This window comes from Neobacillus sp. K501 (assembly GCF_053749995.1).
Map to the genome: position 1 here is coordinate 1 of NZ_JBSLYA010000016.1, position 57671 is coordinate 57671.

Here is a 57671-nt window from a genome sequence, read left to right on the forward strand (position 1 = left end):
AGAAAATAGTCTGGTAGCAATAGCGAGAAGGTCACACCCGTTCCCATACCGAACACGGAAGTTAAGCTTCTCAGCGCCGATGGTAGTTGGGACTTTGTCCCTGTGAGAGTAGGACGTTGCCAGGCAAGCAAAGAACAACCTTATGTAGGTTGTTCTTTTTTTGTGTTCAAATCGGATCTTTTACTGGGCGGTACACAAAAATGAGCGAAAAGTACTGTATTAGAAATAAAAAATACAAACAGGTTTCCCACCTGCGAGATTTGGAGAAAATCATTAGTAGCAAGATGATTGCAACTACATAAAATTTTAAGTATAATTTATGTCAAAGATAGTCAAAGTCAAGGATGGGAGGTGGGAGAAATGAGAAACATCTCCGATATTATCGAAAGTTATTTGAAGCAAGTGTTAGAAATGAGTGAAGTAGAACATGTTGAAATCAAGCGGAGTGAAATTGCTGATAAATTTCAATGTGTCCCTTCGCAAATAAATTATGTGATAAATACTCGTTTTACGATCGAACGAGGATATGTCGTAGAAAGTAAACGCGGCGGGGGCGGTTATATCCGAATCATGAAAGTTCAATCTCATGATTCAGCCCATTTAATCGACCATTTGCTGTCACTCATAGAAAACCGAATTAGCCAAGCGAGTGCAGAGGATGTCATTGTTAGACTTGTGCAAGAGGAGATTATTTCAAAACGAGAAGCAAAAATTATGTTAAGCGTAATTGACCGTTCTGTGCTTTATATTGATCTTCCATACCGCGATGAATTAAGGGCAAGAATGTTAAAAGCAATGTTAACAACATTATTATATAAATAACCAAACCAAACACAACCAGCTTGAGAGGTGAAAATATGATTTGCCAGGAATGTAATCAAAGGCCTGCAGCACTCCATTTTACCAAAATCACTAACGGTGAAAAGACAGAGGTGAACCTTTGTGAGAAATGTGCCCAGGAGAAGGGCGATATGTTTATGTTTACTGGGGGATCGGGGTTTTCGTTTAACAACTTATTAGCAGGTTTGTTAAATATTGATCCTACTTTTCAAAAACCAAATCAAAATACATTTCAGCAAGAGGAGATTCTCCAATGCAGCCACTGCTCCATGACATTTCCACAATTTGTGAAAGTTGGGAGGTTCGGGTGTGCCCATTGCTATGAAACATTTATGGAACAATTACCACCAGTTCTAAAAAGACTTCATAGTGGCAATTGGACCCATTCAGGAAAAATTCCGAAAAGAATTGGCGGCGGTATTCAGCTGCGGAAGCAAATCGAGAGTTTAAAGGTTGAACTGAGAGATTTAATCTCACAAGAAGAATTTGAAAAAGCTGCTCATGTTCGCGATGAAATCCGCTCACTTGAAAAGAGATTAACGACTAGCAGTGACAAGGGAGGGGAATAACGTGTCGCTTGAACGCTTTATGAATCAAGCTGTCAGCTCATGGATGAGCGAGGAGGGGCCTGATTCAGATATTGTCCTAAGTTCCCGAATCCGTTTAGCCCGAAACTTTGAAAATTATAAATTCCCTACTTTATTTTCTCATCAAGAAGCGAAATCGATTATTTTAAAAATGGAAGGGCTTTTAAGAGAATCAAGCATTAATCAGTTTGGGCAAATGGAATTATTAAAGGTAGAGGAATTGCAGCCGCTTCAAAAAAGAGTACTGGTAGAAAAACATTTAATCAGTCCACTTTTAGCAGAAGATGCACCATATGGTGCGGTTTTATTAACCGAAAATGAAGAAGTTAGTATTATGATTAATGAAGAGGATCATATCCGAATTCAATGTATATATCCGGGCCTGCAGTTATCTGAAGCATTAGCAGCAGCAAATGCGGTGGATGATTGGCTAGAAAGCCATATCCAATTTGGTTTTGATGAGAAGTATGGGTATTTAACTAGCTGCCCTACAAATGTCGGGACAGGTCTACGTGCTTCAGTCATGATGCATTTACCAGGATTAATGTTAACGCAGCAAATCAACCGAATCATTCCAGCGATTAACCAGCTGGGGCTAGTTGTAAGAGGAATCTATGGGGAGGGGAGCGAAGCACTAGGTAATATTTTTCAAATCTCCAATCAAATTACACTAGGAAAATCAGAAGAGGATATTTGCCATGATTTGAAAGGTGTTGTCAGCCAGTTAATTTCACAAGAAAGGACCGCTCGTGAAGCATTACGCAAGACTTCAAACATACAATTAGAAGACAGGGTGTTCAGGTCCTATGGTGTGTTAACGAACTCCCGGATTATCGAATCAAAAGAGGCGGCAAAATGCCTTTCAGATGTACGACTTGGAATTGATATGGGCTTTATTGAGCACTTGCCCAAAAATATATTAAATGAATTAATGATTCTAACACAGCCAGGATTTTTACAGCAATATGCAGGCGGTCATTTAAGACCAAATGAAAGAGATGTTAGACGAGCAACATTAATACGAGAACGACTAAAAATGGAGCAAGATAAACGGTGAGGAGGAAGAGAATATGATGTTCGGACGTTTTACTGAAAGAGCCCAGAAGGTTTTAGCATTAGCACAGGAAGAAGCAATCAGGCTAGGACACAATAATATTGGTACAGAGCATATTTTACTAGGATTAGTTCGTGAAGGCGAAGGAATTGCCGCAAAAGCCCTTTATGGTCTTGGATTAGGTTCAGAGAAGATCCAAAAAGAAGTGGAATCGTTAATCGGAAAAGGACAGGAAGCTTCTCAAACAATTCACTATACACCTAGAGCGAAAAAGGTGATTGAATTATCGATGGATGAAGCAAGAAAATTAGGCCATTCCTATGTAGGCACAGAGCATATTCTTCTTGGTTTAATCCGTGAAGGTGAAGGTGTAGCAGCGCGTGTTCTAAATAACCTTGGGGTGAGTCTAAATAAAGCTCGTCAACAGGTGCTGCAATTATTAGGCAGTAATGAATCAGGTGGTCACCAGGGTGGGGCATCAGTAAATGCAAATACTCCGACACTAGATAGCCTTGCGCGTGATTTAACAGCGATTGCTAGAGAAGGCAGTCTTGATCCTGTCATTGGCAGAAGTAAGGAAATTCAACGTGTCATTGAAGTCTTGAGCCGTCGAACCAAAAATAACCCTGTTCTAATTGGTGAACCAGGTGTTGGGAAAACAGCAATTGCTGAAGGACTTTCTCAGCAAATTGTGAATAATGAAGTTCCGGAAATCCTACGCGATAAGCGGGTTATGACGCTCGATATGGGAACCGTGGTTGCAGGAACGAAATACCGCGGTGAATTTGAGGATCGCTTGAAAAAGGTGATGGACGAAATTCGTCAAGCCGGTAATATCATTCTCTTTATTGATGAACTCCACACGTTAATTGGTGCTGGAGGGGCGGAGGGTGCGATTGATGCCTCCAATATCTTAAAACCATCACTTGCCCGTGGTGAACTTCAATGTATCGGAGCAACGACTCTTGATGAGTATCGAAAGTATATTGAAAAGGATGCAGCGTTAGAAAGACGTTTCCAGCCAATTCGTGTCGATGAGCCAACAGCGGATGAATCCGTTCGTATTTTGGAAGGGCTTCGTGACCGTTATGAAGCACATCACCGTGTTTCGATTACTGATGAAGCAATTGAAGCAGCTGTGAAATTATCTGACCGCTATATTTCTGATCGTTTCTTACCAGATAAAGCAATTGATTTAATTGATGAGGCAGGATCGAAAGTACGCCTTCGTTCTTATACGACTCCTCCAAATCTAAAAGAGTTGGAAGTTAAACTTGAAGAGGTACGGAAAGAGAAGGATGCAGCTGTTCAAAGCCAGGAATTTGAGAAAGCAGCTTCCTTGAGAGATACAGAGCAGCGGCTTCGTGAACAGTTGGAGGAAACGAAGAAAACCTGGAAAGAAAAGCAAGGGAAAGAAAACAGTGAAGTTACGGTTGAAGATATCGCTAGTGTTGTAGCAAGCTGGACGGGGATCCCTGTATCGAAATTAGCGGCAACCGAGACGACAAAGTTATTAGATTTAGAGAACATTCTGCACTCACGTGTTATTGGCCAAGAGGAAGCAGTAAAAGCTGTTTCAAAAGCAGTACGACGTGCACGAGCAGGGCTAAAGGATCCGAAACGCCCAATTGGTTCATTTGTATTCCTTGGACCGACTGGGGTCGGTAAAACAGAATTAGCCCGCGCGCTTGCTGAAGCGATGTTTGGTGATGAAGATGCGATGATCCGAATTGACATGTCAGAGTACATGGAGAAGCATTCTACCTCTCGTCTTGTTGGCTCACCTCCAGGTTATGTAGGTTATGAAGAAGGCGGTCAATTAACGGAAAAAGTAAGAAGAAAACCATATTCCGTTATCCTGCTTGATGAAATTGAAAAAGCACATCCAGATGTGTTCAATATCCTTCTGCAAGTACTGGAAGATGGACGTCTAACGGATTCTAAAGGCAGAACCGTCGATTTCCGTAATACCGTTCTTATCATGACCTCCAATGTTGGGGCAGAGGCTTTAAAACGTAACAAGTATGTTGGCTTTAATATTCAAGATGGTGAGCAAGACTATAAAGATATGAAGAGCAAAGTAATGGAAGAATTGAAAAAAGCGTTTCGTCCGGAGTTCTTAAACCGTATTGATGAAATTATTGTCTTCCATGCGTTAGAGCGTAAGCATCTAAATGAAATTGTTACATTGCTATCTGACCAACTCGTAAAACGGTTAAAAGAGCAGCATATTTCACTAGAGTTGACCGACGCAGCTAAGGAGAAAATTTCTCAAGAGGGTTATGACCCAGAGTATGGTGCCAGACCACTGCGCAGGGCAATCCAAAAGCATATTGAAGATCGTCTCTCGGAAGAACTGCTTAAAGGTACCGTATTAACCGGTCAGCATGTTATAATTGATGTTGATAATGCAGAATTTATCGTTAGAACAGCAGAACAAACGAGCCTAACTAAATAAAGAGGTTGATTAGGTATTAATGGATAACAAAAAGAGGTACACGTTAATAGTTTCACACCGTGTACCTCTTTTTTCATTTATGAAGTAAAAAATTTTAAACTTAGATCAGTGTCTAGCTCCAGCGCCTAGGGGCTCGGGTCATAAGCCAATCCGTCAAGAAGGTTAAAGAACAACCTTCTCGCCGGCTCGTCTTATGCCTGTCGCCCCTGGGCAAGGCGCTTCCGCTTTTCTATCAGGAGCGAGTAGGGTATGGCAAAACGAAAAACAAAGTTTATGTGTCAGGAGTGCGGCTATGAATCCCCTAAATGGATGGGGAAATGCCCAGGCTGCGGTCAGTGGAATAAGATGGTTGAAGAGGTTGAAGTCACAGGTGCAAACCGACGCGGCGCTTTTGCTCATTCACCAAGCGGAACGGGAATCCTCTCAAAACCAACACCGATTACTTCGATTGAATCAATGGATGAACCGCGAATTCTTACAGATTTAAGCGAGTTAAATCGTGTGCTTGGCGGCGGTGTAGTAAAGGGATCACTCGTTTTAATTGGCGGAGATCCTGGTATTGGCAAATCGACGCTTCTTTTACAAGTATCATCACAGCTTGCAAAAAAGGGAAATCAAGTGTTATATATTTCCGGTGAGGAATCATTACGGCAGACGAAGCTTCGGGCGGAAAGGTTAGGGGTATCCACAGAAAATCTCCTCGTTTATTCTGAAACCAATTTAGATGAGATCAATCGGACGATTGAAAACACCAATCCAAGCTTTGTCATTATAGATTCGATTCAAACTGTATTTCATCCAGATATTACCTCTGCTCCAGGCAGTGTGTCACAGGTTCGTGAGTGTACCTCCGAATTAATGAGAATTGGCAAAACGAAAGGAATTGCCATTTTTATCGTCGGCCATGTGACGAAAGAGGGTTCCATTGCTGGACCGAGACTCCTTGAACACATGGTGGATACGGTACTCTATTTTGAAGGGGAGCGCCATCATACATATCGAATCTTACGGGCGGTTAAGAACCGTTTTGGCTCTACCAATGAAATGGGTATTTTTGAAATGAAGGAATTTGGTCTTGAAGAGGTCGAAAATCCATCGGAGATTTTCCTTGAAGAAAGATCACAGGGGGCTGCTGGGTCCACTGTTGTTGCCTCGATGGAAGGCACACGCCCCGTGCTTGTCGAGATCCAAGCGCTTATTTCTCCTACAAGCTTTGGGAATCCAAGGAGAATGGCGACAGGGATTGACCATAATCGAGTTCCGCTTTTGATGGCCGTGTTGGAGAAACGTGTAGGAATGCTACTGCAGAACCAGGATGCCTATCTCAAAGTTGCAGGCGGTGTTAAACTGGATGAGCCTGCAATAGACTTAGCGATTGCGGTCAGCATTGCCTCAAGCTTCCGCGATAAACCAACAAGAGCTACCGACTGCATAATAGGTGAAGTGGGATTAACAGGTGAAGTAAGAAGGGTTTCGAGAATCGAGCAACGTGTTCAGGAAGCAGCCAAGCTTGGTTTTGAACGGGTTATTTTGCCAGCCAATAATTTAGGAGGCTGGAAAAGTCCGAAGGGAATTCAATTGATAGGCGTTTCCTCTGTAAGTGAAGCATTAAAAGCAGCATTGGGGGAATAGAGCATATGGAAAACAAAAGGCTTGGGGAGCAGTCTGTCAGCGAAGTTATACAGTTTATTGCGCCAGGCACCCCGATTCGTGAAGGATTAGATAATGTACTGAGAGCCAATACTGGGGGACTTATTGTTGTTGGCTGTAATGATAAAGTAAAAAGCATTGTCGATGGCGGTTTTCAAATTAATTGCGCTTTTTCCCCAAGCTATCTCTATGAATTGGCGAAAATGGATGGGGCTATTATCCTAAATGATTTAGGAAATAAAATCCTCATTGCAAATGCCCAGCTTGCCCCTGATTCTGAAATCCCAGCTTCAGAAACAGGAATGCGACATCGAACGGCGGAAAGGGTAGCCAGACAGACAAAGGCGCTGGTCATTGCCATTTCGCAGAGGAGAAATGTCATTACGCTATATCAAGGCAACTTCCGCTATGTCCTTAAGGATATATCCGTTATTTTGACAAAAGCGAATCAGGCGATTCAAATGCTTGAAAAGTATAAAGCGGTCCTTGAGCGTAGTATTGCGAATTTAAGCATTCTAGAATTCGAAGAATCTGTTACGTATAATGATTGCTTACTTGTTCTACATCGATTTGAAATGGTGTTAAAGATCAAAAATGAACTGTTATCCTATTTGAATGAGCTGGGAACTGAGGGTAGGCTGATCCGTCTGCAAATGAACGAGATTTTGACGGATTTAGAGGAAGAGACCATGCTTCTCATTAAGGATTATGCATTTGCTAGAGACATTAAGGCATGGGAAGTATTGCAGCGTATGCAGGCCATTGCCAGTACGGGAACGATTGAGGATCATGTATTATTAAAATTAATGGGCTATCAAGGGTATGTCCATCTTGATGAAAATAAGTCACCGCGCGGATATCGGATTCTTCATAAAATCCCAAGGCTTCCAACGGTGATTATCGAAAATATCATTAGCCGATTTGGTGAACTTTCCAAAATTATCGCGGCGTCTGTTGATCAACTCGATGATGTCGAAGGAATTGGCGAAGTGCGGGCAAAGAAAATTAAAGAAGGCTTTAGATTAATTAAAGAGCGGTTATATACGGAGCGTCAGTTGTAAAAATAGTTGAAAAGTCCTATGTGCTATGTTAGAATAACAAATTTCGATTTAATTGACACCGTTTTTTTCCAGTGCTACCCTATGATTGAAATATAAAAAATAATGATTCAAGAATTTACCATTTGGGTAAAATAATCAGAAAGCACAGGTTTCATTTTTTGGAATCTGTTTATAATGAGTAGAGGAGGTGAAGGAATGTTAAAACGTATTGTGCAGGCATGCTTCGTCATTACTGGAGGTACGCTTGGAATCTTGTTAATCCCGGAATTACTTATTTTGTTAAGTTTGGATGACATTCCAGCAATTAATAACTCGTATGTCACGGCGATTATAGGTGCACTTATTTTTTATCTTATTACATTTTGGGCAGTTGATTATGTACTTGGATTTATAAAATGGGCTGAGGATTCACTGGTGAAAATCCCTGTTACGGATGTCATATTTGGCAGCATTGGGTTAATTTTTGGCTTGTTGGTTGCCTTTTTAATTGGCTTTGCTTTTAACGCCATTCAAGTACCAATCTTAAATGCCGTCGCTCCTATTGTGCTGACATTATTGTTTGGATATCTGGGTTTTCAGGTAGGGTTTAAGAAGCGGGATGAGCTGTTAAATCTTTTTGGCACCCGTGGGAAGAAAAAGTCTGGTGAAGAGGAAACAGAAAAATCAGGCAGCAGCTCTTTAAAGATATTAGATACTAGTGTGATTATAGATGGACGTGTGGCGGATATCTGTCAAACAGGTTTTCTAGAGGGCACGATTGTAATTCCTCACTTTGTACTCGAGGAGTTACAGCATATTGCCGATTCCTCTGATGTCCTCAAGCGGAACCGAGGGCGGCGGGGATTGGATATCTTGAATCGAATTCAAAAGGAACTTGCGATCAAAGTCGATATCTACGAAGGTGATTTTGAAGATATTCAAGAGGTTGATAGCAAACTGGTGAAATTGGCTAAGTTGACAAATGGCATGCTGGTAACGAATGATTTTAATCTCAATAAAGTATGTGAATTACAGAACGTTTCTGTCCTAAATATCAACGATCTAGCAAATGCTGTAAAACCAGTTGTGCTGCCTGGAGAAGAGCTTTCCGTACAGGTAATTAAGGATGGGAAAGAGTACCATCAAGGGGTTGCCTATCTGGATGACGGGACGATGATTGTGGTTGAAGAAGGCAGAGAATATATCGGAAAAAGAATTGATGTTCTCGTCACGAGTGTCTTGCAGACCTCGGCAGGTCGAATGATTTTTGCAAAACCAAAGTTACTAGAAAAAGCACTATAGTACTAAATAGACAGAGATAGAGACATAGAGACAGGATAGATTGGGGTTTTTTTATGGCTTACCAGGTCATTATCCCGGCAGCTGGTCAGGGAAAGCGAATGGGGGCAGGGAAAAATAAGCTTTTATTAGAGCTTAATACCATTCCTGTACTTATTCACACATTAAAGGTTTTCGAAGAGGATAAGAAATGTGACGGAATTATTTTAGCTATTCACCCTCAGGATGAAGCGGAATTTGCCCTTTTAGTAAAAAAATATGGTTTAAAAAAGGTGTTGGACTTCGTTCCTGGAGGGAAGGAACGTCAGGATAGCATTTATAATGCATTAAAAACGGCAAAATCCACTGGAATTATTCTTGTCCATGATGCGGCCCGTCCGTTTATCCTAAAGGAGCATATTCACCAACTAGTTGCTAAAGCACAAGAAACAGGCGCGGCAATTATTGGGGTACCAGCAAAAGATACGATGAAAGTCATTCGTCAAAACCAAGTGTCTGAAACGATCGAACGATCTAGCTTGTGGGCAGTTCAAACCCCACAAGCTTTTCATATTTCTATTTTACTTAATGCCTATCAGCAGGCAGAAAAGGATGGTTTTATTGGAACGGATGATTCCAGTTTGGTTGAACGAATAGCCCAGCCCGTTTCGATGGTTGAAGGAGATTACGATAATATAAAGCTCACGACTCCTGAGGATTTATTTTTTGCCGAGGCAATACTAAAGAAAAGAGGATATTAAATATGTTTCGAATTGGTCAGGGATTTGATGTTCATCAATTAACAGAAGGGAGACCGCTCATCATTGGAGGGATCACGATTCCCTATGAAAAAGGGCTATTAGGTCACTCGGATGCCGATGTTTTATTACATACAGTATCGGATGCCTGTTTAGGGGCAATTGGGGAAGGGGATATTGGCAGGCACTTTCCTGATACTGATCCTGAATTTAAAGATGCAGATTCAGCTAAGCTGATGGAACATGTTTGGAAGCTTGTAAAAGAAAAAGGCTATGAGCTTGTGAATGCCGACTGTACCATCATTGCCCAAAAACCTAAGATGGCACCGTATATTGGGCAGATGAAGGAACGGATTGCTGAACTTTTGGAAGCCTCTCCTAAACAGGTCAATGTGAAAGCAACGACGACAGAACAGTTAGGCTTCACTGGCCGTGGCGAAGGCATCGCCTCCCAAGTTGTTGTTTTATTAAAAAAGAGAGATTAGACCTTTAACCGCTAATTCTAGAATGATAAAATAAATCAGATGTTGAAAAATCAATGGTTATGGAGGCATTATGTATGTCAAACGAAGTTCGTGTAAGATATGCTCCTAGTCCAACGGGACATTTACATATCGGAAATGCCCGCACGGCATTATTTAATTATTTATTTGCCCGCAACAATCAGGGGAAATTTATTATCCGGATTGAAGATACGGATAAAAAGCGGAATATCGCCGGTGGGGAAGAGAGCCAATTAAAATATTTAAAATGGCTTGGAATCGATTGGGATGAGAGTGTTGATGTAGGCGGCGAATATGGTCCTTATCGTCAATCAGAAAGAAATGATATTTATCAAACCTATTATAATCAGTTATTGGAGAATGGCCACGCGTATAAATGTTATTGCACGGAGGCAGAAATTGAAGCAGAACGGGAAGCGCAGACGGAAAGAGGAGAAACGCCCCATTATTCTGGGAAATGCCGTCATTTAACACCAGAACAACGTGCCGAGTTTGAAAGTGAAGGCCGTGAACCCAGTATTCGAATCATCGTTCCAGAAGGAAAAACCTATACGTTTGAAGATATGGTAAAAGGTAATGTTTCATTCGAGTCTGAGGGAATGGGCGATTGGGTTATCGTTAAAAAGGATGGTACCCCAACGTATAACTTTGCTGTAACGATTGATGATTATTTAATGAAAATCACCCATGTACTGCGCGGAGATGATCATATCTCTAATACGCCAAAGCAGTTGATGGTTTATGAGGCACTTGGCTGGGAGCCGCCTGTTTTTGGTCATATGACATTAATCGTAAACGAAAGCCGTAAAAAGTTAAGTAAGCGTGATGAATCGATTATACAATTTATTGAACAATATGAAGAATTAGGTTACCTGCCAGAAGCGTTATTTAACTTTATTACGCTGCTTGGGTGGTCACCCGCAGGCGAAGAAGAGATCTACTCAAAAGAAGAGTTCATTGAAATTTTCGATGCCAATCGCCTATCGAAATCACCAGCTTTATTTGATAAACAAAAGCTAACATGGATGAACAATCAATACATCAAAAAGGCTGATGTTGATCGAGTGCTGGAGCTAGCATTGCCGCACTTAATCAAAGCGGAACGCCTAAGTGAGAACCCAACAGAAGCAGAAATGCAATGGGCCCGCAGTTTAGTTGCCCTTCTCCAGGAAAAAATGAGTTTTGGTGCAGAGATTGTTGAGCTTTCTGAAATGTTCTTTAAAGATGAAGCAGAGTATGAAGATGAGGCAAAAGAAGTGTTAACTGGGGAACAAGTTCCTGAAGTGTTAAAAGTCTTTTCAGAAGAACTCGATAAGCTAGAGGAATTTAAAGCAGACGGAATTAAGGCAGCGATGAAGGCAGTGCAAAAAACGACCGGTCAAAAAGGCAAGAATCTTTTTATGCCAATTCGTGCGGCTGTATCTGGTCAAACACACGGACCGGACCTTCCTCAAGCCATTGAGCTATTAGGAAAAGAAAAAGTACAAATTCGAATTGAGAAAATAATTGGTTAACATTAGAGAAAAAATGTAATATAGTAAAAGAAAGAATTTTATAATGTGAAAATGTTGAAGAGGAAAAGTAGGATAGGATGCTTTTTAGAGAGAACCATCACCGGCTGCAAGTGGTTTAAGCCTCTCCTGTTTGAAAATGCACCTCTGAGTCTCATTTCGAAAGGATTTTATCTGAGTAGACTTGAGCGGAACCTTTCCGTTAACAGGTAAGAGTGAGACCTATGAAGTGGCTTTAAAATGCATTTCGGTCTAATCAGAGTGGAACCACGCATAAGCGTCTCTGTCGTTAAGACAGGGGCGTTTTTTTGTTACAAAAAAGGGGAGAGCTCAACCAACTAAAAGGGGGAAAAGAAATGTTCAAAAGAATGAAGGAGGACATCGAGGTAGTTTTTGAACAAGATCCTGCAGCAAGAAGTTATTTAGAAGTCATCTTAACATACTCAGGCCTACATGCGATTTGGGCCCACCGGATTGCCCATGCCTTTTTCAAACGGAAACTATATTTTCTAGCGAGGGTTATTTCGCAGATTAGTCGTTTTTTCACGGGTATTGAAATCCATCCTGGTGCAAAAATAGGCAGGAGATTCTTTATTGACCATGGCATGGGTGTTGTCATAGGGGAAACATGCGAAATTGGTGATAATGTTACCGTCTTCCAAGGCGTGACACTTGGGGGAACAGGGAAGGAAAAAGGAAAACGTCATCCTACGATTAAGGATAATGCCTTAATTGCCACCGGGGCAAAAGTACTTGGCTCAATTACCATTGGGGAAAATTCAAAAATTGGCGCTGGCTCAGTTGTTTTAAAGGAAGTGCCACCTAACTCTACTGTTGTCGGTGTACCAGGACGAGTGGTCATTCAAGATGGAAAACGAATAAATAAAGACTTAGACCATTGCAATCTCCCTGACCCAATCGCAGACCGCATCAAAGAAATAGAGCTTGAATTTATCCAATTAAAAAATGAACTAACGGAATTGCAGGAAGAAAGGACGAAAGTTAATGACCATTCAGTTATATAATACGCTCACTCGTCAAAAGGAGACATTCATACCACTTGAAGAAGGAAAAGTGAAGATGTATGTATGCGGCCCGACGGTTTATAACTATATTCATATCGGAAATGCCCGTCCGGCGATTGTATTTGATACCGTTCGCCGTTATTTTGAATATCGCGGCTATGATGTTCAGTACGTCTCAAACTTTACGGATGTCGATGATAAATTAATCCGCGCAGCCAATCAATTAGGTGAGGATGTCCCAACGATTGCAGATCGCTTCATCAACGCCTATTTTGAAGATGTTACGGCACTTGGCTGCAAAAAGGCTGATATCCATCCTCGTGTCATGGACAATATGGATATTATCATTGAATTTATCGCCAAGCTGGTTGAAAAAGGCTTTGCATATGAATCCGAGGGTGACGTCTATTTCCGAACAAGAAAATTTGACGATTACGGCAAGCTATCGCATCAATCGATTGATGATTTGCAGGTTGGAGCAAGGATTGAAGTGGGCGAGAAGAAACAAGATGATCTGGACTTTGCCTTATGGAAAGCGGCAAAAGATGGTGAAATCTATTGGGAGAGCCCATGGGGAATTGGCCGGCCAGGCTGGCATATCGAATGCTCGGCAATGGCGAAAAAGTATCTAGGAGATACGATTGATATCCATGCAGGCGGTCAGGATTTAACCTTCCCGCATCATGAAAATGAAATTGCCCAATCAGAGGCACTGTCCGGAAAAACGTTTTCTCGTTATTGGATGCATAACGGATATATTAATATTGATAATGAAAAAATGTCTAAATCACTTGGTAACTTTGTCCTTGTTCATGACATTATTAAGCAGCATAACCCTCAAGTTTTGAGATTTTTTATGCTATCCGTTCATTATCGTAACCCCATTAATTATAGTGTAGAGTTATTGGAAAGCACAAAGGCAGCATTTGAAAGATTGACCACTTCTTATCACAATTTAAAGCATCGAAGAGAAGCGAGTACAGATTTAACCGATCATAATCAGGAATGGCTTGATAAAATCGCGGCTCAACAGGATGAATTTACAAAAGCGATGGATGATGATTTTAATACAGCAAAGGCTATTTCTGTTTTATTTGATCTATCTAAGCTGGCCAACTACTATTTATTAGAAAAAAATACTTCCGTGGCAGTAATTGATCAGTTTACAAGGCAATTTGAAGACTTATTCCAAGTTCTTGGGTTATCGCTAGAAAAAGAGGAACTGTTGGACGAAGAAATTGATGCTTTAATTGAAAAACGGATTCAGGCACGTAAAGACCGCGATTTCAAGTTGTCAGATCAAATCCGGGATCAGCTGAAGGAAATGAATATCATTTTAGAGGATACTCCGCAAGGAACCAGATGGAAAAGAGGCTAATAAATGCTGGATTACCAAGAAAAAATTGATGCGAAACAATTGAACAGTCTTGCCCTGGCCTATATGGGAGACGCGGTCTATGAGGAATATGTTCGCCGTCATCTCTTGCAAAGTGGGAAAGTAAAGCCGCATCTGCTTCACCGAGAAGGAACGAAGTATGTTTCAGCAAAAGCTCAATGCCAGGTTCTATTCCGAATATTGGATGAACAGCTGCTTACCGAAGCGGAGCATGCTGTCGTGATGAGAGGGAGAAATGCTAAATCGGGCACTGTACCGAAAAATACAGATGTTCAAACCTATCGCTACAGTACTGCCTTTGAAGCGTTAATGGGTTATTTGTATTTATCTTCAGAAAAAGAACGATTAGAAGAACTTATCCTAAAGGCATTTGCGATTGTCGAAGAAAAGAAAGGAGGAACGATTCAATGAACCAGGAATACATTGTCGGGAAAAATCCTGTCATCGAAGCACTTAAATCAGAAAGAGATATAAATAAAATCCTAATAGCAGAATCATCCCAGCGGGGGCAAATGCAGCAGTTAATCCATTTAGCAAAAGAGGCAAATGTTCTTGTTCAATTTGTTCCAAAGAAAAAAATTGATCAGATAACAGATGATAATCATCAAGGGGTATTGGCCTATGTTGCTGCCTATCAATATGCAGAAATGGATGACTTATTTGCAGCAGCAGAAAGGAAAAATGAACCTCCTTTCTTTCTTTTACTAGATGAAATTGAGGACCCACATAATCTTGGATCGATCATGCGGACGGCAGATTCCGTAGGCGCCCATGGAATTATTATTCCTAAGCGAAGAGCAGTGGGGTTAACAGCAACAGTTGCCAAAGCTTCGACGGGTGCGATTGAATATATTCCAGTTGTTCGAGTGACGAATATGGCGAGAACAATCGATGAATTAAAGGAACGTGGTGTGTGGATCGTTGGAACAGATGCAAAAGGAAAACAAGATTTTCGTCAGATGGACGGCACAATGCCGCTCGGTCTTGTGATTGGCAGTGAAGGAAAAGGGATGGGCAGGCTGGTTAGAGATAAATGTGATTTCCTTATCCAGTTACCGATGGTTGGTCATGTAACATCGTTAAATGCATCGGTTGCAGCAGCACTGTTAATGTATGAGGTTTACCGTAAACGGCATCCACTTGAGGGATAGGAATGGATATTCTGCTTGTTGACGGCTATAACATTATTGGCGCATGGCCAGAATTAAGGGCCTTAAAAGACCGCGATTTACCCGCAGCGCGAGATCGTTTAGTGGAGCGGATGGCCGAGTATCAGGCTTACTCGGGTTATCGGGTAATCGTGATATTTGATGCCCACTTTGTCCAAGGGACAGAGAAAAAGTACAAGAATCATAAGGTTGAGGTCATTTTTACGAAGGAAAATGAAACAGCTGACGAGCGGATTGAAAAAATGGCGATTTCGTTAAATAACCGAAAAACCCAAATTCATGTAGCCACTTCCGATTTTACGGAACAATGGGCAATTTTTGGACAAGGGGCATTAAGGAAATCTGCTCGCGAGCTGTTGATAGAAATGGACTCCATTGAAAAAGGCATTGAAAAAAAGGTGAAAACCATTCAAGAGGAACGACCGGTCTCTAAAATACCAATTAGCGATGAAGTGGCAGAAATTTTTGAAAAATGGCGCAGAGGAGAAAAGTAAGCGTTGACGTTCCAAAATTTCCTAATATATAATAATACTATCTATGCTTGTTCGGTGGAGGGGATCTACATGAGATGGGACTTCGGAATAAAGAACAACGAACATTTTTTACCGATGGAAGACGAGGAAGTAGTCGATTTAGTCCATCAAGGGAATAGCGAAGCGCTGGATTACTTGATTCATAAATATCGTAATTTTGTCCGTGCTAAGGCTAGATCCTACTTTTTAATTGGAGCCGATAAAGAGGATATCGTCCAAGAGGGAATGATTGGACTTTATAAAGCGATCCGTGACTTTCGCGAGGATAAACTTACCTCATTCAAAGCCTTTGCAGAATTATGCATCACACGGCAAATTATTACGGCCATTAAAACCGCCACAAGACAAAAGCATATCCCGTTAAATTCCTACATATCATTGGACAAGCCTATCTATGACGAAGAGTCGGATCGGACGCTGATGGATGTTATCTCAGGGGCAAAAGTACTTGACCCAGAAGAATTAATTATCAACCAAGAGGAATTTGATCATATCGAAGTGAAAATGACAGAACTATTAAGTGATTTAGAACGTAAGGTTTTAGCACTTTACCTAGATGGTCAATCCTATCAAGAAATATCTGAGGAATTGAATCGTCATGTTAAATCCATTGATAATGCCTTGCAGCGCGTGAAGCGGAAATTAGAACGCTATTTAGAAATAAGAGAGTTTAGTTTGTAATTTCGTATTATTGACATTTGTTTGAATCCGCTATCAAAGGCGGTTGACAATAAATAGGGGTCATGTTACATTTTTAAAGATATTAAGCTCTATAAATTGAAGGTGTCGATATATGAGTAAGAAAATTATACTAGCATGTAGTGAATGTGGTACTCGCAATTATACAACTGCTGGTAATCAGACACAAACAGAACGAATGGAAATTAAAAAATTCTGCAAAACTTGCAATTCCCATACAATCCACCGTGAAACAAAATAAGATTCTGTTGATACTAGCAAGGTTATTCCGATAGTTGGAGGTTACACGAGATGCAACGCATAAAGAAATTCTTCAGTGATATTTTCCGTGAGATGAGAAAGGTTAGCTGGCCGAAACGCCGTGAGCTAACTCGTTATACAGTCACTGTTTTAACAACAGTCGCATTTTTTGCCGTATTTTTTGCTGTCGTTGATTTAGGTATTTCAAAATTGATTCGACTTATTCTTGAATAATAGCTGGTCATTCATGGTATAATGGTGAATAATACAGGAAATTTTATGTAAAGCCCGTTTAGCGGGTTTTTTCATTTGGAAAAAATTAATTAATTGTATTGGAATTATATATATAGGGAGGGACGGACGTTAGTCCTCTTGAATGGAAAAAAATTGGTATGTTGTGCATACTTACTCAGGTTATGAAAATAAAGTTAAGGCAAATTTAGAAAAGCGTGTTGAATCAATGGGGATGTCAGATAAGATTTTCCGCGTGGTTGTGCCTGAAGAAGAAGAAACTGAAATTAAAAACGGGAAGAAAAAAACAGTTAAACGTAAAGTATTCCCTGGTTATGTACTCGTTGAGATCGTCATGACAGATGATTCTTGGTATGTGGTACGTAATACACCTGGTGTTACTGGGTTCGTTGGCTCAGCTGGCTCCGGCTCCAAGCCAACACCATTGCTTCCTGAAGAAGTGACGGGTCTTTTAAAACGGATGGGTGTGGACGAGCAGCGCATCGATGTGGATTATGAAATCGGTGAAACAGTCCGTGTTAAGGAAGGTCCATTTACAAACTTTACTGGTACAGTGGAAGAGATGGATAAGGACAAGTCCAAGCTTAAAGTGCTTGTGAATATGTTTGGCCGGGATACTCCAGTTGAACTAGAGTTTACTCAAATCGAGAAACTTTAATAGACCTATATTCAAAGAAAAATTATGGATATTGTAAAAAAACTTGAAATCAATTTTAAAAAGTGGTAATATTTCATAGGTCAGTATGTCTCTTGAAGAGACAAGACTTTTGTTAGATCTTTATGTTTATATAAAGACTTACGTTGAGTGGGAGGGTATATCCCTATTACCACATCACGGACTTTAAGGAGGTGTGTCTCGTGGCTAAAAAAGTAATTAAGGTTGTTAAATTACAAATTCCTGCAGGTAAAGCAAACCCTGCGCCACCAGTTGGTCCTGCATTAGGTCAAGCCGGTGTTAACATCATGGGATTCTGTAAAGAATTTAACGCACGTACAGCTGATCAAGCTGGATTAATTATTCCTGTTGAAATCACGGTATTTGAAGACCGTTCATTTACATTTATTACGAAAACTCCTCCTGCTGCCGTTCTTTTGAAAGTAGCAGCTGGAATCCAGTCTGGTTCAGGCCAGCCTAACCGTAATAAAGTAGCAACAGTTAAGCGTAACACAGTACGCGAGATTGCGGAACAGAAAATGCCTGACCTAAACGCAGCAAGCGTTGAAGCAGCAATGCGCATGGTTGAAGGTACTGCACGCAGCATGGGTATCGTTATCGAAGACTAATCCATGTAAACTGTTTGTTTTTGTAATGAAGGGGTTGCGTGTTGAAAAAATACTCGCAACCTTTTTCGTGGGAGAACTTATTCGCTAAAACCACAATTTGAGGAGGAAAAAACAATGGCTAAAAAAGGTAAGAAGTATTTAGAAGCTACTAAGCTTGTAGATCGTACGAAAGCTTACCCAATTGCAGAAGCAATTGAACTTGCGAAGAAAACAAACTTTGCAAAATTTGATGCGACTCTTGAAGTTGCTTTCCGCTTAGGCGTTGATCCTAAGAAAGCTGACCAGCAAATCCGTGGTGCAGTAGTACTTCCAAACGGAACTGGTAAAACTCAACGCGTTTTAGTATTCGCGAAGGGTGAAAAAGTAAAAGAAGCTGAAGCTGCTGGTGCAGATTATGTTGGCGATGCAGAATACATCAACAAAATCCAACAAGGTTGGTTCGAGTTCGATGTAATCGTAGCAACTCCAGACATGATGGGTGAAGTTGGTAAGCTTGGTCGTGTATTAGGACCTAAAGGTTTAATGCCAAACCCTAAGACTGGTACAGTTACATTTGATGTAACTCGTGCGATTAACGAAATCAAAGCAGGTAAAGTTGAATACCGTGTTGACAAAGCTGGAAATATCCACGTGCCAATCGGTAAAGCATCTTTCGAAGATGTAAAACTTGTTGAAAACTTCAACACTGTATTTGAAACAATGTTAAAGGTTAAGCCTTCTGCAGCAAAAGGAACTTACATGAAGAACGTAACAGTTGCTTCAACAATGGGACCTGGTGTAAAGGTAGATCCTTCTTCAGTTTCTGTTAAGTAATTTTTTACCAATTGACAATCTAGTATATTTTAGCTAAAATATATTTTGTTGTTTAAAATAATAAACATTTGTACTGTAGACAGCAGGGGCTTATAGCTTAATCATCCTGCCGAGGTAATGCGATATATTAGCTGATTCATTCAGTTATTGTTTGCTGCCTCCATGTCTCGTTAGGATGTGGAGGCTTTTAAATGCCTGGTATAAATGTAGAGAATCTACAGGAGGTGTAAAGATGAGCAGCGCAATTGAACAAAAGAAATTAATCGTTGACGAAATTGCTGATAAGTTAAAGAACAGCGTATCAACAGTTGTTGTTGATTACCGTGGTCTTACTGTTGCGGAAGTAACTGAACTTCGTAAGCAGCTTCGTGAAGCTGGCATCGAATTCAAAGTTTACAAAAACTCAATGGTTCGCCGTGCAGCTGAATCAGTAGAACTTGCTGGTCTAAACGATGCATTAACTGGTCCGAACGCAATCGCGTTCAGTACTGAGGATGTTGTAGCACCTGCAAAAATCCTTAACGACTTTGCTAAAAAGCACGATGCACTTGAATTAAAAGCTGGTGTAATCGAAGGTAATGTAGCATCTGTTGAAGAGGTTAAAGCACTTGCTGAACTTCCATCACGCGAAGGCTTGCTTTCTATGCTACTCAGCGTACTACAAGCTCCAATTCGCAATCTTGCTCTTGCTACAAAAGCAGTTGCAGAACAAAAAGAAGAACAAGGCGCTTAATCAATTTTATCGCCTAACAAATAACGGAATGAAAATTAAGGAGGAAATTTAAAATGACTAAAGAACAAATCATTGAAGCAGTTAAAACTATGACTGTTTTAGAACTTAACGATCTAGTAAAAGCAATCGAAGAAGAATTCGGCGTAACTGCTGCTGCTCCTGTAGCAATGGTTGGCGGAGCTGGTGCTGCTGCTGCTGAAGAAAAAACTGAATTTGATGTAATCCTAGCTGGCGCTGGCGATCAAAAAATCAAAGTTATCAAAGTTGTACGTGAAATCACTGGTCTTGGTCTTAAAGAAGCAAAAGATCTTGTTGACAACACTCCAAAGCCACTTAAAGAAGGCATTTCTAAAGAAGAAGCTGAAGAAATCAAAGCTAAGCTTGATGAAGTTGGAGCTAACGTTGAAGTTAAGTAATAACCCTATAGAAAAGCTCGCTGTATAAGCGGGCTTTTTTTGGCTTAATTATTTAAAGCGGAAGCGCCTAGGCGCTTCCGCTGGATAGCAAAATCCCCATTAACCCCATTATCATTCCTCGGGAGGTGATTTTATTGTCTGAACATTACTATTCTCGTACCCAAAAGGTTGAAAGTGATCCAAAGTATTGGGAGTTCACATTGAGAGATAAAGTCTTTCGTTTCAAAACGGATAACGGTGTTTTTTCAAAAGGTGAAGTTGATTTTGGTTCACGATTATTGATTGAGGCTTTTGAGATACCAAGTGTAGAAGGTCCTATTTTAGATGTAGGTTGTGGTTATGGACCAATTGGTTTATCAATTGCCAGTGTTTTCTCTGGCCGCCTTGTTCATATGGTGGATGTAAACGAGCGGGCAATTGAATTAGCAAAGGTTAATGCTGAACAAAACCGAGTTCATAATGTGGAGATTTACGAAAGTGACCGGTTGTTAAATGTAAAAGAAGATCAGTTTGCAGCCATCTTAACAAACCCGCCAATTCGTGCAGGGAAAAAGACGGTGCATGATATTTTCGAACAAAGCCACCAGCACTTAGTTCATCAAGGTGAACTATGGGTCGTGATCCAAAAGAAGCAGGGAGCACCATCTGCAATTGAAAAGTTAAAACAATTATTTACCACAGTTGAAACAGTTGACAAGTCTAGAGGGTATTTTATTATTCGAGCAACAAAATAGTTGACTCTAAAATGTCACTATGATAGCATTATAAAATGCCATCATAATATTTACCGAATTATTCCTTTAAATACTTATTTTTTGGTATAAAAATGGAGTAAAACGGAAATGATGACAAAATAATAGTCAAAATGTGAAAATGTGGTTTTTGAGTTAAAAAACCCTTTTTCTTTTTGTCTGTTGGAAGAATGCTTATTTCTTTCAAAAGACGTTAATAGATTTTTCGCGATTAAGAAATTTCAAACTTTCCAAGTTTGTAATTTCCCAACGCATAAGAAAAACTAAGGCATTCGCCTATGGTGAATACCAAGTTTTTCTAAATATAACGCTTGATTTGAGGGGTGAATCAGTTGACAGGTCAACTAGTTCAGTATGGACGACACCGCCAACGAAGAAGTTACGCGCGAATCAGTGAAGTTTTAGAATTACCAAATCTTATTGAAATCCAAACCTCTTCTTATCAATGGTTTCTTGATGAGGGTTTGCGTGAAATGTTCCAGGATATTTCACCGATTGAGGACTTTACTGGTAACCTATCACTAGAATTTATTGATTACAGCCTTGGCGAACCAAAGTATTCTGTAGAAGAATCAAAAGAGCGGGACGTTACATATTCAGCGCCTTTGCGTGTTAAAGTGCGTCTTGTAAACAAAGAAACAGGCGAAGTGAAAGACCAAGATGTTTTTATGGGTGATTTCCCACTCATGACAGAAACGGGTACGTTTGTCATTAACGGGGCAGAGCGTGTTATCGTTTCACAATTAGTGCGTTCTCCGAGCGTATATTATAGTGGAAAACTTGATAAAAACGGGAAAAAGGGCTTTACCGCTACTGTTATTCCGAACCGCGGCGCTTGGCTTGAGTATGAAACAGATGCCAAAGATGTCGTATATGTGAGAATAGATCGTACTCGGAAACTGCCCGTTACGGTTCTTTTGCGTGCACTTGGGTTTGGTTCTGATCAAGAAATCATCGAATTGATTGGAGACAACGAGTATATTCGCAATACGCTGGAAAAGGACAACACTGAAGGAGTCGAAAAAGCGCTTCTTGAAATTTACGAGCGCCTTCGTCCAGGTGAGCCTCCAACCGTAGATAATGCAAAAAGTCTATTGGTATCAAGATTCTTTGATCCAAAAAGATATGACCTTGCGAATGTAGGTCGATATAAAATAAATAAGAAGCTTCATATTAAAAACCGTCTTTTCAATCAACGTTTAGCTGAATCACTTGTTGATCCAGAAACCGGTGAAATTATTGCCGAAAAGGGTACGGTTCTTGATAGAAGAAACTTAGATCGAATTATTCCTGCTCTTGAAAAGGATGTTAATTTTAAAGGATTCAATCCGATTGGCGGAGTAGTGGAAGAGGAAATTATTCTTCAAGGAATTAAAATCTATGCGCCAAATGAAGATGGAGAAAAAGTTATAAATGTGCTTGGTAACGCGTATGTTCCAGAGCCAATTAAGAACATTACTCCTGCAGATATCATTGCATCGATTAGTTATTTCTTTAACTTACTTCATGGTGTTGGTGATACCGATGATATTGACCACTTAGGGAACAGACGTCTTCGTTCTGTTGGTGAACTTCTGCAAAATCAATTCCGTATTGGTCTTTCTCGTATGGAACGTGTGGTTCGTGAAAGAATGTCAATTCAAGACACAGCAACGATTACACCACAGCAGCTCATCAATATCCGTCCAGTGATTGCATCCATTAAAGAATTCTTTGGAAGCTCACAATTATCACAGTTCATGGACCAAACAAACCCGCTTGCAGAATTAACGCATAAGCGTCGTCTATCTGCACTCGGACCTGGTGGTTTAACGCGTGAACGTGCGGGAATGGAAGTACGTGACGTTCACTACTCTCACTACGGTCGTATGTGTCCGATTGAAACACCGGAAGGTCCAAACATTGGATTAATCAACTCTTTATCTTCTTATGCAAAAGTGAATCGTTTTGGTTTCATTGAAACTCCTTATCGTCGGGTTGATCCTGAAACAGGTAAAGTAACGAATCGTATCGATTACTTAACGGCAGATGAAGAAGATAATTATGTAACCGCACAAGCAAATTCTATTCTTGGTGAAGATGGTTCTTTCCTTGATGAAGATATTGTTGCTCGTTTCCGTGGTGAAAACACCGTTGTACATCGTGATCGAATCGATTACATGGACGTTTCACCTAAGCAAGTAGTTTCAGCGGCAACAGCATGTATTCCGTTCCTTGAAAACGATGACTCGAACCGTGCCTTAATGGGTGCGAACATGCAGCGTCAAGCTGTTCCTTTAATGCAGCCAGAAGCTCCTCGAGTTGGAACAGGTATGGAATACGTATCAGGTAAGGATTCCGGTGCTGCTGTTATTTGTAAGCATGAAGGAATCGTCGAGCATGTTGAAGCACGTGAAGTTTGGGTGCGTCGCATAAAAACTGTAGATGGTCAAGAAGTCAAGGGTGACCTTGATAAATATAGAATGTTAAAGTTTATACGTTCTAACCAAGGAACCTGTTATAACCAACGCCCAATTGTTGCTGTTGGTAATCGGGTAACAAAAGGTGAAATTCTTGCCGATGGTCCTTCAATGGAACTAGGAGAGTTGGCATTAGGTCGTAACGTTTTAGTTGCCTTCGTTAACTGGGATGGTTACAACTATGAAGATGCAATCATCATGAGCGAACGTCTTGTGAAAGATGACGTATATACTTCGATTCATATTGAAGAGTATGAATCAGAATCACGTGATACAAAATTAGGACCAGAAGAAATCACTCGTGACATTCCTAACGTTGGGGAAGATGCCCTTCGTAATTTGGATGAGCGCGGAATTATTCGTACTGGTGCGGAAGTAAAAGATGGCGACTTACTTGTTGGTAAAGTAACGCCAAAAGGGGTAACTGAACTGACGGCTGAAGAACGCCTGTTACATGCGATCTTTGGTGAAAAGGCACGTGAAGTTCGTGATACTTCCCTTCGTGTTCCACACGGCGGCGGCGGTATCGTTCTCGATGTTAAAGTCTTCAATCGAGAAGACGGAGATGAACTTCCTCCAGGTGTCAATCAGCTTGTTCGTGTTTATATCGTTCAAAAGCGTAAAATTTCTGCCGGAGATAAAATGGCAGGACGTCACGGTAATAAAGGGGTTATCTCAAGAATTTTACCGGAAGAAGATATGCCGTATTTACCAGACGGTACTCCAGTAGATATCATGTTAAACCCATTAGGTGTACCTTCACGTATGAACATCGGACAGGTGCTTGAGCTTCATTTAGGTATGGCTGCAAGAGCCCTTAATATCCATGTTGCTTCACCAGTATTTGATGGAGCGCGTGAAGAAGATGTGTGGGGAACCATCGAAGAAGCGGGAATGGATCGCGATGCGAAAACGGTTCTTTATGATGGCCGTACTGGTGAACCATTTGATAACCGTGTTTCTGTCGGTGTCATGTATATGATTAAACTAGCCCACATGGTTGATGACAAACTTCATGCTCGTTCAACTGGACCATACTCACTTGTTACCCAGCAGCCGCTTGGTGGTAAAGCACAATTTGGCGGTCAGCGTTTCGGTGAGATGGAGGTTTGGGCACTAGAAGCTTACGGTGCTGCCTATACGCTTCAAGAAATTCTGACAGTAAAATCAGACGACGTTGTTGGTCGTGTGAAAACATATGAAGCGATTGTTAAAGGCGAAAATGTTCCGGAACCAGGGGTTCCTGAATCATTCAAAGTATTAATTAAAGAACTTCAAAGTCTTGGTATGGATGTTAAAATCCTTTCCGGAGACGAAAAAGAAATTGAAATGCGTGATACAGAAGATGACGAAGACTTACAGCAAGTCGATACGTTAAATATTGTTCCAGAAGCACAAACGTTTGAATCTGAAAAGGTCGGCACAAAAGAATAGGTATTAGCTGAAGCGCAATGAATGTGCGCTTCAGCTATTAATTGTCTAGATCGAAAGGGAGGTAGGCCCCTTGATTGATGTTAATAATTTTGAGTATATGAAGATTGGTCTTGCTTCACCAGATAAAATCCGTTCATGGTCATTTGGAGAAGTCAAGAAGCCAGAAACGATTAACTATCGTACGCTAAAACCTGAAAAGGACGGTTTATTCTGTGAGAGGATTTTTGGTCCAACAAAGGACTGGGAATGTCATTGTGGAAAATACAAACGTGTCCGATATAAAGGTGTAGTTTGTGACCGTTGCGGTGTTGAAGTAACGCGCGCAAAAGTTCGCCGTGAAAGAATGGGACATATTGAGCTTGCTGCTCCTGTCTCACATATTTGGTACTTTAAAGGGATTCCAAGCCGTATGGGGCTTGTATTAGATATGTCTCCACGTGCTTTGGAAGAAGTTATTTATTTTGCTTCTTATGTTGTGACTGAATCCGGAGATACAGCGCTGGATAAGAAACAGCTTTTATCTGAAAAAGAATATCGTGCATACCGTGAAAAGTACGGGAATAAATTCCAAGCTGCCATGGGTGCAGAAGCAATTAAAAAGCTTCTTTCCGATATTGATTTAAACAAGGAAGTTGACATTTTAAAAGAAGAACTTAAAACAGCTCAAGGGCAACGTCGTACACGTGCGATTAAACGTCTTGAAGTTTTAGAAGCCTTCCGTGGATCTGGCAATGAGCCTTCATGGATGATTCTTGATGTTCTTCCGGTCATTCCTCCTGAACTTCGTCCTATGGTTCAATTGGATGGTGGAAGATTCGCAACATCCGATTTAAATGATCTATACCGTCGTGTCATCAACCGTAACAATCGTTTAAAGCGTTTATTAGACCTTGGTGCGCCAAGTATTATCGTTCAAAACGAAAAACGGATGCTTCAAGAAGCGGTAGATGCCTTAATTGATAATGGTCGTCGTGGACGTCCGGTAACAGGGCCTGGTAACCGCCCGTTAAAATCACTTTCTCACATGTTAAAAGGTAAACAAGGACGTTTCCGTCAAAACTTACTTGGTAAACGTGTTGACTATTCTGGCCGTTCGGTAATTGTTGTTGGTCCAAACTTAAAAATGTATCAATGTGGTCTTCCGAAGGAAATGGCTCTTGAATTATTCAAGCCATTCGTAATGAAGGAGCTTGTTGAAAAAGGTTTAGCCCACAATATCAAATCGGCAAAACGTAAAATTGAACGAGTATCCCCTGAAGTTTGGGATGTGCTTGAAGATGTTATCCGTGAGCATCCGGTTCTGTTAAACCGTGCCCCAACTCTTCACAGACTAGGGATTCAAGCCTTTGAACCGACATTGGTAGAAGGAAGAGCGATTCGCCTTCATCCACTTGTATGTACTGCTTATAACGCAGACTTCGACGGTGACCAAATGGCTGTTCACGTACCACTGTCATCTGAAGCTCAAGCTGAGGCAAGACTATTAATGCTTGCGGCTCAAAACATCTTAAACCCTAAAGATGGAAAGCCAGTTGTTACTCCTTCCCAGGATATGGTATTAGGTAACTATTACCTTACGCTTGAAAGAGAAGGTGCAGTTGGCGAAGGGATGATTTTTAAAGATACAAACGAGGCATTATTAGCTTACCAAAATGGCTATGTACATTTGCATACTCGTGTTGCTGTCGATGCGGGATCGCTAGGTAATGAAACATTAACAGAAGAACAAAATAATAAGTTGCTGATCACAACGGTTGGTAAACTTGTTTTTAACGAAATTCTGCCAAATTCATTCCCTTATATCAATGAACCAACTAGACACAATTTAGAAGTAGAGACACCTGCGAAGTATTTCGTTGAAAAAGGTGAAGATGTAGTAGCTAGAATCAAAGAAATGCCGATCGTTGATCCATTCAAGAAGAAGATCCTTGGAAACATTATTGCGGAAGTATTTAAACGTTTCAAAATTACCGAAACATCAAAAATGCTTGACCGCATGAAAGACTTAGGATTTAAATATTCTACTAAAGCTGGTATTACAGTTGGTGTAGCAGATATCGTCGTTCTTGGCGAAAAGCAGCAAATCCTTCAAGAAGCTCAAGGTAAAGTAGATAACGTCCTGAAACAATTTAGACGTGGTTTGATTACAGAGGACGAGCGCTATGATCGTGTTATTGCGATTTGGAGTGCTGCGAAGGATACAATTCAAGGGAAACTTATGAAATCCCTGAATAAAACGAATCCAATCTTTATGATGAGTGATTCCGGTGCCCGTGGTAACGCCTCTAACTTTACTCAGTTAGCTGGTATGCGTGGTCTGATGGCCAACCCGGCTGGACGGATCATTGAGTTACCAATTAAATCAAGTTTCCGTGAAGGTTTAACCGTATTAGAGTACTTTATCTCTACTCACGGTGCTCGTAAAGGTCTTGCGGATACAGCCTTGAAAACAGCTGACTCAGGTTACTTAACGCGTCGTCTAGTTGATGTTGCTCAAGATGTTATTGTCCGTGAAGACGATTGTGGTACAGATAGAGGTTTATTAATCAGTGCGTTGAAAGATGGTACAGAAATCATTGAAGGATTGGATGAGCGTTTAATTGGCCGTTATGCCCGTAATGCCATTAAGCATCCAGAAACCAATGAGGTGTTGGTCCCAGCTAACGGATTAATTACAGAAGATCTTGCAGAACAAATTGTCGGAACAGGAATTGAAGAAGTAAAAATCCGTTCCGTCTTTACATGTAATACACGTCATGGTGTTTGTAAAAAATGTTATGGCCGTAACTTGGCAACAGGTCAGGAAGTGGAAGTGGGCGAAGCAGTTGGTATCATCGCTGCACAATCCATCGGTGAACCTGGTACGCAGTTAACGATGCGTACATTCCATACAGGTGGGGTTGCCGGAGACGATATCACTCAAGGTTTACCACGTATTCAAGAGATTTTTGAAGCGCGTAATCCTAAAGGGGTTGCGGTTATTTCAGAAATCGATGGTGTGGTTGTGGGTATTAACGAAGGTCGTGACCGTCAGCATGAAATCGTTGTTCAAGGTGAAGTTGAATCACGCACTTACAATGCGCCGTATACGGCTCGTTTGAAAGTTGCGGTAAATGATCAAGTGTTACGTGGACAAGAATTAACAGAAGGTTCGATTGACCCTAAAGAATTAATCAAAGTGAAAGACGTTGCTGCGGTGCAAGAGTACTTATTACGTGAAGTACAAAAAGTTTACCGTATGCAGGGTGTTGAAATCGGCGACAAACACGTTGAAGTAATGGTTCGTCAAATGATGCGTAAAATCCGTGTGAGTGATGCAGGTGAAACGGATGTACTACCTGGTACATTGCTTGATATTCACCAATTTACTGATGCGAATGAAAAAGCCTTGTTAAGCGGAAAATTACCAGCAACAGGCCGTCCGGTATTGCTTGGTATTACGAAGGCATCTCTTGAAACAGATTCCTTCTTATCAGCAGCTTCCTTCCAAGAAACAACAAGAGTACTTACAGATGCAGCCATCAAAGGCAAGCGTGACGAATTACTCGGTTTGAAGGAAAATGTTATTATCGGTAAGCTCGTTCCAGCAGGAACAGGAATGCAGCGGTACCGTAAAGCAGAACCTGTCCTAAGAGACACAACATCGGAAGAAACGATCGCAATTGATTAATTAATATAAAAGTGCGGTACTCACCTACCAGGCGAGTACCGCCTTTTAAAGAAAAAAGCTATACCAGGAAAATGGATAAAAAATTAAAGTTTTGTTGACATCTGATTTGGATGATGATAATATATCAAAGGTGCTCCTATTCACCTGATACTTTGGAGGATATGAAAATTGTCTTATGAAAAAGTATTACAGGCAAATAAAGTTATTATAGGAACTAAACAAACAGTCAAAGCACTTAAGGATGGAAAAACGAAAGAGTTGATCGTTGCGAGTGATGTTGAAGCGAAAGTGATAACAAACGTCGTAAACTTAGCTCTAGATATGAACATCCCTGTTACGTATGTAGACTCGATGAAAAAACTTGGGAAAGCATGCGGAATAGAAGTTGGTGCCTCAGCTGTAGCTATTATTCGTTAAAAACTGTTTTTGTAGATAGAGTAGTCTGCAAAAACTTTGTTTTTGCATCAAAATGAACCACCTGGGTGTGTGGGCTTACAAAAAATGAAGGGAGGAAAAGTAACATGCCTACTATTAACCAATTAGTGCGCAAGCCTCGTCAAGCAATCACTGAAAAGTCGAAGTCTCCTGCGCTAAATAAAGGTTACAACAGCTTCAAAAAATCACAAACTAATGTATCTTCACCACAAAAACGCGGAGTATGTACTCGTGTTGGTACAATGACTCCAAAGAAACCAAACTCAGCGTTACGTAAATATGCACGTGTACGTTTGACAAATGGTATCGAGGTGACAGCATACATTCCTGGTATCGGTCACAACCTTCAAGAGCACAGCGTTGTTCTTATTCGTGGAGGACGTGTAAAAGACTTACCGGGGGTACGTTATCACATCGTACGTGGAGCGCTTGATACTGCTGGTGTTAACAACCGTATGCAAGGCCGTTCTAAATACGGTACTAAGCGTCCAAAAGCAGCAAAAAAATAATCTGAAATAAATAGAAGCTTCTTTGAAAGGAGGAAACATAATGCCACGTAAAGGTCCTGTAGCAAAAAGAGACGTGTTACCAGATCCACTTTACAATTCTAAGCTAGTTACTCGTCTAATCAACAAAATGATGATCGACGGTAAAAGAGGTAAATCACAAGAAATTCTTTACTCTGCATTTGAAACAATTCGTGAACGTTCTGGTAAAGAACCGATGGAAGTGTTCGAAGCAGCAATGAAAAACATCATGCCTGTACTTGAGGTAAGAGCACGCCGTGTAGGTGGAGCTAACTACCAAGTTCCAGTTGAGGTGCGTCCTGATCGTCGTACAACTCTTGGATTACGCTGGTTAGTTAACTATGCGCGTCTTCGCGGTGAAAAAACGATGGAAGAGCGTTTAGCTAACGAAATCATGGATGCAGCTAACAACACTGGTGCATCTGTTAAGAAACGTGAAGATACACACAAAATGGCAGAAGCAAACAAAGCGTTTGCTCACTATCGTTGGTAATTTAACCTTCAATATAAAAACTTTCAAACTAGGAAGGAGAAAGACCCAATGGCAAGAGAGTTCTCCTTGGTAAACACTCGTAATATCGGCATCATGGCTCACATCGATGCCGGTAAAACGACTACCACTGAACGTGTACTTTATTACACTGGTAAGATCCATAAGATCGGTGAAACTCATGAAGGTGCATCTCAAATGGACTGGATGGAGCAGGAACAAGAGCGTGGAATCACAATCACTTCTGCTGCAACAACAGCATCATGGAAAGGCCACCGTGTAAACATCATTGACACTCCTGGACACGTAGACTTCACAGTTGAAGTTGAACGTTCACTTCGTGTTCTTGATGGTGCGGTTGCTGTACTTGATGCACAATCTGGTGTTGAGCCGCAAACTGAAACAGTTTGGCGCCAAGCAACAACTTATGGTGTACCTCGTGTAGTATTCGTAAACAAAATGGACAAAATCGGTGCAGACTTCCTATATTCTGTAGGAACGATCCATGACCGTTTACAAGCTAATGCTCACCCAATTCAGTTACCAATCGGTGCTGAAGACGAGTTCTCAGCAATCATTGACCTTGTGGAAATGAATGCAGTATTCTACGGTAACGACTTAGGTACAGATATCGAAGTTCGTGAAATTCCTGAAGAATACAAGGCACAAGCTGAAGAATACCGTGAGAAATTAGTAGAAGCAGTTGCAGAATTAGATGAAGAGTTAATGGAAAAATACCTTGGTGGTGAAGAAATCACTAAAGAAGAGCTAAAAGCTGCGATTCGTAAAGGTACTGTTAACGTTGAATTCTATCCTGTAATCTGTGGATCTGCATTCAAGAACAAAGGTGTTCAGTTAATGCTAGATGCAGTTATCGACTATCTTCCATCACCATTAGATGTACCTGCAATTAAGGGTCATGCTGTTGATGATGAAGAAGAAGTAATTGAACGTCACTCAAGTGACGAAGAGCCATTCTCAGCTCTTGCGTTCAAAGTTATGACTGACCCTTATGTTGGTAAATTAACGTTCTTCCGCGTTTACTCTGGTACTTTAGAGTCTGGATCATATGTCCAAAACTCAACAAAAGGCAAGCGTGAGCGTATCGGACGTATCCTGCAAATGCACGCAAACAGCCGTCAAGAAATCTCTAAGGTTTTTGCTGGTGACATTGCTGCTGCAGTAGGTTTGAAAGATACAACTACTGGTGATACTCTATGTGATGATAAAAATCTTGTTATTCTAGAGTCTATGCAATTCCCAGAGCCAGTAATCCAACTATCAGTTGAACCAAAATCAAAAGCTGACCAAGACAAGATGACTACTGCACTACAAAAGCTTCAAGAAGAAGATCCAACTTTCCGTGCACACACTGACCAGGAAACTGGACAGGTAATCATCGCTGGTATGGGTGAACTTCACCTTGATATCATCGTTGACCGTATGCGTCGTGAATTTAAAGTTGAAGCGAATGTAGGTGCTCCTCAGGTTGCTTATCGTGAAACTTTCCGTGCTTCTGCGCAAGTAGAAGGTAAGTTTGCACGTCAATCTGGTGGTCGTGGACAATTCGGTCACGTTTGGATCGAATTCGCACCTAACGAAGAAGGTAAAGGATTCGAATTCGAAAACGGTATCGTCGGTGGTGTCGTTCCTCGTGAATACATCCCTGCTGTTCAAGCTGGTCTTGAAGACGCATTAGATCGTGGTGTACTTGCTGGATATCCTTTAGTTGATATTAAAGCAAGATTGTTTGACGGATCTTACCATGATGTTGACTCCTCTGAAATGGCCTTTAAGATTGCCGCTTCAATGGCTCTTAAAAATGCTGCTTCAAAATGTCAACCGGTTATCCTTGAGCCTATGATGAGAGTAGAAGTTGTAATCCCAGAAGAATATCTTGGTGATATTATGGGACAAATCACTGCTCGTCGTGGACGCGTAGAGGGTATGGAAGCTCGTGGTAATGCACAAGTAGTTCGTGCTATGGTTCCACTTTCAGAAATGTTTGGTTACGCTACAGCACTTCGTTCAAGTACACAAGGACGTGGAGTATTCTCTATGCACTTCGATCACTATGAAGAAGTACCAAAATCAGTTTCTGAAGAAATCATCAAAAAAAATAAAGGTGAATAATTGATTTTCGCCAACCAATAAAGTATAACTACTTATGTAACAATGGAAACTGTGAAATTGGGACAACCACTTTACAGTTTCCATGAACAATATACTTAATTTTTTTATATTAAAGGAGGATTTCCTAATGGGTAAAGCTAAATTCGACCGCTCTAAGCCACACGTTAACATTGGTACAATTGGTCACGTTGACCACGGTAAAACAACTTTAACTGCTGCAATCACTTCTGTTCTTGCTAAAACTGGTAAAGCAGAAGCTCGTGCATACGATCAAATCGACGGTGCTCCAGAAGAAAGAGAACGTGGTATCACAATCTCTACAGCACACGTTGAGTACGAAACTGACAACCGTCACTACGCTCACGTTGACTGCCCAGGACACGCTGACTATGTTAAAAACATGATCACTGGTGCTGCGCAAATGGACGGCGGTATCCTAGTTGTATCTGCAACTGATGGTCCAATGCCACAAACTCGTGAACACATCCTTCTTTCTCGTCAAGTAGGTGTACCTTACCTTGTTGTATTCATGAACAAGTGTGACATGGTTGACGACGAAGAACTTCTTGAATTAGTAGAAATGGAAATTCGTGACCTTCTTTCTGAATACGAATTCCCTGGTGATGACACTCCAGTTATCAAAGGTTCTGCTCTTAAAGCATTAGAAGGCGATGCTGCTTGGGAAGAAAAAATCTATGAACTTATGACTGCAGTTGATGAGTATATCCCAACTCCAGCTCGTGATACTGAAAAGCCATTCATGATGCCAGTTGAGGACGTATTCTCAATCACTGGTCGTGGAACTGTTGCTACAGGACGTGTTGAGCGTGGTGTAGTTAAAGTTGGTGACGTTGTTGAAATCGTTGGTTTCACAGAAGAGCCTAAATCTACTACTGTAACAGGTGTAGAAATGTTCCGTAAGCTTCTTGACTATGCAGAAGCTGGAGACAACATCGGTGCACTACTTCGTGGTGTAGCTCGTGAAGATATCGAGCGTGGACAAGTTTTGGCTAAGCCAAAAACAATCAACCCACACACAAAGTTTACTGCACAAGTTTACGTATTATCTAAAGAAGAAGGTGGACGTCACACTCCATTCTTCACAAACTATCGTCCACAATTCTATTTCCGTACTTCTGATATTACTGGTATCTGTAATCTTCCAGAAGGCGTAGAAATGGTTATGCCTGGCGACAACATCGAAATGACAGTTGAACTTATCGCTCCAGTTGCGGTTGAAGAAGGTACTAAATTCTCAATCCGTGAAGGCGGACGTACTGTAGGCGCAGGTTCAGTTGCTAAAATCATGGAATAGTCTATAGTTATAAAAAAGTAGGTGGAGACGATCCACCTGCTTTTTTTTATGCGAACTGACGAGTTTCTTCTATTATATAAAGTTATTTTATTTTTCAATTAAGTAAGCGAATAGATAGGTTATTTCTGGAGAATTATTTTTTCTATTGAAATTGTATAAACACGTCGCTATAATAATAAAAGTGTGCTGGAACATAAACAAAAGAAAAAACGTAATAATTGTTGCGTTTGCCTAATGTTTTATGTATAATAGACAATGTTGGTCTTTGACTGCGATGATGTGGAAGGTTGCTGACACACCCGGCCGCTTTGCCATGGCGAGTGTGTGGGAAATTTTCACTGAGAAATGTCTATTTAGAAAATAGGCGATAAAGGAGGGAAAATAATGGCAAAACAAAAGATTCGTATCCGTTTAAAAGCTTATGATCACAGAATTCTTGATCAATCTGCAGAAAAAATTGTTGAAACAGCAAAACGTTCAGGTGCGGCAGTTTCAGGTCCGATTCCGCTTCCAACTGAAAAATCTGTTTACACAATCCTTCGTGCGGTGCATAAGTACAAAGATTCTCGTGAGCAGTTCGAAATGAGAACACATAAGCGTCTAATCGACATCGTTAACCCAACTCCACAAACAGTTGATGCGTTAATGCGTTTAGATTTACCATCTGGTGTAGATATCGAAATTAAACTTTAATGAAAATATATAAACAAGAAAATTAGGAGGTGTGACTTAAATGACCAAAGGAATCTTAGGAAGAAAGATTGGTATGACTCAAGTATTCGCAGAGAACGGCAACTTAATCCCAGTTACTGTTGTTGAGGCAGCTCAAAACGTAGTACTTCAAAAGAAATCAGTTGAAAGCGACGGTTACGAAGCAATTCAAATCGGTTTCGAAGACAAACGTGAAAAGTTAGCTAACAAACCAGAAAAAGGCCATGTTGCTAAAGCAAATACTGCTCCTAAGCGCTTCGTTCGCGAATTCCGCGGAGTTGACGTAACAGGATATGAAGTTGGTCAAGAAGTCAAAGTTGATATTTTCGCTGCAGGCGATGTAGTAGATGTTACAGGAATCTCAAAGGGTAAAGGTTTCCAAGGTGTAATTAAACGCCACGGACAATCACGCGGCCCAATGGCTCACGGTTCACGTTATCATCGTCGCCCTGGTTCAATGGGACCTGTTGCTCCAAACCGTGTATTCAAAGGTAAATTATTACCAGGACGTATGGGTGGAGAACAAGTAACAGTACAAAACCTTGAAATCGTAAAAGTTGATGTTGAACGCAACCTATTATTGATCAAAGGTAATGTTCCAGGACCTAAGAAAGCATTATTAAAAATCTCTGGTGCGGTTAAAGCGTAATATCTTCATAAGAAAGGAGGAACAAAAGAATGCCTAAAGTTTCATTATTTAACCAAAACGGTTCACAAGTTGGTGAAATCGAACTTAACGAAACAGTATTTGGTATCGAGCCTAACCAACACGTATTATTTGAAGCGATTGTTATGCAAAGAGCTTCTTTACGTCAAGGAACTCATAAAACAAAAATTCGTTCTGAAGTACGCGGCGGTGGACGTAAACCATGGCGTCAAAAAGGAACAGGCCGTGCTCGTCAAGGGTCTATCCGTTCTCCACAATGGCGCGGAGGTGGTACTGTATTCGGACCAACACCACGTAGCTACAGCTACAAGTTACCGAAGAAAGTACGCCGTTTAGCGATTAAATCTGCATTATCTTCTAAAGTATTAGAAGAAAACATTTTAGTATTAGAAAGCTTGGCTTTCGATGCTCCAAAAACAAAGGATTTCAAATCAGTATTAGGTGGCCTTTCTGTTGAGAAGAAAGCACTTATCGTAACAGCTGACCTTGATGAAAACGTAGCATTATCTGCTCGTAACATTCCTGGTGTAACAGTTGTAACAGCTGACGGAATCAACGTGTTAGACGTAGTAAATCATGATAAATTAATCATGACGAAAGCTGCAGTTGAAAAAGTAGAGGAGGTGCTTGCATAATGGATGCACGCGATATCATTAAGCGCCCCGTTATCACTGAACGTTCTACTGACCTAATGGCTGAGAAGAAATATACGTTTGAAGTTGATGTTAGAGCTAACAAAACTCAAGTTAAAGATGCTGTAAAAGAAATTTTCGGCGTTGAAGTTGAGAAAGTAAACATCATGAACTATAAAGGTAAATTCAAGCGCATGGGTAAATTCGGTGGTTACACGAACAAACGTCGTAAAGCAATTGTAAAATTAACTGCTGACAGCAAAGAAATCGAATTCTTTGAAGCATAAGAACCTATCAAGAAGAGGAGGGAAAAATTATGGCGATTAAAAAGTACAAACCTACCTCCAATGGTCGTCGCGGTATGACTGTATCTGATTTCGCAGAAATCACTACTAGCACTCCAGAAAAATCTCTATTAGCTCCGCTTAAGAGAAAAGGCGGCCGTAATAACCAAGGTAAGTTAACTGTTCGTCATCAAGGTGGCGGCCATAAGCGTCAATATCGTTTAATTGATTTTAAACGTAACAAAGATGGCATTCCAGGACGCGTTGCTACTATTGAGTATGATCCAAACCGTTCTGCAAATATAGCTTTAATTAATTATGTTGATGGAGAAAAGCGTTATATCTTAGCTCCTAAAAACCTTCAAGTTGGCATGGAAGTAATGTCTGGTCCAGAAGCAGATATTAAAGTGGGTAACGCACTTCCACTAGCTAACATCCCTGTTGGTACAGTAGTACACAACATCGAATTGAAGCCTGGTAAAGGCGGACAATTAGTTCGTGCTGCAGGAACTTCTGCACAAGTTCTAGGTAAAGAAGGCAAATACGTACTTGTACGTTTAAATTCTGGTGAAGTTCGTATGATCCTAGCTGAGTGCCGTGCTTCTATCGGTCAAGTAGGTAACGAACAACATGAACTTATTAACATTGGTAAAGCTGGTCGTTCACGCTGGTTAGGCAAGCGCCCAACAGTTCGTGGATCAGTAATGAACCCTAACGATCACCCACACGGTGGTGGTGAAGGACGTTCACCAATCGGACGTAAATCACCTATGTCTCCATGGGGTAAACCAACTCTTGGATTCAAGACTCGTAAGAAAAAGAACAAATCCGACAAGTTTATTGTACGTCGTCGTAAAAAATAACGGGGTTGAACTACGGTTCACAGAACGAACCGTAGAACAATCACGAAGGGAGGTTCATCCATGGGTCGCAGCCTAAAAAAAGGACCATTTGTTGATGATCATTTAATGGTTAAGATCGAAAAGTTAAATGAAACTGAAGGTAAGCAAGTTGTTAAAACTTGGTCACGTCGTTCTACGATCTTCCCACAATTTATTGGCCACACTATCGCTGTTTATGATGGTCGCAAACATGTGCCTGTATATGTCACTGAAGACATGGTAGGACACAAACTTGGAGAATTCGCTCCAACTCGTGCTTACAAAGGCCATGGTAATGATGATAAGAAAACAAGACGTTAAGAGAGGAGGGCATCCAAATGCAAGCTAAAGCTGTTGCAAGAACAGTTCGTATTGCTCCTCGTAAAGCACGTTTAGTCGTAGATTTAATTCGAGGAAAGCAAGTTGGTGAAGCGGTGGCGATTTTAAATCTCACTCCAAAGTTTGCTTCTCCAATCGTTGAGAAAGTTTTAAAATCTGCTATGGCAAATGCCGAGCACAATTATGAAATGGACGTTAATAGCTTGGTAGTAACTCAAGCTTTTGTAGACGAAGGACCAACGTTGAAACGTTTCCGTCCGCGCGCAATGGGCCGTGCAAGCCAAATCAACAAACGCACTAGCCACATCACAATCGTTCTATCAGAAAAGAAGGAGGGATAACCTGTGGGTCAAAAAGTAAATCCAGTCGGATTGCGTATCGGAATCATCAAAGATTGGGAATCTAAATGGTACGCTGGTAAAGACTTCGCTGATCTTTTACACGAAGACCTTAAAATTCGTGAGTACATCACGAAGCGTTTGAAGGATGCTTCTGTATCTAAAGTTGAAATCGAACGTGCGGCTAACCGCGTGAATGTAACAGTTCACACAGCTAAGCCTGGTATGGTTATCGGTAAAGGCGGTACTGAAGTTGAAGCACTTCGTAAAGCTTTAAATTCATTAACTGGCAAACGTGTACACATCAATATCCTTGAAATCAAAAAAGCTGATGTTGATGCGAAATTAGTAGCTGAAAATATTGCTCGTCAATTAGAAAATCGTGTATCTTTCCGTCGTGCACAGAAGCAAGCAATTCAACGTGCTATGCGTGCAGGCGCTAAAGGTATTAAAACAATGGTATCAGGTCGTCTTGGCGGTGCGGATATCGCTCGTTCTGAACACTATAGCGAAGGAACTGTTCCACTTCACACTCTTCGTGCTGATATCGACTATGCTCATGCTGAAGCTGATACAACATACGGTAAGCTTGGCATAAAGGTATGGATCTATAAGGGAGAAGTCCTTCCTACTAAGAAGAAATCTGCGGAAGGAGGCAAATAATATGTTATTGCCAAAACGCGTAAAATATCGCCGTCAACACCGTGGGAAAATGCGTGGTAACGCAAAAGGCGGCACTGAAGTAACATTCGGTGAATTCGGCTTGCAAGCAATGGAAGCTTCTTGGATCACAAACCGCCAAATAGAAGCTGCACGTATTGCAATGACACGTTACATGAAACGTGGCGGAAAAGTTTGGATTAAAATTTTCCCTCATAAGCCATATACTGCAAAGCCTCTAGAAGTGCGGATGGGTTCCGGTAAAGGGGCACCTGAAGGCTGGGTAGCAGTAGTTAAACCTGGTAAAGTTATGTTTGAAATTGCAGGTGTATCAGAAGAAATCGCTCGTGAAGCACTTCGTCTTGCAATGCACAAACTACCAGTTAAGTGTAAGTTTGTAAAACGTGAAGAAATTGGTGGTGAATCAAATGAGAGCTAATGAAATTAAAGACTTAACCACTGCCGAAATTGAACAAAAAGTAAAATCTTTAAAAGAAGAGCTTTTCAACCTTCGCTTCCAATTAGCGACAGGACAACTTGAAAATACAGCTCGCATTCGTGAAGTACGCAAAGCGATTGCTCGCATGAAAACTGTGATTCGTGAGAGAGAAATCAGCGTTAACAAGTAATCATTGAGAGGAGGTTCACATAATGAGTGAACGTAACCAACGCAAAGTTTACACTGGACGCGTTGTTTCTGACAAAATGGATAAAACCATTACTGTTTTAGTAGAAACTTACAAGAAGCATCCTCTTTACGGTAAACGCGTGAAGTACTCTAAGAAGTTCAAAGCTCATGATGAGCAAAACCAAGCAAAAGTTGGCGACATCGTACGTATCATGGAAACTCGTCCGCTTTCTGCTACGAAACGCTTCCGTTTAGTTGAAATTACTGAAAAAGCAGTTATTATTTAATTGTTCGGATTAAGCTTTATTCCGAAGGGAGGTTACACACATGATTCAACAAGAATCACGTTTAAAAGTTGCTGATAACTCTGGTGCACGTGAGGTACTAACTATTAAAGTTCTTGGTGGTTCTGGCCGTAAAACAGCTGGTATCGGCGATGTTATCGTTTGTACAGTAAAACAAGCAACACCAGGTGGCGTTGTTAAAAAAGGTGACGTTGTTAAGGCTGTTATCGTTCGTACGAAAAGCGGTGCTCGTCGCCCTGATGGATCTTACATCCGTTTCGATGAAAACGCATGTGTAATTATCAAGGATGATAAGAGCCCACGTGGAACTCGTATCTTCGGACCAGTTGCCCGCGAACTTCGCGATAGCAACTTCATGAAAATCGTTTCCTTGGCTCCAGAAGTACTATAATTTAAATCCATATGCCTTTAAGGAGGTGCGCACAGATGCATGTTAAAAAGGGTGACAAAGTAAGAGTCATCTCCGGTAAGGATAAAGGCAAAACAGGAGTAATCCTAGCTGCTTATCCTAAAGAAAGCCGTGTACTAGTAGAAGGTGTTAATATCGTGAAAAAACACGCTAAGCCTTCTCAAGTGAACCCACAAGGCGGAATTTTAAGCTTTGAGGCTCCAATCCATGTATCAAACGTTATGCCTATCGATCCTAAATCTGGTAACCCAACTCGTGTAGGTTACAAAACGGTTGATGGCAAAAAAGTACGCGTAGCAAAATCCGGTGAAGTTTTAGATAAATAGTTTAAATAAGAAGGGAGGTACTATGAATGAACCGCCTAAAAGAAAAATTTGTTAAAGAAGTTACTCCTGCTCTAATGAGCAAGTTCAACTATAAATCAGTAATGCAAGTTCCAAAACTTGATAAAATCGTTATTAACATGGGTGTTGGCGATGCAGTTGCAAACGCTAAAGCATTAGATAATGCTGTAGAAGAACTAGCAACGATCACAGGTCAAAAGCCTGTTGTAACTCGTGCTAAAAAATCAATCGCTGGCTTCCGTCTTCGTGAAGGTATGCCAATCGGTGCAAAGGTTACTCTTCGCGGGGAGCGCATGTACGAATTCTTGGATAAATTAGTATCCGTTTCTTTACCTCGTGTTCGTGACTTCCGTGGTATTTCGAAAAAAGCATTCGACGGTCGCGGTAACTATACTTTGGGTGTTAAAGAACAATTAATCTTCCCTGAAATTGATTACGATAAAGTAAGCAAGGTTCGTGGTATGGATATCGTTATCGTAACTACTGCTAACACTGATGAAGAAGCACGTGAACTGTTAACTCAATTTGGAATGCCATTCCAAAAGTAATCGCTAAATAAGGGAGGCGAAAATGTGGCTAAAAAGTCAATGATTGCGAAACAAAAACGCACGCCTAAATATGCAGTACAAGAGTACACTCGCTGTGAACGTTGCGGCCGTCCACACTCTGTATACCGTAAATTTAAGCTTTGCCGTATTTGTTTCCGTGAATTAGCATACAAAGGACAAATTCCTGGTGTTAAAAAAGCTAGCTGGTAAAACCCAAGTCTGGGAAGGAGGTAAAATTAATGGTCATGACAGATCCAATTGCAGATTTGCTTACTCGCATTCGTAATGCGAACATGGTTCGTCACGAAAAGTTAGAAGTGCCTGCTTCTAATATTAAAAAAGAAATCGCTGAAATCTTAAAGCGTGAAGGTTTCGTTCGTGACGTTGAATTTATCGAAGACAACAAGCAAGGTATCATCCGTATCTTCTTAAAATACGGTGCAAACAACGAACGTGTAATCACTGGTCTTAAGCGTATCAGTAAGCCAGGACTTCGAGTTTATGCAAAATCTACTGAGGTACCACGCGTTCTTAACGGTCTTGGTATCGCTCTAGTTTCAACATCACAAGGTGTTATTACTGACAAAGAAGCTCGTGCTAAACAAGTTGGCGGAGAAGTATTAGCTTACGTTTGGTAATCAAGTTTCTGAATGAATGGAGGTGCACTAAATGTCTCGCGTAGGAAAAAAACCGATTGAAATTCCAGCAGGAGTTACAGTTACTTTAAATAATAGTACTGTTACTGTTAAAGGACCTAAAGGCGAACTTTCTCGCTCTTTTAATCCTGATATTGAAATCAAAATCGAAGAGAATGTTGTTACAGTTTCTCGTCCATCTGATGTGAAAGAACACCGCGCATTGCACGGAACAACTCGTGCGGTTATCGCGAACATGGTGGAAGGTGTTTCTAAAGGCTTCGAAAGAAAATTAGAATTAATCGGGGTTGGATACCGTGCTCAAAAGCAAGGTAACAAACTTGTATTAAACGTTGGTTACTCTCACCCAGTTGAGATCGAGCCTGAAACTGGTCTTGAAATTGAAGTACCAGCTAACACTAAAATTACAATCAAAGGTACTGACAAAGAACGTGTTGGTGCATTAGCAGCGAATATTCGTCAAGTTCGTCCTCCAGAGCCGTATAAAGGTAAAGGGATCCGTTACGAAGGTGAATTTGTTCGTCGTAAAGAAGGTAAAACAGGTAAGTAATGCCGCCTAGGTAAACGAAAGGAGTGACGTAAATGATTACGAAGCAGGATAAAAACGCTACTCGTAAGAAGCGCCATGCGCGTGTTCGTGCGAAGCTTAGCGGTACTGCAGCTCGTCCACGTCTTAACGTGTTCCGCTCTAACAAGCATATTTATGCTCAAGTTATCGATGATATGAATGGAGTTACTTTAGCAAGTGCTTCAACTTTAGATAAAGATTTAACTCTTGAATCTTCAAGTAATCTTGAAGCTGCAAAGTTGATCGGAGAATTAGTCGCTAAACGTGCGGTAGAAAAAGGTATCACATCCGTTGTCTTTGACCGTGGAGGATACTTATACCATGGACGTATTCAAGCATTAGCTGATGCTGCCCGCGAAAACGGCTTACAATTTTAATAGACAAAGGAGGGACACATAAATGATACGTCGTATTGATCCAAACAAACTTGAACTAGAAGAACGCGTAGTAACGGTTAACCGTGTTGCGAAAGTTGTTAAGGGTGGTCGTCGTTTTCGCTTCTCTGCTCTAGTAGTAGTTGGTGATAAAAACGGTCATGTTGGCTTCGGTACTGGTAAAGCTCAAGAAGTACCAGATGCAATTCGTAAAGCAATCGAAGACGCGAAGAAAAACTTAGTCGAAGTACCAATGGTTGGAACAACTGTTCCTCACCAAGTAATTGGACGTTTCGGTGCTGGCGAAATCCTTCTTAAGCCTGCTTCTGAAGGTACAGGAGTTATCGCTGGTGGTCCAGTACGTGCGGTCCTAGAATTAGGCGGGGTGCAAGATATCCTTTCTAAATCTTTAGGAACAAACACTCCAATTAACATGGTACGTGCTACAATCGATGGTTTAAAACAACTAAAACGTGCTGAAGACGTAGCTAAATTACGTGGTAAGTCAGTAGAAGAACTGTTAGGATAAGGAGGGAAATCAAATGGCAAATAAACTATTAGTTACCCTCACTCGCAGCGTCATTGGTCGTTCTGAGGACCAACGTAAAACAGTTACTGCTCTTGGATTACGTAAATTAAATCAAACAGTTGAGCATCAAGATAATGCTGCTATTCGCGGTATGATTACCAAAGTTGCTCACCTTGTAACAGTTAAAGAACAATAAGAGATTGTTTTCTTTCATAAGGAGGTGCCAATATGAAACTTCATGAACTAAAACCTGCGGAAGGTTCTCGTAAAGAACGTAAACGCTTAGGACGCGGTATCGGTTCTGGTCAAGGTAAGACTGCTGGTAAAGGTCATAAAGGTCAAAACGCTCGTTCCGGCGGAGGTGTCCGTCTTGGTTTCGAGGGTGGTCAAACACCTTTATTCCGTCGTTTACCAAAACGTGGTTTTACAAACATTAACCGTAAAGACTATGCGGTTGTTAACCTTGATGCTCTTAACCGCTTTGAAGATGGTACAGAAGTTACTCCAGAACTTCTTATCGAAACAGGCGTTGTTAAGAATGAAAAAGCTGGAATTAAAATTCTAGCAAAAGGGAACGTTGAGAAAAAACTTACTGTTAAAGCTCATAAATTCTCCTCTACCGCCAAAGAAGCAATCGAAGCTGTAGGTGGAACTACTGAGGTGATCTAATGTTCCAGACAATCTCCAATTTTATGCGCGTGGGTGAAATTAGAAAAAAGATAGTTTACACCCTTTTAATGCTGGTCGTATTTCGACTTGGCAGTTTCATTCCAGTTCCGGGTGTAAATGCTGATATTTTGGCAGCACAGGACAAACTAAGTGTTTTCGGTATCTTAAATACCTTTGGTGGTGGAGCGTTGCAAAACTTCTCCATCTTAGCCATGGGTATTATGCCTTATATCACTGCTTCCATTATCATTCAGCTTTTACAGATGGATGTTGTTCCGAAGTTTACGGAATGGTCAAAACAAGGGGATGCTGGTCGACGTAAGTTAGCACAGTTTACCCGATACTTTACAATCGTGCTTGGATTTATTCAAGCAATGGGTATGTCCTACGGATTTAATAGCATGGCCGGTGGTCAGTTAATTCAAAATCCATCTCTAGGTACTTACCTACTAATTGCTGTTGTGTTAACTGCAGGTACTGCCTTTTTATTATGGGTAGGTGAGCAAATTACTGAAAAAGGTGTTGGTAATGGTATTTCCATCATCATCTTCGCCGGTATCGTTGCGAGTATTCCTACAACTATTAATCAGATTTATGTACAGCAGTTTGAAAACGCTGGTGATAAGTTGTTCTTGAATATTGTTACAGTTGCACTGATTGCACTCGCAGTCGTTGCAATTGTTGTTGGGGTTATTTTTATCCAACAAGCGACAAGAAAAATCCCAATTCAATATGCAAAACAACGTTCTGTTAACGGTCGTGGAACAACAGGACAACAATCTACTCATATGCCGTTAAAAGTGAATGCAGCGGGAGTTATTCCGGTAATTTTTGCCGTGTCTTTTATTGTGACGCCAAGAACGATTGCTTCATTTTTTCCACAAAATGATGTAACACTTTGGATTACAAGAGAATTAGATTATTCCCAGCCAATCGGAATGATCCTTTACGCAGCACTAATTATTGCTTTTACTTATTTCTATGCTTTCATTCAGGTTAATCCTGAGCAAGCTGCTGAAAACCTGCAAAAACAAAGCGGTTATATTCCTGGGATTAGACCAGGTAAGAGTACACAAGAATATTTAACTCGAGTATTATATCGTTTAACGTTTGTTGGTGCACTCTTCCTTACTGTTATTGCGGTATTGCCAATTTTCTTTATTAACATTGCCAATCTTCCACAAACAGCACAAATTGGGGGAACGAGCTTACTCATCGTGGTCGGTGTTGCACTTGATACAATGAAACAGCTTGAAGCACAACTAGTTAAACGTCACTATAAAGGTTTTATAAAATAAAAGGTTTTACGGGACCTCCCTCGAGGGCCCTAAAAACCCATTTATAGCACGAGGGGGAACACGTGTGAATTTAGTATTAATGGGGCTTCCGGGTGCTGGTAAAGGTACTCAAGCTGAACAAATCGTCGAACAATACGGCATCCCTCATATCTCTACTGGAGATATGTTCCGTGCAGCGATGAAAGAAGGAACGGAACTAGGCATGCAGGCTAAATCCTTCATGGACAAAGGTGAACTTGTTCCTGATGAAGTAACAATTGGCATTGTTCGTGAACGATTAAGTAAAGATGACTGCCAAAAAGGCTTCTTACTTGATGGCTTTCCTAGAACTGTACCTCAAGCAGATGCATTAGAAACACTTTTATCTGAATTAGATAAAAAAATTGATTATGTAATCAATATTAGTGTGGACAAAAGTATATTAATGGAGCGGTTGACTGGGCGTCGTATTTGTAAAGATTGCGGTTCAACCTATCATTTAGTATTTAATCCTCCTACAAAAGAGGGTACTTGCGATAAATGTGGCGGAGAACTCTATCAAAGAGCCGATGATAATGCTGAAACGGTTCAAAATCGATTAGACGTAAATATCAAACAACAAGAACCATTACTAACTTTCTATGAAACAAAAGGCTATCTTCGCACGATTGATGGTCAGCAAGATATTAAAAAGGTATTTGCTGATATCGAGCAATTGCTTAAGGATTTACATTAATGATCATGAGTAAACCGTGCGAGCGACTCTCGAACATCTCTTCCATTAGATTCAAAAGTATGTGAAGGCAAATGGCTTTTCTATTGTACTGAGTATGTAGGACCGAGAGTTGGGCAAGAATTACATGTGGAATCAAAAATTCCTAAATATGTAGAAAAACTTGCGGACAGAAGACAAACCTTATGGTAGAATTATAAGGTTGCTATGTCGTACGAATGAGAAGATTTGCTTTACATTTCCAAACACTACATTTGAAATGAGAAGGGAGACGAGACTGATGGCCAAGGATGATGTAATTGAAATTGAAGGTAAAGTCATTGAAACTTTGCCAAATGCCATGTTTAAGGTAGAATTAGAAAATGGTCATACCGTGCTAGCTCATGTTTCTGGTAAAATCCGAATGCACTTCATTCGAATCCTTCCGGGTGACAAAGTTACTGTTGAGCTTTCTCCATATGACTTAACACGCGGAAGAATTACTTACCGCTTTAAATAATCTGCTTGCACTCCGTACTACTAAGGAGGTTAGGATAATGAAAGTAAGACCATCTGTTAAACCGATCTGCGAAAAGTGCAAAGTTATCCGTAGACGCGGTAAAGTCATGGTTATCTGTGAAAACCCTAAACATAAACAAAAACAAGGTTAATCTTGAAGGAGGTGCGCTAACTAATGGCACGTATTGCTGGTGTAGATATTCCACGTGAAAAGCGTGTAGTTATCTCTTTAACTTACATTTATGGTATTGGTAAAAATACTGCACAAAAAGTTCTTGCAGAAGCTGGTGTTTCTGAAAATACTCGTGTGCGTGATTTAACAGAAGACGAATTAAACAAAATCCGTGATATCATCGACAAACTAAAAGTTGAAGGTGACCTTCGCCGTGAAATTTCTCTTAACATTAAGCGTTTAATGGAGATCGGCTGCTACCGCGGATTACGTCATCGTCGTGGTTTACCGGTTCGTGGACAAAATACGAAAAACAACGCTCGTACACGCAAAGGTCCTCGTAAGACTGTTGCGAACAAGAAGAAGTAATCGGCAAAGGAGGTTAATTTAAATGGCACGTAAAACGAATACACGTAAACGTCGTGTTAAAAAGAATATTGAATCTGGTATTGCCCATATCCGTTCAACTTTTAACAATACTATCGTAACTATTACTGATGTTCATGGTAATGCAATTTCATGGTCTAGTGCTGGTGCGCTTGGATTTAAAGGTTCTCGTAAATCTACTCCATTCGCTGCGCAAATGGCTGCAGAAACTGCTGCTAAGACATCAATCGAACACGGAATGAAAACTTTAGAAGTTACAGTTAAAGGACCTGGTGCAGGTCGTGAGGCTGCTATTCGTGCTCTTCAAGCTGCAGGACTTGAAGTAACTGCAATCAAAGATGTTACTCCAGTTCCTCATAACGGATGCCGTCCACCAAAACGCCGTCGTGTTTAATTTTTCTGTATAGCATTTTGTATCCCTGTCTATAATGGATATGATACTAATTTTTTCCGTTTATACAGAAGATTTATTCCAGTTGTTGTGCACAAAACGGGAACGTATACATGGGGGAATTTCGGTTAGTCATTAACTAATCGAGGTTTCGACGTTTTGAAGGAGGGTTATTTGATGATCGAAATAGAAAAACCAAAAATCGAAACGGTTGAGATCAACGATGATGCCAAGTACGGGAAGTTCGTCGTAGAGCCACTTGAGCGTGGATATGGTACCACTTTGGGTAACTCCTTACGTCGTATCCTATTATCTTCACTCCCAGGTGCCGCTGTTACATCGATTCAGGTCGATGGGGTACTTCATGAGTTCTCAACAATTGAAGGCGTCGTAGAGGATGTAACATCCATCATTTTGAACATTAAAAAATTAGCTTTAAAAATCTACTCTGATGAAGAAAAAACACTTGAAATTGATGTGCAGGGTGAAGGTGCTGTAAAAGCGGGTAATATTACTCACGACAGCGATGTAGAGATTTTAAATCCAGATCTTCATATTGCAACATTATCTTCAAATGGACATCTTCGCATGCGTTTAACAGCTAAGCGTGGTCGTGGATATACTCCGGCTGACCAAAATAAGCGTGAGGACCAACCAATTGGTGTGATTCCGATCGACTCTATTTATACGCCAGTTGCTCGTGTGTCATATCAAGTAGAAAATACTCGTGTAGGTCAAATGACAAATTATGATAAGCTAACGCTAGATGTTTGGACAGATGGAAGCACTGGGCCAAAAGAAGCGATTGCTCTTGGTTCGAAGATTTTGACCGAGCATTTGAATATCTTTGTTGGTTTAACTGACGAAGCACAAAATGCTGAGATTATGATTGAAAAAGAAGAGGACCAAAAAGAAAAAGTCCTTGAAATGACAATCGAAGAACTTGATTTATCAGTTCGTTCATATAACTGCTTAAAGCGTGCGGGAATCAACACTGTTCAGGAATTAGCAAATAAGACTGAAGAAGATATGATGAAGGTACGTAACTTAGGCCGCAAATCACTTGAAGAAGTGAAAGCAAAACTAGAAGAGCTTGGATTAGGCTTACGCAAGGACGACTAAGTTGTTCCTGCAGCTAAATAATCCTGTTTAATGACTTCAACAAAGGAGGGAACCCTTCATGGCATACAGAAAGTTAGGACGCACAAGTGCACAGCGTAAAGCTATGCTACGTGATTTAACTACAGACTTAATTATCAATGAGCGCATTGAAACAACAGAAACTCGCGCGAAGGAACTTCGTGGGACTGTTGAAAAAATGATCACTTTAGGTAAACGTGGTGACTTACATGCTCGCCGTCAAGCTGCTTCTTACGTTCGTAATGAAGTTGCAAACGTAGAGTCAGGTCAAGATGCGCTACAAAAACTTTTCACTGATATCGCTCCTCGTTATGCAGAGCGCCAAGGTGGATACACTCGTATTATGAAACTTGGACCTCGCCGCGGTGACGGTGCGCCAATGGTTATCATCGAGTTAGTTTAATACCTTTTAACAGACAACAAGGGCGCTGGACAGTTTACATTCAAACTTGTTCTCTGCCCTTTTTCTGTAACCAAAGTAAATAGTATACGAACCAAGCCAAAAAGAGTGTTATGATGAGCGTGACCCAAATTCAATGGGCCCTTTAGGAAAAGTATTTTCTTCCTTGGAAAGATGACATACATCTTTTTCACGACTCGTCTAGCTCATGCACCTCCTCCCATTTCTTTTTTAAGAAATTTCGTTTATGTTAGCAGTGAACGCGTGTTTCTGCTAAGGGTCGAGGTGCAGGCTTTTTTTGTACGTTAAGAAAGTATAAAATTTTTTTAGAATTAAGTATAAGGGCAACTAGGCAATCGCCTGCGACTATCAGCTTGGCGCTAGCCAAGTTTTCTTTATATTCTAAGAGTCGAGAAGAGAGAGAGTAGCATAGACGAGAGGTGAATCTGTGATGAAAAAAGCAATCGTGTCCCTTAGGGATGTTTCTTTTAGTTATGAATCTCAGGAAAAGAATGCACTCAATCAAGTGAATATTGATATATATGAAGGTGAATGGTTAGCGATATGCGGACATAATGGTTCGGGTAAATCGACGATGGCTAAGCTGTTAAATGGTTTACAGTTCCCTCAGCACGGTGAAATTTCTGTTTGCGGGATCACATTAACCGAAGAGTCCATTTGGGATGTTCGCAAGAAATTGGGGATGGTCTTTCAAAATCCGGATAACCAGTTTGTTGGAACGACTGTACAGGATGATGTGGCTTTTGGTTTAGAAAACCATGGTATACCAAGGGATGAAATGGTCCTTAGGGTTCAAGACTCGTTGAAAAAGGTCAAAATGGATCATTTTCTCAATCAAGAGCCCCACCATCTATCCGGAGGTCAAAAGCAGCGTGTCGCGATTGCGGGAGTCCTTGCTTTAAGACCATCGATTATCATCTTAGACGAGGCAACATCCATGCTTGATCCCCGGGGAAGGGAAGAAGTCTTGGAAACGGTGCGCGAATTAAAAGCTGAAAAATCCCTTACGGTCATTTCGATTACACATGATTTAGAAGAGGCGGCTAAGGCAGATCGGATTATCGTTATGAACCAAGGTGAAGTATATCGCGAAGGAACACCTGAGCAAATTTTTGCGATGGATGAGGAGCTTGTTCGCTTAGGACTTGATATCCCTTTCTCTGTTAAAATGAGCAAGGCTTTCCGCCAAAAGGGATTTGATTTATCGAAGCACTATTTATCGGAAGAAGAGTTGGTGAATGAGTTATGGATATCTCGCTTAAAAATGTAGAGTACCGTTATCAAGCAAACACTCCGTTTGAGCGCTTGGCGATTAAGGATGTATGCATCGACATACCATCTGGCACCTATATGGCGTTAATCGGTCACACAGGATCTGGTAAGTCAACGGTTCTTCAGCATTTAAATGCGCTTCTTCAGCCAACTGAGGGTACAGTAGTGATTGGTGATCATGAGGTCATAGCGAAGCAAAAGAACCGTGATTTAAAGAAAATCCGCCAACGGGTAGGGATTGTTTTTCAATTTCCAGAGCATCAATTGTTTGAAGAAACGGTTGAAAAGGATATTATTTTTGGACCGATGAATTTTGGTGTGTCGGAATCGAAGGCTAAGGAACGGGCTCGGCATGCCCTAAGTCAGGTTGGCCTAAACGAGGAAATGTTACAAAAGTCGCCGTTTGACTTATCAGGTGGACAAATGCGTCGTGTGGCAATTGCCGGAGTTCTTGCAATGGAGCCGGATGTGATTGTTCTCGATGAGCCGACTGCTGGTTTAGATCCTCGTGGGCGTAAGGAAATTATGGATATGTTTTATCAGCTCCATAAGGAAAGAAACCTTTCAACTATATTAGTCACACACAGTATGGAGGATGCTGCAAAATATGCCGATCAAATTGTGATTATGCAGCAAGGCCAGGTTGTGAAACAGGGGACACCAGAAGAAATATTCTCCTCAGCAGAGGATTTGCTGCAAATGGGACTTGATGTTCCAGAGGTTGTCCGTTTTCAGTTAAAGCTCGAGGAACGAATGGGTATTAAGCTAGATAGAACCTATCTTTCAACTGAACAACTATCCTCTGCTGTGGCAGACTTGATAAGCAGAGGTGTTCGCGTATGATGGAGAAAATGATCTTCGGAAGATATGTTCCTGCCGATTCTTTGATTCACCGGTTGGATCCTCGGTCTAAATTAATGGTGATTTTCCTATTTGTTTGTATCATTTTCTTTGCAAATAATTGGATCACTTATGTACTTATTGGTATTTATACATTCCTTATGCTTGGATTATCCCGTATTCCCGTTCGTTTTTTGTATGCTGGCTTAAAACCGGTTATTTGGTTAGTCATCTTAACCTTACTATTACAGGTGTTTTTTACGAGAGAAGGAAGCTTGCTATATGAACTGGGTCCCATAAAGATTTACGAAGAAGGGGTTAGACAGGGGATTTTCATTTCATTGAGATTCTTTTTCTTAATCCTGATGACATCTTTGTTGACATTAACGACAACACCGATTGAGATAACAGATGGTTTGGAAACTCTTCTCAATCCATTGAAAAAGGTTCGCTTTCCGGTTCATGAAATGGCGTTAATGATGTCGATTTCTTTACGATTTATTCCGACGTTAATGCAGGAAACCGACAAGATTATGAAAGCCCAGATTGCTCGCGGAGTAGAGTTTGCCAGCGGGCCGATTAAAGAGCGAATTAAAGCGGTTATTCCTTTATTGATCCCATTGTTTGTCAGCTCTTTTAAACGGGCTGAAGAGCTTGCGGTGGCGATGGAAGCAAGGGGATATCGCGGCGGTGAAGGCAGGACTAAATTCCGCCAATTAAGCTGGCGTTTTGCGGATTCGCTCCAGCTAGTCATTCTTGCCATTTTAACAATACTATTAATCCTATTAAGGTCATAATGGAGCGAAACGATGCAGCGCTATAAATGCATAATTGCCTACGATGGAACGCGATTTTCTGGCTATCAAGTCCAGCCAAATAAGCGGACGGTTCAGAGCGATTTTGAAGCAGTATTATCAAAAATGCATAAAGGGGAGAATGTGAAAGTCTCTGCATCTGGAAGAACGGATGCAGGCGTTCATGCGAAAGGGCAGGTCATCCACTTTAATTCACCATTGCCTATTTCTGAGGATAAATGGGAGTTGGCACTTAATTCCTTGCTGCCTGATGATATTTCGGTTTTAAAAGTGGAAAAAGCCAGTGAGACTTTCCATGCACGATTTGATGCGAGCGGCAAGGAATATCGTTATTTTCTCTATCTATCAAGGAAAAGGGATCCCTTTCAACGAAATTTTGCTTATCATTTTCCTTATCCATTGGATATTGCCCTCATGAATAAGGCAAGCCAATATTTACTAGGGACACATGATTTTTCTAGTTTTTGTTCTGCAAAGACAGAAATTGAAGATAAGGTTCGGACAATAGAGGCGATTGAGATTCGACAAGAGGGACAGAGTTTGAGCTTCCGCTTTGTTGGTAACGGATTTTTATATAATATGGTTCGGATTTTGGTAGGGACTTTATTAGAAGTCGGATCAGGTGATCGTAAACCAGCTGAAATATTGGATATCCTAGAAAAAAAAGACCGTCGCTTTGCCGGTAAAACAGCACCAGCGAATGGTTTGTATCTTTGGGAAGTGTTTTATTAAGGCATTGGAGAGAATCGAAGCTTCATAAGGGTTATAATGCCCCGAAACGCGTAAAAGCTGGTACATGGTCATTATAAAGGGTTCATAATGCCCGAATATGTGTAAATAGCTGGAACATGGTCATTATAAAGGGTTCATAATGCCCGAATATGTGTAAATAGCTGGTACATGGTCATTATAAAGGGTTCATAATGCCCGAATATGTTTAAAAAGCTGGAACATGGTCATTATAAAGGGTTCATAATGCCCAATATGTTTAAAAAGCTGGAACATGGTCATTATAAAGGGTTTATAATGCCCGAATATGTGAAAAAGCTGAACATGGTCATTATAAAGGGTTCATAATGCCCGAATATGTTTAAAAAGCTGGAACATGGTCATTATAAAGGGTTCATAATGCCCGAATATGTTTAAAAAGCTGGAACATGGTCATTATAAAGGGTTTATAATGCCCGAATATGTGTAAATAGCGAATCCAAGGTCATTATAAAGTTTTTTATTAAAACAACCTAACCTGGTGTAACATCTTCTTGACATTTTGACCCAAGGTATTTATTATATTATATGTGCGTGTTTTTAATCCCACGATAAAGCCCCGGAAAGTCTTCATCGTGATTGAAAATATATGAAACGAAAATTGACCGCACAGCGGCATTAACGTTGATTCCCGGAACAGAATCGAACGGAGACTGCCGATGATGGTGCGAAAATAAATGGATTTAATTTAGGAGGGAAACTCATGCGTACAACGTTTATGGCTAACGCCAACAATATCGAGCGTAAATGGTACGTGATTGATGCTGAGGGCAAAACTCTTGGACGTCTTGCTTCTGAAGTAGCTTCAATCTTACGTGGTAAAAACAAACCAACTTTTACTCCACATGTTGACACTGGTGATCATGTGATCATTCTTAACGCTTCTAAAGTAGAATTAACAGGTAAAAAATTAACTGACAAGATCTACTACCGTCACACTATGCATCCAGGTGGTTTAAAGCAAAGAACTGCTCTTGAAATGCGTACGAACTATGCTGAGAAAATGATCGAGCTTGCTGTTAAAGGTATGCTTCCAAAGAATTCTCTTGGCCGTCAAATGTTCAAAAAATTACATGTATATGCTGGTGCTGAACATCCACACCAAGCACAACAACCTGAAGTTTACGAACTTCGCGGTTAATAAAGAGGGAGGGAATTAACTTGGCACAAGTTCAATATATTGGTACTGGTCGTCGTAAGAGCTCTGTCGCACGTGTGCGCTTAGTTCCAGGAACAGGTAAAATCGTAGTTAACGGACGTGACATCGAAGATTATATCCCATTTGAAGCTTTACGTGTGGTTGTTAACCAACCATTAGTAGCTACTGAAACAAAAGGCAGCTACGATGTTCTTGTAAACGTAAGCGGCGGTGGATACACTGGTCAAGCTGGCGCAATCCGCCACGGTATTGCTCGCGCATTACTTCAAGCTGACCCAGAATTCCGTCCAACATTAAAGCGCGCTGGATTATTAACTCGTGATGCACGTATGAAAGAACGTAAGAAATACGGTCTTAAAGGTGCTCGTCGTGCGCCTCAGTTCTCAAAGCGTTAATTTTTGCGAACGTACAAAGGCTCTCAACCATTTTGGTTGGGGGTCTTTTTTTGTACAGGAAAATATTATTGTAGACATAATAAAATAATCAGTGTATAGTATTTGCATACACACTTTAACGCTTAAAAGCGTTTTAGTGAAAAAGTAAATATTGTGCCTACAGTTTTAGTAGAGTTATCATTCGCAGCATAAAGAGACCAGTTGGAAGGTGGAAAACTGGGCAATGATAATATCGAATTACAGCTGTCTTGAACGGGCATTCTCATTGAGTGGGCAGGGATTATTCCTTGTCAAATAGGGTGGTACCGCGGAATCCTTTCGTCCCTAAAGACGAAGGGTCTTTTTGCGTTTATTTTTACGGATTATAGGGGGGATTTTTATGCTTCAAGATCAAAAAGTACTGCAAATCAAACCACTGGAAGCGGCTTTCATAACTGCCCTTTTACTAGGAGTGGTAGGATATTTAATTATCGCGATTAAAGTAGTTCCGCATATTGCTATCATGACAGGTATTGCTCTGTTATTCGTATACGGTGCAATTAAAAGGGTGAGTTTTAAGGATTTGGAAGCATCAATGGCGGATGGAGCTAAATCCGGAATAGCAGCTGTGATGATCTTCTTTTTCATCGGGATGCTAATCTCTAGCTGGATGGCGAGTGGAACGATTCCGACATTTATCTATTTAGCTGTAGATCTAGTTTCGGGTAAATTTTTCTACGCAATCGTTTTTGTTGCAACAGCTATTATCGGTCTTAGCATTGGGAGTTCTTTAACAACAGCGGCAACATTGGGAGTGGCTTTTGTTGGAGCCAGCAGCGCACTGGGCGTGTCACCTGTTATCACAGCAGGAGCAGTTGTTTCAGGGGCATTCTTTGGTGATAAAATGTCACCTCTATCCGATACGACAACCCTTGCTGCTAGCGTGGCTGGTGCCGATTTATTTGACCATATTAAAAACATGTCATGGACAACCATCCCGGCGTTTATTTTATCATTTTTTATTTATCTGCTGCTTTCACCAAGAGAAACAGCAGAAAGTCTTAAACAGATGGGACTAATTAAAGAGACCTTAACCGATTTAAATCTTGTCCATTGGTACTCACTTCTCCCATTGTTTGTCTTAGTCATACTGGCGCTAAAAAAGGTACCAGCCATTGCTGCACTTTCAGCGGGAACGGTTTCGGCACTTTTGATTTCTATTGGGATTAACGGCGGTATTGACACCAAAGGATTGTTTGAACTTCTTTATTCTGGTTATAAGTCCGACAGCGGTATAGATGAAGTGGACTCGATGCTGACACGTGGTGGGCTTGAGAGCATGATGTTCAGCATAAGTGTGATCTTGCTGGCATTAAGTATGGGAGGATTGCTTTTCCGGTTAGGGATTATTCCTGCGCTATTATCACTTGTAGAAAAACTATTAACTCGCGTCTCCTTATTAATCAGTTCCACGGCAGGAATGGCCATTGCGGTTAACTTTATTCTTGGAGAGCAATACTTATCGATCTTGCTGCCTGGTAATGCCTTTAAAGACCACTTCAAAAAGGCTGGTTTGGAGCCAAAGCATCTATCACGGGTATTAGAGGATGCGGGAACGGTCGTAAATCCTATTGTGCCATGGAGTGTCTGTGGGGTATTTTTATCTTCAGTCCTTGGAGTATCTGTTCTAGATTACGCTCCATTTGCGTTATTTTGCTTACTATCACCATTGATTACTGTCTTTTTTGGCATTACGGGCATTTCTCTACCGAAAAATAAACAATCTGCACAGTCGATTCCTCCTTTTTCGAAGGGAGCATGATTCATTTCTCATTGACTCACAACTATTCTGGTTGAGGTTCCTTTATTGAATAATTTGTTGAAAAATTTACGATAAAAATTGGCAATGGAAAACGATTAGGACTTTGCATTTCTTTGCTTTATGGGATGAAGAATAGTTCTAAGAGGTGAAAAGCATTGAATGTTATCACAACCTTTAAAGAAAAGCGGCGCGATAAACAAATAAAATATGAGCGCTCCGTCCTTAAGGAACTATCAGTTAAAACATTAAAAGAACGAGTACAGCATTATTTTGGCTCATCAAATATTGCTTCGAGCTTTATTATGAATTCTGGAATAGAAGAAGCGTGTTATGATGTTGCCCTTGAAGCGTATTTGCTAGGGGCAAAATTTAGTAAATTTGGCTATTACGGAGAATCCCTTGAAGATGCAAGAAAACGTTGTTTCCGAGAAGAGAAACATTTAATCGATACTCTCTATAACTTTCTACTTTATTGGGGAAGCGGCAGTGAAGGCATCATGAGCGAATCTCTCTACTACTCCTGTGAGGGTTATATTGATGTATGGTGGAGAGAAGGATTTGATAAAGGGCAGCGGCGTCATAAACTTCGCCTTCACTAACCAAAAAGTTCTAAACTTCCCCCTTGTCCCATATAGTTAATTGAACAGGGACGAGCGGGAAGGAATGATGGGGTTGTCGAGGAAAAGAGTAAAAGTCATTGTTTTTTCTGTGGGTTTATTACTTTTATTTCTTATTTTGCAATACGATTTTATCAAAGAAGATACATGGGGGGAGAACTGGAATCTTCCTTTGTCTGGGAAAATCATCTTGCTTGATCCAGGTCACGGTGGACCAGATGGCGGAGCAGGAACGAAACATGCTCTCGAGAAAGATATTGCCCTTGATATTTCCTTAAAAGTCAGGGATTATTTACAGGAGCAAGGTGCCCTAGTGTTGATGACAAGAGAGACCGATAAAGATTTAGCGGATGATGATACTAGAGGGTATAGCCGCCGCAAGGTAGAGGACTTGAAAAAAAGATTAAAGATGATCAACAACACGGACAATGATCTCTTTGTCAGCATACATCTAAATGCAATCCCATCCTCGAGGTGGAGCGGCGCCCAAACCTTTTATGCACCTCAATTTAAGGAAAATGCTAAAGCGGCAAAATTTATTCAGGATGAACTTCGGGTAAATTTAGAAAATACAACAAGAAAAGCAAAACCCATTAATCAAGTTTATATATTAAAGCATGCAAAGAAGCCTGGAGTGCTGGTAGAGGTAGGATTCCTTTCCAATCCAACAGAGAGAGAACAATTGAAAAAGGAAGCTTATCAAGAGAAAGTAGCCGCCTCCATCTATCAGGGAATCAACCGCTATTTTACAAATGAGAAAGAATTAATAGAAGAGGAATAATGAAGGTGGAAACACCTTCTATTTTTTTCGCCAGTCTGTGGGTTATCTTTAATAGTGATTCAGATAACTGATTCTGATTGGGAATATGGTATACTTGAACTTGGAAACGAATTCATTAGGTGAGGTGTTTTTAGCATGTTGACAGAAGTGAAAGTTCGTGAAGTAATAGGGAGTTTAAAAGAACCATTTTTACATAAATCATTAGCAGAATTAAATGCTATTGAAGAAGTTAAGATTAAAGAGGAAAAAGGCCATGTCAGTGTCAAGGTACAAATCGCTAGAACAGGAACTTCCGAACAATTACAGCTGCAAACACAGATTGTGAATTTACTAAAAGAAGCGGGAGCTCAAACAGTCGGGATCCGTTTCAATGAATTACCGGAGTCTGTGTTAGCGGCTCATCGTCAAGCAGCAGGTGGAACAGAGGATAAAGGATTACTTTCTCCAGTAAGTAATACAACCTTTATTGCCATTGCGAGCGGTAAGGGCGGAGTAGGGAAATCGACGGTGTCTGTTAACCTTGCAGTAGCATTAGCACGCTTAGGAAAAAAGGTTGGCCTAGTGGATGCCGATATCTATGGTTTTAGTGTTCCTGACATGATGGGAATTACGAAAAGACCGGTAGTAAGAGGAGAAAAAATCCTTCCAGTTGAGCGTTTTGGTGTGAAGGTCATTTCAATGGGCTTCTTTGTGGAAGACAATTCTCCAATCATTTGGCGTGGTCCAATGTTAGGGAAAATGCTTAACAGCTTTTTTAATGAAGTAGAGTGGGGAGATATCGACTATTTACTTCTAGACCTGCCGCCAGGAACAGGGGATGTAGCCTTAGATGTTCATTCGATGCTGCCAGCATGTAAAGAAGTGATTGTTACAACACCACATCCGACAGCTGCTTTTGTCGCTGCTCGTGCTGGGGCAATGGCGCTTAGAACCGATCATGAAATCCTTGGAATTATTGAAAATATGGCTTATTTTGAAAGTAAGCTTACCGGTGAAAAAGAATACGTATTTGGCAAAGGCGGCGGTGATAAATTAGCCGAAGAATTAAACTCAGAGGTTCTAGGCCGCTTGCCATTAAATCAGCCAGATTGGAATGAGGAAGATTTCGCACCGTCTGTTTATCAGGAAGATCACCAATTAGGAAAGATCTATCTCGATATTGCTGAAAAAATGGTTGGTCTGCTAAATAAATAATGAATAGGAAAAGC

Annotated in this window: 70 protein-coding genes, 1 rRNA gene and 2 other annotated features; all 71 genes read left to right on the plus strand. The window is 40.8% G+C overall.

Going from position 1 to position 57671, the window contains the following annotated elements; all coding sequences use genetic code 11:
• Positions 1-9: 9 nt before the first annotated feature.
• A 5S ribosomal RNA gene (rrf, locus tag ACWM35_RS23385) occupies positions 10-125 on the plus strand.
• Between the two features lie 235 nt (positions 126-360).
• Positions 361-822, plus strand: coding sequence for a CtsR family transcriptional regulator (locus ACWM35_RS23390; protein ID WP_454821313.1), 462 nt, complete (start codon positions 361-363; stop codon positions 820-822).
• Between the two features lie 35 nt (positions 823-857).
• Positions 858-1409 carry a UvrB/UvrC motif-containing protein gene (locus ACWM35_RS23395; RefSeq protein WP_454821314.1) on the plus strand — a complete coding sequence of 184 codons (552 nt, stop codon included), beginning with the start codon at positions 858-860 and terminating at the stop codon, positions 1407-1409.
• 1 nt (position 1410) lies between these two features.
• Entirely contained in the window at positions 1411-2484 is a 1074-nt protein-coding gene (locus tag ACWM35_RS23400) for a protein arginine kinase (protein ID WP_454821315.1), read from the plus strand.
• A gap of 13 nt (positions 2485-2497) precedes the next feature.
• On the plus strand, positions 2498-4939 hold the full coding sequence (clpC, locus tag ACWM35_RS23405; protein WP_454821316.1) for an ATP-dependent protease ATP-binding subunit ClpC: 2442 nt from the start codon (positions 2498-2500) through the stop codon (positions 4937-4939).
• A gap of 249 nt (positions 4940-5188) precedes the next feature.
• Positions 5189-6571 carry a DNA repair protein RadA gene (gene radA, locus ACWM35_RS23410; RefSeq protein ID WP_454821317.1) on the plus strand — a complete coding sequence of 461 codons (1383 nt, stop codon included), beginning with the start codon at positions 5189-5191 and terminating at the stop codon, positions 6569-6571.
• A 5-nt stretch (positions 6572-6576) separates the two neighbouring features.
• Positions 6577-7650, plus strand: a complete 1074-nt coding sequence (disA, locus tag ACWM35_RS23415) for a DNA integrity scanning diadenylate cyclase DisA (RefSeq protein WP_454821318.1) — start codon at positions 6577-6579, stop codon at positions 7648-7650.
• Positions 7651-7845: 195 nt separating this feature from the next.
• Positions 7846-8931, plus strand: coding sequence for a PIN domain-containing protein (locus ACWM35_RS23420; RefSeq protein ID WP_454821319.1), 1086 nt, complete (start codon positions 7846-7848; stop codon positions 8929-8931).
• Between the two features lie 53 nt (positions 8932-8984).
• Positions 8985-9668 (plus strand): 2-C-methyl-D-erythritol 4-phosphate cytidylyltransferase, encoded by a 684-nt coding sequence (ispD, locus tag ACWM35_RS23425; protein ID WP_454821320.1) that lies wholly within the window; start codon positions 8985-8987, stop codon positions 9666-9668.
• Between the two features lie 2 nt (positions 9669-9670).
• Positions 9671-10150 carry a 2-C-methyl-D-erythritol 2,4-cyclodiphosphate synthase gene (ispF, locus tag ACWM35_RS23430; protein ID WP_454821321.1) on the plus strand — a complete coding sequence of 160 codons (480 nt, stop codon included), beginning with the start codon at positions 9671-9673 and terminating at the stop codon, positions 10148-10150.
• Positions 10151-10224: 74 nt separating this feature from the next.
• Positions 10225-11682: a glutamate--tRNA ligase gene (gltX, locus tag ACWM35_RS23435; protein ID WP_454821322.1), complete on the plus strand. Its 1458-nt coding sequence runs from the start codon at positions 10225-10227 to the stop codon at positions 11680-11682.
• A 45-nt stretch (positions 11683-11727) separates the two neighbouring features.
• Positions 11728-11967 (plus strand) — a binding site (T-box leader).
• 68 nt (positions 11968-12035) lie between these two features.
• Complete coding sequence (gene cysE / locus ACWM35_RS23440) at positions 12036-12704, plus strand: serine O-acetyltransferase (protein WP_454821323.1); 669 nt, start codon at positions 12036-12038, stop codon at positions 12702-12704.
• On the plus strand, positions 12685-14082 hold the full coding sequence (cysS, locus tag ACWM35_RS23445) for a cysteine--tRNA ligase (RefSeq protein WP_454821324.1): 1398 nt from the start codon (positions 12685-12687) through the stop codon (positions 14080-14082). The genes cysE and cysS overlap by 20 nt, the downstream gene beginning before the upstream one ends.
• Before the next feature lie 3 nt (positions 14083-14085).
• Positions 14086-14511, plus strand: a complete 426-nt coding sequence (locus tag ACWM35_RS23450) for a Mini-ribonuclease 3 (protein WP_454821325.1) — start codon at positions 14086-14088, stop codon at positions 14509-14511.
• The gene (rlmB, locus tag ACWM35_RS23455) at positions 14508-15251 is read left to right on the plus strand and encodes a 23S rRNA (guanosine(2251)-2'-O)-methyltransferase RlmB (RefSeq protein ID WP_454821326.1); all 744 of its coding nucleotides are present in this window, start codon (positions 14508-14510) and stop codon (positions 15249-15251) included. Before ACWM35_RS23450 ends, rlmB begins: the two co-directional genes overlap by 4 nt.
• A 2-nt stretch (positions 15252-15253) precedes the next feature.
• Positions 15254-15763: an NYN domain-containing protein gene (locus tag ACWM35_RS23460; protein ID WP_454821327.1), complete on the plus strand. Its 510-nt coding sequence runs from the start codon at positions 15254-15256 to the stop codon at positions 15761-15763.
• 69 nt (positions 15764-15832) lie between these two features.
• Positions 15833-16483 (plus strand): RNA polymerase sporulation sigma factor SigH, encoded by a 651-nt coding sequence (gene sigH / locus ACWM35_RS23465; protein WP_454821328.1) that lies wholly within the window; start codon positions 15833-15835, stop codon positions 16481-16483.
• A gap of 112 nt (positions 16484-16595) precedes the next feature.
• Positions 16596-16742 (plus strand): 50S ribosomal protein L33, encoded by a 147-nt coding sequence (gene rpmG / locus ACWM35_RS23470; RefSeq protein WP_454821329.1) that lies wholly within the window; start codon positions 16596-16598, stop codon positions 16740-16742.
• A 50-nt stretch (positions 16743-16792) separates the two neighbouring features.
• Positions 16793-16975 (plus strand): preprotein translocase subunit SecE, encoded by a 183-nt coding sequence (gene secE / locus ACWM35_RS23475; RefSeq protein WP_454821330.1) that lies wholly within the window; start codon positions 16793-16795, stop codon positions 16973-16975.
• Positions 16976-17117: 142 nt separating this feature from the next.
• Positions 17118-17651, plus strand: coding sequence for a transcription termination/antitermination protein NusG (gene nusG / locus ACWM35_RS23480; RefSeq protein WP_454821331.1), 534 nt, complete (start codon positions 17118-17120; stop codon positions 17649-17651).
• A 200-nt stretch (positions 17652-17851) separates the two neighbouring features.
• Positions 17852-18277 (plus strand): 50S ribosomal protein L11, encoded by a 426-nt coding sequence (rplK, locus tag ACWM35_RS23485; protein ID WP_192654866.1) that lies wholly within the window; start codon positions 17852-17854, stop codon positions 18275-18277.
• A gap of 114 nt (positions 18278-18391) precedes the next feature.
• A complete protein-coding gene (gene rplA / locus ACWM35_RS23490; RefSeq protein WP_454821332.1) occupies positions 18392-19090 on the plus strand; it encodes a 50S ribosomal protein L1 in 699 nt (232 codons plus the stop codon).
• A 55-nt stretch (positions 19091-19145) separates the two neighbouring features.
• Positions 19146-19289 (plus strand) — a sequence feature (ribosomal protein L10 leader region).
• A 33-nt stretch (positions 19290-19322) separates the two neighbouring features.
• Entirely contained in the window at positions 19323-19823 is a 501-nt protein-coding gene (rplJ, locus tag ACWM35_RS23495) for a 50S ribosomal protein L10 (RefSeq protein WP_454821333.1), read from the plus strand.
• A 53-nt stretch (positions 19824-19876) separates the two neighbouring features.
• Positions 19877-20239, plus strand: a complete 363-nt coding sequence (rplL, locus tag ACWM35_RS23500) for a 50S ribosomal protein L7/L12 (RefSeq protein ID WP_454821334.1) — start codon at positions 19877-19879, stop codon at positions 20237-20239.
• A 134-nt stretch (positions 20240-20373) separates the two neighbouring features.
• Positions 20374-20973, plus strand: coding sequence for a class I SAM-dependent methyltransferase (locus tag ACWM35_RS23505; RefSeq protein ID WP_454821335.1), 600 nt, complete (start codon positions 20374-20376; stop codon positions 20971-20973).
• Between the two features lie 350 nt (positions 20974-21323).
• Positions 21324-24884, plus strand: coding sequence for a DNA-directed RNA polymerase subunit beta (gene rpoB, locus ACWM35_RS23510; RefSeq protein ID WP_454821336.1), 3561 nt, complete (start codon positions 21324-21326; stop codon positions 24882-24884).
• A 70-nt stretch (positions 24885-24954) separates the two neighbouring features.
• A complete protein-coding gene (rpoC, locus tag ACWM35_RS23515; protein WP_454821337.1) occupies positions 24955-28554 on the plus strand; it encodes a DNA-directed RNA polymerase subunit beta' in 3600 nt (1199 codons plus the stop codon).
• A 168-nt stretch (positions 28555-28722) separates the two neighbouring features.
• Positions 28723-28971, plus strand: a complete 249-nt coding sequence (locus ACWM35_RS23520; protein ID WP_454821338.1) for a 50S ribosomal protein L7ae-like protein — start codon at positions 28723-28725, stop codon at positions 28969-28971.
• Positions 28972-29075: 104 nt separating this feature from the next.
• On the plus strand, positions 29076-29498 hold the full coding sequence (gene rpsL, locus ACWM35_RS23525) for a 30S ribosomal protein S12 (protein WP_026574083.1): 423 nt from the start codon (positions 29076-29078) through the stop codon (positions 29496-29498).
• Between the two features lie 40 nt (positions 29499-29538).
• On the plus strand, positions 29539-30009 hold the full coding sequence (gene rpsG, locus ACWM35_RS23530) for a 30S ribosomal protein S7 (protein WP_454821339.1): 471 nt from the start codon (positions 29539-29541) through the stop codon (positions 30007-30009).
• Positions 30010-30057: 48 nt separating this feature from the next.
• Positions 30058-32139, plus strand: coding sequence for an elongation factor G (gene fusA, locus ACWM35_RS23535; RefSeq protein WP_454821340.1), 2082 nt, complete (start codon positions 30058-30060; stop codon positions 32137-32139).
• A gap of 127 nt (positions 32140-32266) precedes the next feature.
• A complete protein-coding gene (tuf, locus tag ACWM35_RS23540; RefSeq protein WP_454821341.1) occupies positions 32267-33454 on the plus strand; it encodes an elongation factor Tu in 1188 nt (395 codons plus the stop codon).
• 384 nt (positions 33455-33838) lie between these two features.
• The gene (gene rpsJ, locus ACWM35_RS23545) at positions 33839-34147 is read left to right on the plus strand and encodes a 30S ribosomal protein S10 (RefSeq protein WP_007085291.1); all 309 of its coding nucleotides are present in this window, start codon (positions 33839-33841) and stop codon (positions 34145-34147) included.
• 40 nt (positions 34148-34187) lie between these two features.
• On the plus strand, positions 34188-34814 hold the full coding sequence (gene rplC, locus ACWM35_RS23550; protein ID WP_454821342.1) for a 50S ribosomal protein L3: 627 nt from the start codon (positions 34188-34190) through the stop codon (positions 34812-34814).
• A 29-nt stretch (positions 34815-34843) separates the two neighbouring features.
• Positions 34844-35467 carry a 50S ribosomal protein L4 gene (gene rplD, locus ACWM35_RS23555; RefSeq protein ID WP_454821343.1) on the plus strand — a complete coding sequence of 208 codons (624 nt, stop codon included), beginning with the start codon at positions 34844-34846 and terminating at the stop codon, positions 35465-35467.
• Positions 35467-35751, plus strand: a complete 285-nt coding sequence (rplW, locus tag ACWM35_RS23560; protein ID WP_040203238.1) for a 50S ribosomal protein L23 — start codon at positions 35467-35469, stop codon at positions 35749-35751. The genes rplD and rplW overlap by 1 nt, the downstream gene beginning before the upstream one ends.
• Positions 35752-35780: 29 nt before the next feature.
• Complete coding sequence (gene rplB, locus ACWM35_RS23565) at positions 35781-36611, plus strand: 50S ribosomal protein L2 (RefSeq protein WP_454821344.1); 831 nt, start codon at positions 35781-35783, stop codon at positions 36609-36611.
• Positions 36612-36671: 60 nt separating this feature from the next.
• The gene (gene rpsS / locus ACWM35_RS23570) at positions 36672-36950 is read left to right on the plus strand and encodes a 30S ribosomal protein S19 (RefSeq protein WP_026574091.1); all 279 of its coding nucleotides are present in this window, start codon (positions 36672-36674) and stop codon (positions 36948-36950) included.
• 17 nt (positions 36951-36967) lie between these two features.
• Entirely contained in the window at positions 36968-37309 is a 342-nt protein-coding gene (gene rplV, locus ACWM35_RS23575; protein WP_454821345.1) for a 50S ribosomal protein L22, read from the plus strand.
• Positions 37310-37312: 3 nt separating this feature from the next.
• Positions 37313-37969, plus strand: coding sequence for a 30S ribosomal protein S3 (rpsC, locus tag ACWM35_RS23580; RefSeq protein ID WP_454821346.1), 657 nt, complete (start codon positions 37313-37315; stop codon positions 37967-37969).
• Position 37970: 1 nt separating this feature from the next.
• Entirely contained in the window at positions 37971-38405 is a 435-nt protein-coding gene (gene rplP, locus ACWM35_RS23585; protein ID WP_263323880.1) for a 50S ribosomal protein L16, read from the plus strand.
• Complete coding sequence (gene rpmC, locus ACWM35_RS23590; RefSeq protein WP_034676094.1) at positions 38395-38595, plus strand: 50S ribosomal protein L29; 201 nt, start codon at positions 38395-38397, stop codon at positions 38593-38595. The genes rplP and rpmC overlap by 11 nt, the downstream gene beginning before the upstream one ends.
• Positions 38596-38617: 22 nt before the next feature.
• Positions 38618-38881 (plus strand): 30S ribosomal protein S17, encoded by a 264-nt coding sequence (gene rpsQ, locus ACWM35_RS23595; RefSeq protein ID WP_454821347.1) that lies wholly within the window; start codon positions 38618-38620, stop codon positions 38879-38881.
• 40 nt (positions 38882-38921) lie between these two features.
• Positions 38922-39290, plus strand: a complete 369-nt coding sequence (gene rplN / locus ACWM35_RS23600) for a 50S ribosomal protein L14 (protein ID WP_335415953.1) — start codon at positions 38922-38924, stop codon at positions 39288-39290.
• Positions 39291-39325: 35 nt separating this feature from the next.
• Positions 39326-39634, plus strand: coding sequence for a 50S ribosomal protein L24 (rplX, locus tag ACWM35_RS23605; protein ID WP_454821348.1), 309 nt, complete (start codon positions 39326-39328; stop codon positions 39632-39634).
• Between the two features lie 26 nt (positions 39635-39660).
• Positions 39661-40200: a 50S ribosomal protein L5 gene (rplE, locus tag ACWM35_RS23610; RefSeq protein ID WP_454821349.1), complete on the plus strand. Its 540-nt coding sequence runs from the start codon at positions 39661-39663 to the stop codon at positions 40198-40200.
• Between the two features lie 24 nt (positions 40201-40224).
• Positions 40225-40410: a type Z 30S ribosomal protein S14 gene (locus ACWM35_RS23615; protein WP_034676107.1), complete on the plus strand. Its 186-nt coding sequence runs from the start codon at positions 40225-40227 to the stop codon at positions 40408-40410.
• A 29-nt stretch (positions 40411-40439) separates the two neighbouring features.
• On the plus strand, positions 40440-40838 hold the full coding sequence (gene rpsH, locus ACWM35_RS23620; RefSeq protein ID WP_454821350.1) for a 30S ribosomal protein S8: 399 nt from the start codon (positions 40440-40442) through the stop codon (positions 40836-40838).
• A gap of 31 nt (positions 40839-40869) precedes the next feature.
• Positions 40870-41406 carry a 50S ribosomal protein L6 gene (gene rplF, locus ACWM35_RS23625; RefSeq protein WP_454821351.1) on the plus strand — a complete coding sequence of 179 codons (537 nt, stop codon included), beginning with the start codon at positions 40870-40872 and terminating at the stop codon, positions 41404-41406.
• A gap of 32 nt (positions 41407-41438) precedes the next feature.
• Positions 41439-41801: a 50S ribosomal protein L18 gene (rplR, locus tag ACWM35_RS23630; RefSeq protein WP_454821352.1), complete on the plus strand. Its 363-nt coding sequence runs from the start codon at positions 41439-41441 to the stop codon at positions 41799-41801.
• 25 nt (positions 41802-41826) lie between these two features.
• Positions 41827-42327, plus strand: a complete 501-nt coding sequence (gene rpsE / locus ACWM35_RS23635; protein ID WP_263325245.1) for a 30S ribosomal protein S5 — start codon at positions 41827-41829, stop codon at positions 42325-42327.
• A 13-nt stretch (positions 42328-42340) separates the two neighbouring features.
• Complete coding sequence (rpmD, locus tag ACWM35_RS23640; RefSeq protein ID WP_454821353.1) at positions 42341-42523, plus strand: 50S ribosomal protein L30; 183 nt, start codon at positions 42341-42343, stop codon at positions 42521-42523.
• Positions 42524-42555: 32 nt separating this feature from the next.
• On the plus strand, positions 42556-42996 hold the full coding sequence (gene rplO, locus ACWM35_RS23645; RefSeq protein ID WP_454821354.1) for a 50S ribosomal protein L15: 441 nt from the start codon (positions 42556-42558) through the stop codon (positions 42994-42996).
• The gene (gene secY, locus ACWM35_RS23650) at positions 42996-44294 is read left to right on the plus strand and encodes a preprotein translocase subunit SecY (protein WP_454821355.1); all 1299 of its coding nucleotides are present in this window, start codon (positions 42996-42998) and stop codon (positions 44292-44294) included. The genes rplO and secY overlap by 1 nt, the downstream gene beginning before the upstream one ends.
• Positions 44295-44358: 64 nt before the next feature.
• Positions 44359-45009 carry an adenylate kinase gene (locus ACWM35_RS23655; protein ID WP_454821356.1) on the plus strand — a complete coding sequence of 217 codons (651 nt, stop codon included), beginning with the start codon at positions 44359-44361 and terminating at the stop codon, positions 45007-45009.
• A 277-nt stretch (positions 45010-45286) separates the two neighbouring features.
• The gene (infA, locus tag ACWM35_RS23660) at positions 45287-45505 is read left to right on the plus strand and encodes a translation initiation factor IF-1 (protein ID WP_007085268.1); all 219 of its coding nucleotides are present in this window, start codon (positions 45287-45289) and stop codon (positions 45503-45505) included.
• Positions 45506-45542: 37 nt separating this feature from the next.
• A complete protein-coding gene (gene rpmJ / locus ACWM35_RS23665) occupies positions 45543-45656 on the plus strand; it encodes a 50S ribosomal protein L36 (RefSeq protein WP_000868344.1) in 114 nt (37 codons plus the stop codon).
• Between the two features lie 23 nt (positions 45657-45679).
• Positions 45680-46045, plus strand: coding sequence for a 30S ribosomal protein S13 (gene rpsM, locus ACWM35_RS23670; protein ID WP_166243776.1), 366 nt, complete (start codon positions 45680-45682; stop codon positions 46043-46045).
• 22 nt (positions 46046-46067) lie between these two features.
• Positions 46068-46457 (plus strand): 30S ribosomal protein S11, encoded by a 390-nt coding sequence (gene rpsK, locus ACWM35_RS23675; protein ID WP_026574109.1) that lies wholly within the window; start codon positions 46068-46070, stop codon positions 46455-46457.
• 174 nt (positions 46458-46631) lie between these two features.
• Positions 46632-47576, plus strand: coding sequence for a DNA-directed RNA polymerase subunit alpha (locus ACWM35_RS23680; RefSeq protein ID WP_454821357.1), 945 nt, complete (start codon positions 46632-46634; stop codon positions 47574-47576).
• A 58-nt stretch (positions 47577-47634) separates the two neighbouring features.
• Positions 47635-47997, plus strand: coding sequence for a 50S ribosomal protein L17 (gene rplQ, locus ACWM35_RS23685; RefSeq protein ID WP_454821358.1), 363 nt, complete (start codon positions 47635-47637; stop codon positions 47995-47997).
• Between the two features lie 448 nt (positions 47998-48445).
• On the plus strand, positions 48446-49285 hold the full coding sequence (locus ACWM35_RS23690; RefSeq protein ID WP_454821359.1) for an energy-coupling factor ABC transporter ATP-binding protein: 840 nt from the start codon (positions 48446-48448) through the stop codon (positions 49283-49285).
• Positions 49261-50130: an energy-coupling factor ABC transporter ATP-binding protein gene (locus tag ACWM35_RS23695; RefSeq protein ID WP_454821360.1), complete on the plus strand. Its 870-nt coding sequence runs from the start codon at positions 49261-49263 to the stop codon at positions 50128-50130. The genes ACWM35_RS23690 and ACWM35_RS23695 overlap by 25 nt, the downstream gene beginning before the upstream one ends.
• The gene (locus ACWM35_RS23700) at positions 50127-50924 is read left to right on the plus strand and encodes an energy-coupling factor transporter transmembrane component T family protein (RefSeq protein ID WP_454821361.1); all 798 of its coding nucleotides are present in this window, start codon (positions 50127-50129) and stop codon (positions 50922-50924) included. Before ACWM35_RS23695 ends, ACWM35_RS23700 begins: the two co-directional genes overlap by 4 nt.
• Before the next feature lie 12 nt (positions 50925-50936).
• Positions 50937-51674, plus strand: a complete 738-nt coding sequence (gene truA / locus ACWM35_RS23705) for a tRNA pseudouridine(38-40) synthase TruA (protein ID WP_454821362.1) — start codon at positions 50937-50939, stop codon at positions 51672-51674.
• Between the two features lie 739 nt (positions 51675-52413).
• Positions 52414-52851 (plus strand): 50S ribosomal protein L13, encoded by a 438-nt coding sequence (gene rplM, locus ACWM35_RS23710; RefSeq protein ID WP_454821363.1) that lies wholly within the window; start codon positions 52414-52416, stop codon positions 52849-52851.
• Between the two features lie 20 nt (positions 52852-52871).
• Entirely contained in the window at positions 52872-53264 is a 393-nt protein-coding gene (gene rpsI, locus ACWM35_RS23715; protein WP_454821364.1) for a 30S ribosomal protein S9, read from the plus strand.
• Between the two features lie 379 nt (positions 53265-53643).
• Positions 53644-55065: a Na+/H+ antiporter NhaC gene (gene nhaC, locus ACWM35_RS23720; RefSeq protein WP_454821365.1), complete on the plus strand. Its 1422-nt coding sequence runs from the start codon at positions 53644-53646 to the stop codon at positions 55063-55065.
• Between the two features lie 155 nt (positions 55066-55220).
• Positions 55221-55664 carry a YbaK family protein gene (locus ACWM35_RS23725; RefSeq protein WP_454821366.1) on the plus strand — a complete coding sequence of 148 codons (444 nt, stop codon included), beginning with the start codon at positions 55221-55223 and terminating at the stop codon, positions 55662-55664.
• 73 nt (positions 55665-55737) lie between these two features.
• Positions 55738-56463, plus strand: a complete 726-nt coding sequence (gene cwlD, locus ACWM35_RS23730) for an N-acetylmuramoyl-L-alanine amidase CwlD (RefSeq protein WP_454821367.1) — start codon at positions 55738-55740, stop codon at positions 56461-56463.
• A 135-nt stretch (positions 56464-56598) separates the two neighbouring features.
• Positions 56599-57657 carry an Mrp/NBP35 family ATP-binding protein gene (locus tag ACWM35_RS23735; protein ID WP_454821368.1) on the plus strand — a complete coding sequence of 353 codons (1059 nt, stop codon included), beginning with the start codon at positions 56599-56601 and terminating at the stop codon, positions 57655-57657.
• Positions 57658-57671: the final 14 nt, after the last annotated feature.

Coding starts and splice junctions, on each gene's coding strand:
- ACWM35_RS23735 (WP_454821368.1), top strand. CDS start 56,599: ATGTTGACAGAAGTGAAAGTTCGTGAAGTAATAGGGAGTTTAAAAGAA.
- ACWM35_RS23420 (WP_454821319.1), top strand. CDS start 7,846: ATGTTAAAACGTATTGTGCAGGCATGCTTCGTCATTACTGGAGGTACG.
- ACWM35_RS23680 (WP_454821357.1), top strand. CDS start 46,632: ATGATCGAAATAGAAAAACCAAAAATCGAAACGGTTGAGATCAACGAT.
- rplQ (WP_454821358.1), top strand. CDS start 47,635: ATGGCATACAGAAAGTTAGGACGCACAAGTGCACAGCGTAAAGCTATG.
- ispF (WP_454821321.1), top strand. CDS start 9,671: ATGTTTCGAATTGGTCAGGGATTTGATGTTCATCAATTAACAGAAGGG.
- rpmJ (WP_000868344.1), top strand. CDS start 45,543: ATGAAAGTAAGACCATCTGTTAAACCGATCTGCGAAAAGTGCAAAGTT.
- rplM (WP_454821363.1), top strand. CDS start 52,414: ATGCGTACAACGTTTATGGCTAACGCCAACAATATCGAGCGTAAATGG.
- rplE (WP_454821349.1), top strand. CDS start 39,661: ATGAACCGCCTAAAAGAAAAATTTGTTAAAGAAGTTACTCCTGCTCTA.
- ispD (WP_454821320.1), top strand. CDS start 8,985: ATGGCTTACCAGGTCATTATCCCGGCAGCTGGTCAGGGAAAGCGAATG.
- rpmG (WP_454821329.1), top strand. CDS start 16,596: ATGAGTAAGAAAATTATACTAGCATGTAGTGAATGTGGTACTCGCAAT.
- nusG (WP_454821331.1), top strand. CDS start 17,118: ATGGAAAAAAATTGGTATGTTGTGCATACTTACTCAGGTTATGAAAAT.
- rpsG (WP_454821339.1), top strand. CDS start 29,539: ATGCCACGTAAAGGTCCTGTAGCAAAAAGAGACGTGTTACCAGATCCA.
- rplX (WP_454821348.1), top strand. CDS start 39,326: ATGCATGTTAAAAAGGGTGACAAAGTAAGAGTCATCTCCGGTAAGGAT.
- rplF (WP_454821351.1), top strand. CDS start 40,870: ATGTCTCGCGTAGGAAAAAAACCGATTGAAATTCCAGCAGGAGTTACA.
- rpsS (WP_026574091.1), top strand. CDS start 36,672: ATGGGTCGCAGCCTAAAAAAAGGACCATTTGTTGATGATCATTTAATG.
- ACWM35_RS23395 (WP_454821314.1), top strand. CDS start 858: ATGATTTGCCAGGAATGTAATCAAAGGCCTGCAGCACTCCATTTTACC.
- fusA (WP_454821340.1), top strand. CDS start 30,058: ATGGCAAGAGAGTTCTCCTTGGTAAACACTCGTAATATCGGCATCATG.
- radA (WP_454821317.1), top strand. CDS start 5,189: ATGGCAAAACGAAAAACAAAGTTTATGTGTCAGGAGTGCGGCTATGAA.
- rplR (WP_454821352.1), top strand. CDS start 41,439: ATGATTACGAAGCAGGATAAAAACGCTACTCGTAAGAAGCGCCATGCG.
- rplO (WP_454821354.1), top strand. CDS start 42,556: ATGAAACTTCATGAACTAAAACCTGCGGAAGGTTCTCGTAAAGAACGT.
- ACWM35_RS23700 (WP_454821361.1), top strand. CDS start 50,127: ATGATGGAGAAAATGATCTTCGGAAGATATGTTCCTGCCGATTCTTTG.
- sigH (WP_454821328.1), top strand. CDS start 15,833: ATGAGATGGGACTTCGGAATAAAGAACAACGAACATTTTTTACCGATG.
- rplL (WP_454821334.1), top strand. CDS start 19,877: ATGACTAAAGAACAAATCATTGAAGCAGTTAAAACTATGACTGTTTTA.
- rpsJ (WP_007085291.1), top strand. CDS start 33,839: ATGGCAAAACAAAAGATTCGTATCCGTTTAAAAGCTTATGATCACAGA.
- rplB (WP_454821344.1), top strand. CDS start 35,781: ATGGCGATTAAAAAGTACAAACCTACCTCCAATGGTCGTCGCGGTATG.
- ACWM35_RS23695 (WP_454821360.1), top strand. CDS start 49,261: ATGGATATCTCGCTTAAAAATGTAGAGTACCGTTATCAAGCAAACACT.
- rplD (WP_454821343.1), top strand. CDS start 34,844: ATGCCTAAAGTTTCATTATTTAACCAAAACGGTTCACAAGTTGGTGAA.
- rplW (WP_040203238.1), top strand. CDS start 35,467: ATGGATGCACGCGATATCATTAAGCGCCCCGTTATCACTGAACGTTCT.
- gltX (WP_454821322.1), top strand. CDS start 10,225: ATGTCAAACGAAGTTCGTGTAAGATATGCTCCTAGTCCAACGGGACAT.
- disA (WP_454821318.1), top strand. CDS start 6,577: ATGGAAAACAAAAGGCTTGGGGAGCAGTCTGTCAGCGAAGTTATACAG.
- ACWM35_RS23450 (WP_454821325.1), top strand. CDS start 14,086: ATGCTGGATTACCAAGAAAAAATTGATGCGAAACAATTGAACAGTCTT.
- infA (WP_007085268.1), top strand. CDS start 45,287: ATGGCCAAGGATGATGTAATTGAAATTGAAGGTAAAGTCATTGAAACT.
- cysS (WP_454821324.1), top strand. CDS start 12,685: ATGACCATTCAGTTATATAATACGCTCACTCGTCAAAAGGAGACATTC.
- rpsH (WP_454821350.1), top strand. CDS start 40,440: ATGGTCATGACAGATCCAATTGCAGATTTGCTTACTCGCATTCGTAAT.
- rpmC (WP_034676094.1), top strand. CDS start 38,395: ATGAGAGCTAATGAAATTAAAGACTTAACCACTGCCGAAATTGAACAA.
- rpsL (WP_026574083.1), top strand. CDS start 29,076: ATGCCTACTATTAACCAATTAGTGCGCAAGCCTCGTCAAGCAATCACT.
- clpC (WP_454821316.1), top strand. CDS start 2,498: ATGATGTTCGGACGTTTTACTGAAAGAGCCCAGAAGGTTTTAGCATTA.
- rplP (WP_263323880.1), top strand. CDS start 37,971: ATGTTATTGCCAAAACGCGTAAAATATCGCCGTCAACACCGTGGGAAA.
- rpmD (WP_454821353.1), top strand. CDS start 42,341: ATGGCAAATAAACTATTAGTTACCCTCACTCGCAGCGTCATTGGTCGT.
- ACWM35_RS23460 (WP_454821327.1), top strand. CDS start 15,254: ATGGATATTCTGCTTGTTGACGGCTATAACATTATTGGCGCATGGCCA.
- tuf (WP_454821341.1), top strand. CDS start 32,267: ATGGGTAAAGCTAAATTCGACCGCTCTAAGCCACACGTTAACATTGGT.
- secY (WP_454821355.1), top strand. CDS start 42,996: ATGTTCCAGACAATCTCCAATTTTATGCGCGTGGGTGAAATTAGAAAA.
- cysE (WP_454821323.1), top strand. CDS start 12,036: ATGTTCAAAAGAATGAAGGAGGACATCGAGGTAGTTTTTGAACAAGAT.
- ACWM35_RS23690 (WP_454821359.1), top strand. CDS start 48,446: ATGAAAAAAGCAATCGTGTCCCTTAGGGATGTTTCTTTTAGTTATGAA.
- rplA (WP_454821332.1), top strand. CDS start 18,392: ATGGCTAAAAAAGGTAAGAAGTATTTAGAAGCTACTAAGCTTGTAGAT.
- rplV (WP_454821345.1), top strand. CDS start 36,968: ATGCAAGCTAAAGCTGTTGCAAGAACAGTTCGTATTGCTCCTCGTAAA.
- rplN (WP_335415953.1), top strand. CDS start 38,922: ATGATTCAACAAGAATCACGTTTAAAAGTTGCTGATAACTCTGGTGCA.
- rpsQ (WP_454821347.1), top strand. CDS start 38,618: ATGAGTGAACGTAACCAACGCAAAGTTTACACTGGACGCGTTGTTTCT.
- rpsM (WP_166243776.1), top strand. CDS start 45,680: ATGGCACGTATTGCTGGTGTAGATATTCCACGTGAAAAGCGTGTAGTT.
- secE (WP_454821330.1), top strand. CDS start 16,793: ATGCAACGCATAAAGAAATTCTTCAGTGATATTTTCCGTGAGATGAGA.
- ACWM35_RS23390 (WP_454821313.1), top strand. CDS start 361: ATGAGAAACATCTCCGATATTATCGAAAGTTATTTGAAGCAAGTGTTA.
- rplC (WP_454821342.1), top strand. CDS start 34,188: ATGACCAAAGGAATCTTAGGAAGAAAGATTGGTATGACTCAAGTATTC.
- nhaC (WP_454821365.1), top strand. CDS start 53,644: ATGCTTCAAGATCAAAAAGTACTGCAAATCAAACCACTGGAAGCGGCT.
- rlmB (WP_454821326.1), top strand. CDS start 14,508: ATGAACCAGGAATACATTGTCGGGAAAAATCCTGTCATCGAAGCACTT.
- rplJ (WP_454821333.1), top strand. CDS start 19,323: ATGAGCAGCGCAATTGAACAAAAGAAATTAATCGTTGACGAAATTGCT.
- rpsK (WP_026574109.1), top strand. CDS start 46,068: ATGGCACGTAAAACGAATACACGTAAACGTCGTGTTAAAAAGAATATT.
- truA (WP_454821362.1), top strand. CDS start 50,937: ATGCAGCGCTATAAATGCATAATTGCCTACGATGGAACGCGATTTTCT.